Genomic DNA, 41071 nt, shown 5'->3' on the forward strand with positions numbered 1-41071 from the left:
TTACTGACTGCGTTTATGTCAGCGACGGCGGGTCAATCCGAGTTACTGACTGCGTTTATGTCAGAAATGGCCCGAAAAATGGCCTGAAAGTGTCATAAACTCGCACAGTTTCACGTGTGGAGTCCGTAATTTTTGGTGTCTGCTCAGTCATTATCTTGAGAATCAGACACACCTTTTGTCGGGTAACGTTCTTTTCACGCTGGAAGAAAAGGAACCGACCACATGATCAGAACAAGACAACTCTCGGCGGTCGTGCTCACCATTTCCATGTTGCTGGTGCTCGTAGGCTCTTTTGCGGGAATCACAGCAGGGCGTGCACAGGCGCAAGAGGCTGCGAGTACTATCTCGCCAACCATGGTGATTCTGGATGCTTCAGGGTCAATGCTTGCCGACGATGCGGGTGGCCAAACCCGAATGGAGGCAGCGAAGGACGCGACGAGTAAGTTCGCGGAATCTGTGTCAGAGGACTCCGAAATTGGGTTCATGGTCTACGGCACGGAAGTCGGCAATTCGCCGGAGGAGCGGGAAGCTGGCTGTCAGGACATCACCACGCTGCTGCCCGTGCAGGCTGGCAACTCGGCGAAGATTCCTGCTGAAGTAGGAAAGATCCAAGCCTCCGGTCACACCCCGATGGGGCCTGCGCTGCGTCAGGCTGCCGATGAGTTGCCGAAAGAAGGGCAACGTTCGATTGTGTTGGTCTCCGATGGTGAGGACACCTGTGCTCCGCCACCGGTGTGCGAGGTAGCAAAAGAACTCAAGCAGCAGGGCATTGATCTGGTCATCAACACAGTTGGTTTCCTCGTTGATGCGGGCGCACGTGCTGAACTGGAGTGCATTGCTGAGGCCACAGGCGGCGAGTACCTAGATGCCCAGGACTCCGATTCGCTGGCTGAGTCCATGAAGACGCTGGCGACTCGCACCGCACGCACCGCGCAGTCCAGCGCGCAAGAGATACAGGGCGGCGACGCTCCTACGAGCGCTACCCAGGTGCCTGCCGACGTGGAAACGTTCTCGACCAAGCTGCGGGAAAAGACTCCTGAGTCCGAGCGTAGCATCAGTAATCAGGAAGGCGACGGTGCTGAGTACTTCTCCGTCCCGGTCGCTGAGGGAGAGCGGCTTGCAATTAGTGCGGCCACGGTGCCGGGAGCGTCGTCAGGCGCGACTTTGATGGACCTAGATGTCCGCAGCTTCGCGCTCACTATGCATTTGGACGACAGCAGTTGCTTCCTTGCCAATGATTTCGGCAATGGCATCATCGACTCCAATGGCCCCTTTTTCGCATCGATAACAACCAAGCAGCCCGGAGGAGCGGAGGGGGACTGTAAGTCGGGCAATATGGTGTTCTCCGTGGCCCGAAAAGGAGGCCCCTTCGAAGGTCAGGACATTCCTGCAGAAGTAACCATCAAGCGTTTCGCCAACGAAAACCTGACTGATGTGCCGGAGGCGTTCCCGTCCGACAAGGAGAGCTTGAACCCTCCGCCCGCGACACCGGAAGCAGATCAGGCTAAGAAGGTCACCCCAGGTTCGTGGTTCGATGACGCCACGGAACTTACTGCCGACAACATCAGCAGCGTCACGGCCGACATTGTTCCTGGTGAGACGCACGTGTACAAGATCAAGTCCGAGTATGGGCAGCAGCTCCGCGGCGCCGTCAAACTCATTGACGCCCCAGAAGCGGACAAGCTTGCACAGATCTCCGGCCTGGATATCAAGACGCTGAATTCGGCACGCCAGCTCGCCGGTAGCGAGGAAAACCGTCCGGTAAATGAACACCAGATCGGCGAAGAGACAACATTTGGTAACTCGGCCCGGATTAACTACCGCAATCGGATCGGCGAAGATGGTGAAAAGTCGGGCGATTACGAGGCTGAAAGAGCGTGGCTGGATGGTGACCAGTACATCGTTGTCTTCTTCAACAACAGTTGGGGCGCCGGTAAATCCCACGATGTCGCGGATGTTCAAAACGTCCCGGTGACTTACCAGCTGACCACGGAGTTGGTCGGCGAGAAGATCCCGGGCCCAGCTTTTGAACAGGTCGCGCACAAGTCGCCAAGTAGCGAGGCCCAGACTAGTAGCCAGCAGAATCCGAAGGGCACCGAAGAAAACGAGGATGAAGGCTCTTCCAACATGATGTGGTTCTCTATTGGTGCAGTTCTGTTAGCTGTCGTCGTCGGCGCGGCAATCGCGTTGACTCGTAGGTAACGCTAGAGCGTCCAGTACACGCCGAATCGATCGGGCTTGACGACGGCTTCCGTGCCCTCGGCAACCTCAGCGCCTGTTAGGCCAAGCGCTTGGCAGGCGCTTTCGACCTCCTCGGCAGAATCGCTGGAGAGGCGCATCGCCACACCGTCGCCGAAGGTGAAATTGTGCATGCCCGGCGAGTCGAGCGTCATGAAATTCCCTGACCCGAAAAGCAGGTTGTAGACGGCAGTGGCGGCGGCAGCCTGTGGTTCGTCGCCTGTCCACATGAAGTAGGGAATAACGGCGGGATTCGCTGTCTTTGCGGCAGCGTCCGTGCTTGCAGCCCCGCTGGTTAAGGAATCAATCATCAGTTGCCAGTTGACCCCATTGCCGTCGACCAACCAGCCAAAGAGCGGCGAGAAATCGTAGCTGGTCAGGGGCATGAGCGTAGCACCACCGCTGATGGTTTCATCACCCGCCATCAGATGCTCCCACAGTCTGCGTAGCTGGTTTTCCTGACCAGGGGCAAATCGCACCATAAAAGACACAGCGGGGGTTAATCGGCGGTTCCCGTTCTCAATGAGTTCAAAGTCCATCCCGCCGATGGTGAGCGTGGTGGAGTTGGGCTTGATGTTGGAGTGAAAACCTTCGGCGTAAAACCGCGCAGCGGCGCGGGGGTCGTCGTTAAGCGCGATCACGGCCGAGATAGAAACAGTCATGAAAATGAGCCTAACGACGAGCGCCTAACCGCGCAGAGAACGCAGCGTTTGATCCTAGTCAGTGAAGAATCTTCATACGGCGATATCCCCAGTAACGCTGCGCTGATTAGGGGATTTCAGTTAGTGGCGTGGGCTCTGCTCGCGAACTAGGTCTGCAAATCTGTTGATGTAGTCGCGAACAAAGTCCTCAGTGCTTGACGACGTGAATTCTCCTTGTTCGTCAATGAGTGTTGGCGATTGTCCCAGGAAGACCTCTGGCTGACCGAGCATCGGCATGTCGAAGTACGACAGCGCGAGTCGCAAGTTCTTCTGAGAGCTATAACCTCCCATACGGCCGACGGAGTGGCTGATAATTCCCGCGGGCAGGTTCTTCCATGCCACATCACCGTTGGGCTTAGATCCGATGTCAACGGCATTCTTCAGAGCTGCAGGAATTGTGCGGTTGTTTTCTGGGGTGACAAATAGGATGCCATCGCTGGCTTTAATGGTTTCCCGGAAACTGGTGTATTCCGCGGGAGTCGCAATATCGGACACTGCGGGGTCGTCGTAGTCGAAGTTGTAGAGAGGGAGGTCACGAATCTCGACGATGTCGACTTTGAAGTCATCGGGGAAGTACGTGGCTGCCTTGAGTGCAATCTTTCGTGCATAGGAGGCTCGACGCAAGCTTCCTACCAGGATAGAAATCTGTGCAGTCATGCGAATGTTCCTTTCTTAGGATGTATGGGGAAAGACGTGGATTTAGAAATCCCAGTCTTCATCTGCGGTGTCTTCGGCTTTTCCGATGACATATGCGGAGCCGGAACCGGAGAAAAAGTCGTGGTTTTCATCTGACCCCGGGGTGAGGGCGGCGAGAATTTCGGGCTTGAAGGCGGTCTCTTCATGGTTAAACCGCTGCGGGTATCCCAAGTTCATGAGCGCTTTGTTGGCGTTGTATCGAATGAAGTTGGCAACGTCGTCGTAGAGCCCGAGTGGTTGGTATAGGGCTTCGGAGTACCTCAGTTCGAGCTGGTATAAATCATCGAGAAGCTCGAAGACGAAAGCCTTCATCTGCGTTTGCGTGGCGGTGTCGTAGGTTTCTACGCCTCGCTGGAATTTGTAGCCGGAGTAATAGCCGTGAACAGCTTTGTCACGCAGAATCAGGCGCACCATGTCGGCGGTATTGGTCAGGATGCCACGTGATGCGAAGTGCAGCGGGAGGTAGAAGCCGGCGTAGAGCGAGAAGGACGAAAGAAGCGTTGCTGCCGCCTTTCGCTTGAGTGGAACGTCGCCGTAATAGTGTTTGAGCACAGCTTTTGACCGAGCCTGCAGGATGTCATTGGCGACTGCCCATTGGTAGGCAGCGTCGATGTCAGGGGTATTGGATAGCGTAGAAAATACTGAAGAATAAGACTTTGCATGCACTGCTTGCATGAAAGCGATATTCGTGTAGACGGCCTCTTCATGTTCGGTGCGGGCATCTTGAATTTGGGAAATCTCCCCGACAGACGCCTGGACTGTGTCGAGCATGGTCAGTCCGGTGAATACCTTCATGGTCAGCTCGCGTTCTAGATCGGTGAGACGTCGCCAGTCTGCAAGGTCATTGGACAGCGGAACTTTTTCGGGCAGCCAAAAATTTGCTGTTAGGCGATTCCACACTTCGAGATCTTTGTCATCTTGCACTCGGTTCCAGTTGATTGGCCGAAGGCGGGCAGCTGGGTCCTTTCGAAAAGACGGTGGCGTAGTTGAATAGCTGTAGATGTTCAAGAAGTAGCGCTCCTCCAGAATTTTTCCAGGCCCTCTTTGACGTTTTCCACATCGTGGTCTGTCCCCAGTAGCTCATAGTGGTATAGCTCCGGAACCTGGCATTTTGCAGAAATGATGGCTCCGGCTATGCAAAAGTCGGTGCCGAAATTTGTGTTGCCCGAGGTGATGACACCGCGGATGAAACTCCTGTTGGTTTCGTCGTTGAGAAAAGCGATGACTTGCTTAGGTACCGCGCGGCGCCGACATCCGCCACCATAAGTCGGTGTGATCAGGACAAATGGGCTGCAAACGCGAATCATTCCGTCTTTTCGCGGATGTAACGGGATGCGTGCTGCTGGTTGAGCCAGCTTTTGGACGAACCGGTGAGTGTTTTCAGAAGCACTGGAGAAGTACACGATTCGGGGTGACTCCTCCGGTGGGAGTTCCGTGAAAGTCAGCGGCGTCTTCGATGATGAAGACACTCGATTACCTCCTATGTTCAATGGATTGAACATAGAATAGAGGAGTGAATGGGGTGTCAACAAGGCGTTGCCTACATGCGGTTGAAAAGTGCTTAGTCACGCAATTGCGAAGTAAAGCCGCGACTCTGCATTAACGGCGGAAAAACCCAGCAGCTGATTTTCAAGTCGGGAAAGTGGCGGGGTTGCCGGCCGGGGGGGGAGGAGGCGGTGTCTCTCGGAGGGGCTCCAGTCGTGCCCTGGGCAAAAGCACAACTGGGAAAACAAAAACGCCGCGCCTTGGAAAGACCCAGTCGATGAGGAGACTGGTTTTCCAAAACGCGGCGTTTTCTACAGCGCTTTCGCGTCAACTACTTCAGCGGGCGAACACTTCCGGTGAAGTGCGGACGCTTCTTCTTGCGATCCCACGCGACGATGTTGACTGCACGGCCGATGTTGGAGCTGCTATCAGTCAGGTTGTGAGCAGCACCTGCACCGTCACCGGTGTGGGTGAGTGCGACGTTGATGGTGGTCGGCAGAACGACCGGCGCACCGAAGGAAATCTGGAACTCGTACGACTGACCCGGCAGAACCTGTGCCTCAGCCAGTGCGCGGGAGGCGGTGTACATGCCGTGTGCAATCGCTGCTGGCATGCCCAGAGCCTTCGCGGAGACAGAGGTGATGTGAATCGGGTTCCAGTCACCGGAAACCTTGGCCCACTTGCGGCCGGTGTTGCCAGCCAGCTTCCACTGGGCAGTGGGGAAGGGGACCTTGAACTGCTCGCGCTTGATGGTCTCGGCGCCGGACTTGATGGCCTCACGCTGTGCCTGGACCTCTTCGAAGCCCTCCGCCTCCTTTAGGCGAACGCCCTTGGCCAGGTACACCGACTGCTCCTCGACCAAGGTGGCGCCGGATGTGGACGATGTAACAGTCGACTCCAGAACAACCTCAGTGCCCGAGCGGTGAGCGCGGAATGCGGCAACCTTCACCGCGATATCAACCTTGCCACCGAGTGTGACAGGCGAGATTTCGCGGTAGGTGTTCTCGGTGTGGACCAGGCCCATCATCGGCAGCGGGAAATCGTCCGCAGCCATTAGCTCCATCTGAATGGGCATGATTAGGGCGTGGATGTGGCCGAAGAACGCTTGCTCAGACTTCGGGGCGCCAACGACGTCGCGGAAGTCCTGGTCGCGGTCGGCATCGACAGTGACACCCTTGACCACTAGTTCATCGACCTTGATTTCGGTGGAGTTCGGGCGCTTCTTTGCCGAACCAGCAGCTGCCTTGGCGTAGAGCGGAACCAGATTGGGAATGGCGTCCAGGGTCTTAGCCATAAGTTTTCCTCTTTCCTCCTTATCGGGAGCCTATGCGGAAGTCACGACTTCGCTTAGGCGCCGACGATGTTCTGACCACAGACGCGCAGGACGTGGCCATTGACACCGAGCGCGCGGTCGGAGACCAGGAAGGCGATTGCCTGGGCGACATCGCCCGGCTGGCCGCCCTGCTGCAGCGAGTTCACGCGTCGAGCAACCTGGCGGTTGACGAACGGAATGGCAGCGGTCATGTCGGTCTCGATGAAGCCCGGAGCAACAGCGTTGATGTTGCCGCCGCGCTTAGCGAACTCCTCAGCGTAAGCCTCGACCATTGCGATAACACCGGCCTTGGAGGTGGCGTAGTTGGTCTGACCGCGGTTACCTGCGATACCGGAGGTGGAAGCCATGGTGGCAATACGCGGAGCCTTCTCGAAGGCCTTGTGGTTCAGCAGCTGCTCGTTCATCTTCAGCTGAGACTCGATATTGACGGCGATGACCGAGCCCCACTTGGCGTCGTCCATGTTGGCGAACATCTTGTCGCGGGTGATACCTGCGTTGTGGATGACGATGTCCAGGCGGCCGTAGCGGGCCACAGCAGCATCGGCAATGGCGTTGCCGGCGTCGTCGGCAGTGATGTCCTGCTGCAGAGCCAGGCCACCGAGCTCGTTGGCAACCTTGGACAGCGCCTCGCCAGCCTGCGGAACGTCGATGACGATGACCTCTGCGCCGTCAGCCTTGAGCTGACGAGCGATAGCGGCGCCGATACCACGGGCGGAACCGGTGACAGCGGCAACCTTGCCAGCCAGCGGCTTATCCCAGTCAGCTGGGATCTCACCAGCGTCGGAGGTGACGCGGAGGAACTGGCCGTCGATGAAGGCCGAGCGGCCGGAGAGGAAGAAGTGCAGGGAGGAAATCACGGACGGGGCGGTGACCGAGACACCCGGAGCAACGAGGATGCCGTTAGCGGTGGAGCCGCCACGAACCTCGTGGCCGAGGGAGCGAATCAGGCCCTCGATACCACCGGCGACAGCGTTCTCAGCAATCTCGGCCGGAGTTGCGTTGTGGTGAGCATCCTTGGCGCGGGAGACGGTGACGATGCGGCCGCCCTTGTCCAGCTTGCGCATGTGCTTTGCAGCAGCGAGCACTGGGCCCTGCAGTTCTGCCGGGCGCTTAGCCTCGGTGGCGACGAGGACAATGGCACCTATCTTGTCGTCAGCGGCGTTGCCACGACGAACTTGCAGGCCCCACTCTGTCAGCTGAGCTGCAACTGCGTCTGCATCTGCACCCTCGCCGGTGACGAGCACCTTGTCGTTGTTCAGCAGCGGACCGCCCGGCTTGTAGCGGCGCAGGAACGGTGGCTGTGGCAGGCCAGCGGCCTTAGCCAGTCCAGTGAGCGGACCACCGTTGACGAGTTCCTGGTACTTATCGGTCATGGAAAATTCTCCTTGAAAGTAAAAGTGTCTTTATCGGTGGTGCGCTTTTAGACGCGAGCCTCGAGAACTGCGACAACACCCTGGCCGCCCGCAGCACAGACGGAGATCAGGCCGCGAGTGGTCTTGCCGGTCTCATCTGCCTTCTGGCGCAGCATCTTGGCGAGGGCTGCCACAATGCGGCCGCCGGTAGCGGCGAATGGGTGGCCGGCTGCCAGGGAAGAGCCCTTGACGTTGAGCTTCTCGCGCGGAATGGAGCCCAGCGGGCCTTCCAGTCCGAGCTTGGTGCGGCAGAACTCCTCGTCCTCCCATGCCTTCATGGTGGACAGAACGGTGCCGGCGAAAGCCTCGTGGATCTCGAAGAATTCGAAGTCGTCGAAGGTCCAGCCGTTGCGGGCCAGCAGGCGCGGGGTGGCGTAAGCCGGAGCCATCAGCAGACCCTCGTCGCCGTGGACAAAGTCAACTGCGGCTGCCTCGGAATCGACGACGTCGGCAAGCACGGGCAGACCGCGCTCAGCGGCCCACTCCGGGGTGGAGACGAGGACGGCAGAGGCGCCGTCGGTAAGCGGAGTGGAGTTACCGGCGGTCATGGTCGGCTCTGCTTCCAGGCCGCGGCCGAAGACTGGCTTGAGCTTGGCCAGCTTCTCCGGGGTGGAGTCCGGGCGCATGTTGGTGTCACGGGAAACGCCCTTGTACGGGGTGACGAGGTCAGTGAAGAAGCCCTCGTCGTAAGCGTTTGCCATGTTTTGGTGGGAAGCGGCGGCGAGCTCATCCTGCTCAGCTCGGGTAACGCCCCACTTGGCGGTGGTGATGGCCTGGTGCTCACCCATGGACAGGCCAGTGCGCGGCTCGCCGGTCGACGGAGTGTCCGGAGCCAGGTCGGACGGACGAGCCTTCAGGAAGACCTTTGCCATGTCCAGAGTGGACTTCTGGCGGCTGGCCTCCAGCAGGATCTTGCGCAGACGGTCGTTGACAGCAATCGGAGCGTCGGAGGTGGTGTCCACACCGCCGGCGATAGCGGAGTCAATCTGACCCAGCTTAATCATGTTGGAGACAGAGTTGAGGGCCTCCATGCCGGTGGCACATGCCATCTGAATGTCGAAAGCCGGGGTGTCCGGCGCCAGTGCGGAGCCGAGGACACACTCACGGGTGAGGTTAAAGTCACGGGAGTGCTTCAGCACAGCGCCGGCGGAGACTGCACCGAGGCGTTCGCCGCCGATACCGAAGCGGGCGACGAGACCGTCGATTGCAGCGGTCAGCATGTCCTGGTTCGACTCGTTAGCGTATTCCTTATTAGAACGAGCGAACGGAATGCGGTTACCGCCGACGACGACTGCGCGGCGCAGAGAGTTATTGTTGGCCTGAGCTGCCATGTGATTGTTCCCTTCAAAATCCTTGAAGTGTGACGTGAATTACTAAATTTAGACAATACTGGTATCGGTGTTTTCTGTCACGTTTTTAGAAATATTTTTGCCCAGTCATCTACCGGGCGGGGGAGGTGAGGGGTAAACACCGTCGTTTACCTGTGAAAAATTCGATGGGCAGCAGTCCGGAATCTCAAAATTTTTCCCGCTTGACGACGGTAATTGCGTCAATCCCCACTAGTTGGGGTGGTGGCCGGAGGTATCAATAGAGTGCAAAGGCGTATAGGGGTTTAGACTTTATCGCCATGCGACCTGAACTTTCCTCGTATAACCATCTTTCCGCGGGCAAGGTCCGGGAAATCTACGAGATTGACCCTGAGACTCTGCTGCTTGTGGTCAGTGACCGTATTTCTGCCTTCGACCACATTCTGGAGACCCCGATTCCTGACAAGGGTCGAGTGCTCACCGCGATGAGCGTGTTCTTCTTCGACGAGATCGACTTTCCGAACCATATGGCTGGCCCGGCTGACGATGAGCGCATTCCGGAAGAGTGCCTCGGCCGTGCGCTGGTGTGCAAGAAGCTGGACATGCTGCCATTCGAGTGTGTCGCACGTGGCTACCTAACCGGCTCGGGTCTCGTCGAGTACAAGGAAAACGGCACTGTCTGTGGCATTGAGCTGCCAGAGGGCCTCGTCGAGGGCTCCAAGTTGCCAGAACCGATTTTCACCCCGGCCACCAAGGCCGAACTGGGCGAGCACGACGAGAATGTCTCCTTCGACGCCGTTGTGGAGTCCCTGGGGCAGAAGCGTGCCGAAGAACTGCGCGATGCCACCCTGCGTATCTACACCCAGGCTGCTGAACTGGCTGCTAAGCGCGGCATCATCCTGGCCGACACCAAGTTCGAGTTCGGTCTCGACTCCGACGGCAACCTGGTGCTGGCCGACGAGGTTCTCACCCCGGACTCCTCCCGCTACTGGCCAGCCGACTCCTACCAGGAGGGTTCGGTTAACCCGAGCTTCGACAAGCAGTACGTCCGAAACTGGCTGACCTGCTCCAAGTCCGGCTGGAAGAAGGACGAGGGCACTCCGCCGCCGGCGCTGCCGGGTAGTGTTGTGGAAGCAACTCGCGAGCGGTACGTCGAGGCCTACGAACGACTGTCGGGCCGCCGCTTCTCGGACTGGATTGGAGAACCTGCGTGAGCGAAGTGACCTTGGACTCGGCATCCGTCGGCAAGCCTGCAGCAAAGGATTTGCCTGCACCCCGTGCACAACGGAAGCCGGTGACTCGGTCCTTCCACGGAAGGTACTTCACCGATAACTTCGAGTGGCTCCGCGATAAGGAAAACCCCGAGGTTATCGAATACCTAGAGGCTGAAAATGCCTATACGGAGGCTTTTACCTCCGATCTTGATGGCACCGCGGACGCGATTTTTAAGGAGATCAAGTCGCGCGTGCAGGAGACCGACATGTCGGTCCCAACTCGCCTTAATGGCTGGTGGTACTACTCACGCACGCAGGAGGGCAAGTCTTACGGGATGAGCTGTCGCGTGCGTGCGGAGGCCGGTGACGGTCTTGCCGCGTGGACGCCACCGACCATTGCGGACGACTCCCCGGCACCAGGAGAACAGGTCATCCTGGATGCCAACGAGCTGGCCGAAGGCCACGACTTCTTCGCTCTTGGCGCAGCGAGCGTCTCCGCGGACGGCAATCTGCTGGCCTACTCCACCGACGTCACAGGCGACGAGCGCTACACGCTGCGCGTAAAGGATTTGCGCACGGGCGAACTGCTTGACGACGAAATTGCGGGCATCGCCGCAGGTGCTACCTGGGTTGGCTCGGAATGGATCTTCTATCAGAAGGTCGACGAAGCCTGGCGGCCGGATTCCGTGTGGCGTCACCGCGTGGGCACCTCCACCGAGGATGACGTCTGTGTCTTCCATGAGCCCGATGAGGCCTACTGGGTCGGAGTCGGTACGGTACGCAGCGAAAAGTACCTGATTATTGAGAGCTCCTCGAAGATTACCTCTGAGGTCTGGTACCTGGACGCCAGTGACCCGACCAGTGAGTTCACCTGCGTGCGCCCGCGCGAGTCCGGTGTTGAATACGACATCGACCACGCCGTCATTAGTGGCCAGGATATGTGGCTGATTACACACAATATGACTGGCTCGAACTTCGCACTGGCCATGGTGCCGGTGGGGTCTTTCGACAGTATTTCGGATCTCACTGAGCTGGTTGCTCACCGCGATGACGTCCGTGTTGAGGGCGTTGACTGCTTCGCTGGGCACATCGCGTTTGGATACCGTCGCGGCGGTATTGGTCGTGTGGCGCTGGCGGTATTGGCACAGGAAGAGGATGGTGCTGGCCCCGCTGAGACGGGCGATGCTGCCGACCCAGTGCCAGCCTCCGCTGTGAACTTCGTCGAGCTCGAATTCGACGAAGAGCTCTACTCCGCAGGCACTACCGGCAACGCTGAATGGGACACCCCGGTGTTGCGCTACGCCTACGGCTCCTTCACCACGCCGTCGCAGCTCTGGCAGATTGATATTGCCTCGGGCAAGCGGGTGCTGCTCAAGGAGCAGAAGATTCGCGGGGAGTTTAATCGCGGTGATTACGTCGCCAAGCGTGAATGGGTGAGTGCAAGCGATGGTGCCCAGATTCCGGTGTCGATTATTTACCGCGCGGATTTGGATTTGGATGCGCCGAATCCGACGCTGCTCTACGGCTACGGTTCCTACGAATCCTCGATGGATCCGGGCTTTTCCATCGCCCGGCTGTCGCTGCTGGATCGTGGGATGATCTTTGTCATTGCACACGTCCGCGGTGGTGGCGAGATGGGCCGTGGCTGGTGGGAGAACGGTCGCGCAACCACGAAGAAGAACACATTCACTGACTTCGTCGCCGTCGCTGACTACCTGCTGGATTCTGGGTGGACCACACGCGAGCAGCTGGTAGCACTCGGCGGTTCGGCGGGCGGCATGCTGATGGGCGTGGTCGCAAACATTGCTGGCGATAGGTTCGCGGGCATTCAGGCCGTGGTCCCGTTTGTCGACTGCCTGACATCCATGCTGATGCCAGAGCTGCCGCTGACCGTGGTGGAGTGGGATGAGTGGGGCGATCCCTACCACGACCCGGAGGTCTACGACTACATGGCCTCCTACGCGCCGTACGAGAACATCTCGGCCGATGCGAAGTACCCGAAGATTCTCGCGACTACTAGTTTGAACGACACTCGCGTGCTCTACGTGGAGCCGGCAAAGTGGATTGCCAAGCTGCGCGAAGTTGTCGGAGGTCAGCCGGGGCAGTTCCTGCTCAAGACCGAGATGTCCGCTGGTCACGGTGGTGTTTCCGGCCGTTACGAACGCTGGCGTCAGACTGCCTTCGAGTATGCCTGGATTGTCCACACTGCTGGTGCGGTGGAGTAACGGCATGGATATGCGCACGCTGCTGGCAGCGCAGGGTTTTGACACCGATTCGCTTTCCGACGATCAGTTGGCCGTCTACCACACGCTTTTTCGGCGGCGGGATGTCCGCCGCGAATTCGCCGGAGAAAAGTTGGACAGGGAGCGATTGATGCGCGTGTTGGCGGCCGCTCACGCCGCTCCTTCGGTGGGGCTGTCCCAACCATGGGACTTTCATATCATTCAGAGCCCGGACCGCCTGCGGCAGTTTGCCGACCACGTAGCCGGACGCCGCGCTGAATTCGCGGCCAAGCTCGAAGGCGAGCGGCGTGAGACCTTCAATCCGATTCAGATTGAAGGAATTGTGGACTCGGGAACGGGCATCGTCGTCACCTATGACCCGACCCGTGGCGGCAAGAACATTCTCGGCCGCGACACCGTCGATGACACCGGGTTAATGTCAGTCGCGCTGGCTATTCAGAATCTGTGGCTGGCTGCTACGGCAGAGGGGCTCGGCGTCGGTTGGGTCAGTTTCTACCATGAGGATTTCCTGGCCAACTTTGTCGGTGTCGAGGCGCCCGTGCGGCCGGTGGCCTGGCTGTGCATTGGTCCGGTAACGCACCTGGCCGCGGAGCGTGACTTGGAGAAGTTTGGTTGGCGCAAGGGTTTGGCGCTCGATGAGGTTGTGCACTGGGGATAATCTGAACTCTTACTTGAAAGGCCTCTGAGTATTCTCCAAGCTTTGTCCTCTCCGTTACCAAAAATTTACATACGCCTGTTTTTGTTGAATCCATGGCAGGCAGTGGGGTGCAAGAACAGATTCGGACGACAGACCAGGTCGTTCGTCCAGCGGGCAAAGAGCTCGTAACTGTTGACGGTGGTGTGGTCGGTTCGCCGCTTTTGGTGTCGGTGTCGGGTTTGCGCGATGGCACATTGCTCGATGTCGCTCGTTTCGTGGCAGCGATGGAACAGCGCGGTATTACGCCGTCTCTGCTGGTAGCGCCGCATGCGGGTAAGAACTGGTCGTTGCGGGAAGCTCCGGCGGTGCTGGATTGGCTCCGCCGTCGTAGCGATGACGGCATCGAGATTGTTCTCGCGGGGTTCGATCAGTCGGTTCGAGGCCGAGGCGCGGAATTTGCGTCGTTGAGCGAACATGAAGCGCGCTTGCGCCTGATTGCCGCAACGCGCCAGATGCGTGCGATGGGTTTTGAGACGGATGTCTTTGCACCGCCGAAGTGGACCATGTCGCCAGAGACCATGAACGTGTTGCCGGAGCTGGGCTTCCGTGTTGCAGCGGACCGAAATGGGGTCCGCGACCTGATCACTGGTGCTGTTGATCCAACTCGCGTGCTGGCTATCGGCGAGGGCTTCGGCGGCGCCGGTTGGTGGCGCCGCGCGGTGCGCTCCTCAGTGCAGCGCTCGCTGGAGAAGGGCCGCGCGGTGCGTATCTCCGTTAACGCTTCGAAACTGCGGGAGCACAAGCTGCGCCAGGATGTTGTCGGCATCATTGACCAGGCGGTCGATGGGGGTGCGCAGCCGGTCAACCACTCTTCGGTGCCGCTGGGCCGCGAGTTCTTTGAAGGCATGGAGCAGGTCGGCTAGTCGTCACCTCTGACGGCTATCGTGGGACTGCCCTAGTGTGGGGTTTATGAGCAATCTCTTCGACATCCCAGTGACCACTATCGACGGTAACGAAGCAGCGATGAACGACTGGGCAGGCCACGTTCTGCTTATCGTCAACACCGCCTCGGAGTGCGGTTTCACGGATCAGTACGACGATCTGCAAGGACTTTTCGACGAACTCGCACCCCGAGGCTTCTTCGTCCTCGGCTTCCCCTGCAACCAGTTCGGCGGGCAAGAGCCCGGCAGTGCCGAGGAAATCAAGCAGTTCTGCCAGCGCGAATTCGGCGTTACCTTCCCGCTCTTCCAAAAGACGGAGGTCAACGGCGACAGCGCTCACCCACTCTACAAGCTGCTGAAGGAAACCCCGGACGCCGACGGCGAGGCTGGGGACGTGAAGTGGAACTTCGAAAAGTTTGTTATCTCGCCCGAGGGGGAGGTCATCGGCCGTTTCCGGTCCAAGGTTTCGCCTGACGACGACGCTCTGCGCGACCTCATTGAGGAAAATCTGCCTATTTAAACTTGGCTATTTGCTGGCGTCCAGCGGTGCTTGCTCGAAGTAGCCCGTGGCGCCGTAGCCCACGATGCCACCTCGGTTGCGCAGGGTCATGCTAGCTAGACCGACCTTGCCAAGCTCATCGCCACCGATGGTGACCCAGTCACCCTGAACCGCGACAACCATGTTGGCGTGTACCCCAAGGCCTGCGGGGTAGCGGTAGAAAATGATGTCACCCACCTGAGGAGAGAAGTCCTTGTCGGTGACGAAAGCATCATGTGCCTTGTAGGCATCCATGAGCTGTTCGACATCCGTAACCAGCCATGGGTTCTCGGTTGCGGCAGCCGAATTCTCGGGCGTATCAAAGACCGGAACACCCGCGGATGCGAGCAGGAATGACAAGAATGGCGCAGTCCAGGAACCGGAGCAGTCGACCGTGTCTCCGAATGCGTCAAGGTTTGGATTCAGCTTCGATGTCTGGTTCGTAGCCGCAGGTGCAGAACCCGGCCTGGTGGCAGCAGCGGCGGCGACGGCATCTTCATCAGCGGTTGGGTCTGCGTCTGAATTCGGGTGCTCGCCGACCTTGGGGATAACGCTGCGGATGTCGGCATCAGTAGCGCCACACGCCAGGCCGAAGTAAACCTCAGGGGAGGGCTGCTCCTCGTACTGATAGCGCGCAACATCCTTCAGAGCCTGCTGATAGTAGGGGCGGTCTGCCTCGGTGCGGGGGAACGTGCCACCACGCCAAGCCAGAACATTGATAGGACCGAAGAGCGTGAACCACCCGGCGAAGAGGAATACCGCCGTCAGTACCAGGATGGACACAGGCGGGATAGCGGCGCGAACACGTTGCAGCATGCTCGGTGAGGATGCGTTCTCCTGGCCGTCGTCAAGCGATGGTGAGGAAGACTCAGACCGTGGTGCGTGAGGCTGCTGTGCGGGCACAGGCGCGGGTGAATCGGTGGTCATATCTTCCCAGGATAGTAGGCGGCGCTGCGGTCGTCCTTGGCGAGTGCGTCTGAGCCGTACGTAATGGCATAGTCTGCGGCTCCTGCTGCGGAAGGGGGCGTGCAGTTAAACTGTGGTTCATGACTTCATCCGACATGCGTAACGAGGCCGAGCACGACCCTCGTGAGGATCTGCCGAGCTTCCTGCGTGAGCCGGACAAAATAGACAAGCTTCTCTATGCATCGCTGATGCTGGTTGCCGTGTACGGCTTTGCAATTATCCCGTTCCGCGCGGTTTTGCTGCTCAAGTACACGTTTTTGCATACGTGGCTGACGGGCTCGAATCTCTCGGTGCTGATTCTCGCGTCGGAAAACGAGGATAGGCCGCTCTTCCTCTTCGCTGTTGTGGTGATTGCGGCGCTGTCGACAATTAAGTTCATGCCGTTCTTCTACTGGATGGGCAAGAAGTGGGGCACGGAATTCATCACGATGAGTTTCGGCGGCCATCCACCGCGATGGTTTAAGAAGATGGAGAACTTCATCTATGAACGCATCGGGCTGAGTGTGCTGGCATCGTTTGTGCCATTCTCGCCGATTCCGGCCACGATCGTCGTGGCCATCGGTGGTATTGCGAAGGTGCGCGGCTGGGTAGTAGGTGTGTACCTCTTCCTCTGTGCCGCAATGCTCAAGTGCTTCTACCTGTACTTGGGCCTGAAGTTTGGCCCAAGTATCCAGGGCTCCCTGCAGACGATTGACCGGTACGTCACCTACATCACCTTCGCGCTGATTGGCTGGATGTTCCTATCCATCTGGTGGAAAAACAGGAAGCCGGGCGGCCAGGCGGCTTAATCCTGTTCGCGCTCAATCAGCGGTAGCGGGCTGTACTTGTCACGCAGCGCCTTCAGCGACAGATCGTGAGCGTGCAGGCGCTTGTCCTCATCCGTCGTCGGCTGGAAGTGCGGTACCGGCTGTGGGTTGAAATCGTCGTCAATTGCGACATAAGTCATGGTCGAGTGCAGAGCCTTGCGCAGTCCGCCGACACCCTTGCGGGGCTCACAGCAGTAGACCTGCACCGACAGGTGCATCGAGGTCGTGCCGGTGCGCAGGATGCGTGCGCGCACCTCAACTAGGTCGCCAATGTGGATTGGGTTGTAGAAGCGAATACCACCTGCGTACACGGAAATAGTCTGGCGTCCCGCCCAGTTGGTGGTAACTGCCGTCGCAGCCTCATCAATCCACTCCATGGCGGTACCGCCGTGGACGTTTCCGCCCCAGTTAACATCGGTCGGCTTTGCCAGGAAACGTGTGGTCAGCTCGGGTGCAGAGGAATCCGCGGAGTACGTTTGCGCGCGCATGCTGGCTTCGATGTCGCGGCGGAGCTCAAAACGGGAAAGAGCGGCCTTTTCAACACGCTCTTCTTCCTCCGTTTGCGGCACCCACTTCGGAACCGGTGTCGACTTACCATTTTCATCCATGGCCACGAAGATCACTAGGCAGTCAGCTGCGCGGGTGAACTTGCCCTCGCGCGGATCAGCTGAGAGCACCTCGTTGACGATGTGCATAGAACTGCGACCGGTATGCGCAATCTTGGAGCGCACCTCAACGATGTGGCCGCTGGGAATCGGGCGAGTGAAGTGAATGTGACCGAAGTACGCAGTCACGCAGTAGCGTCCCGACCAGCCGGTCGCACAGGCGTAAGCGGCCTTGTCAATCCACTGCAACACACGGCCGCCGTGGACGGAATTGGTTCCGGCCATAATGACATCGGTCGGCGACGCCATAAAACGGAGTACAAGAGATGGTGACGCTGGAGCGTGCACCTGTTCAGCTTTTTCAGTTGACTGCGTATCCATATATGAAAGCATAACTCTAGGATGAGGTTATGGTATCCAAAATCTCGCCTTTCGACGTTCGCAGCGCTCTTTCCACCGCCGCACCCTGGGCGGCGCAACGTCTTCTCGGCCGCGAATTGCTATCTGACCAAAAGGCTGCCTCCTTCGCCGGGGCAGATGGGGCGCAGGGGCCGTCGTTAAGCCGTGCGAGCCTCGCCAAAGCGGTGCGTCTGTCCGTGCGGATGCTCGCCCAAGAGGCGCCGGGGCATAGCGTCGAGGTGCGCGTGCCGCCCTTCGTCGCGGTCCAGTGCATTGAGGGGCCCAGGCACACACGCGGTACGCCGCCCAATGTCGTGGAGATGTCGCCGGAGATTTGGCTGGGACTCGCGTGCGGAATGATCACGTTAGAGCAGGTGCAGGCGCACATCGATATGTCGGGAACGCGCGCGGCGGAAATTGGGAATCATCTGCCGGTGGCGCGCATTTCTTAAAGCCCGTGGGGGGATGCTGAATTGGTGCCCAGGCGGGTGGGGCTATTAGTGTGAATGTCGTGGCCGATACCAACATTTCAGGTGCACCAAAGACCAAACTTTTGCCAATTTCGCCATACGACGATTTGGGGGAGACATCCCCGCGCGAAGAATGTGGCGTTTTTGGCGTTTGGGCACCTGGCGAAGACGTGTCCAAACTCACCTACTATGGCCTGTTTGCCCTGCAGCATCGCGGCCAGGAAGCCGCCGGTATCGCAGTCGGCGACGGCGACCAAATTCTCGTATTCAAGGACCTGGGCCTTGTTTCCCAGGTTTTTGATGAGCAGACGCTCGACGCTCTGAAGGGGCACGTAGCGGTGGGGCACACGCGCTACACCACCGCTGGCGCTCCTGCGTGGGAGAATGCACAGCCGATGTTCCAGATGGCCTCCGACGGCACGGACATCGCGCTGGGGCACAACGGCAACCTGACCAACCACCTCACGCTGTTCCATGAGGCGGTCGACAAGGGCCTGCTGCGTGAAGAGGGCGAGCTGCCCAGTGACTCCGCAATCATGACCACTTTGCTTGCCGACGAAACCGGCAAGATTGACCACCCCGAAGATTACGGCTGCAGCACCAATGTAGAAGCGGCCGCGATGGCACTGCTGCCGCGTTTGAAGGGTGCTTTCTGTCTTACTTTCACCGATGGCGAGACGCTGTACGCCGCGCGTGACCCATACGGTGTGCGCCCGCTGTGCCTGGGGCGCCTGTCCGGTGGTTGGGTAGTCGCATCCGAGACTTGCGCGCTGGATATCGTCGGTGCATCGTTCGTCCGCGAGATCGAGCCAGGCGAGATGGTGACCATTGATGCTTCCGGTGTGCGTTCGCAGCGTTTTGCCGAGACCACCCACGCTGGATGCATTTTTGAGTACGTCTACCTGGCGCGCCCGGACTCCAACATCCGTGGTCGCTCTGTCAACGCCGTGCGCCTTGAGCTAGGTCGCCAGTTGGCGCGTGAGTTCCCGGCTGACGGTGACCTAGTAATGCCGGTGCCGGAATCCGGAACCCCGGCGGCGGTTGGCTATGCCCAGGAATCGGGCATTCCGTTTGGTCAGGGTCTGACCAAGAACGGGTACGTGGGGCGTACCTTTATTCAGCCTTCGCAGACGATTCGTCAGCTGGGCATCCGACTGAAGCTGAACCCGCTGAAGGAAGTTATTGCCGGTAAGCGCTTGGTAGTGGTCGATGACTCCATCGTCCGCGGCAACACTCAGCGTGCCCTGATTCGCATGCTGCGTGAGGCTGGTGCGAAGGAAGTGCACGTGCGCATCGCCGCGCCGCCGGTGAAATGGCCGTGCTTCTACGGCATTGACTTTGCCTCTCCGGGCGAGCTGTTGGCCAACGGCGTGGATGAAAATGACATCGTCGCCGGTATCGCAACCGCGATTGGTGCCGACAGCCTGGGATTTGTCTCCATCGATGGCATGGTCGCCGCTTCCGAGCAGGCAAAGACCGAAGTCTGTTGTGCCTGCTTCGATGGCAAGTACCCGCTGGGTCTGCCGGAGGGCAATCCGAATGCGGCAGCTGTGGAGAGGATGCAGGCAGCCCAGGCTGCCAAAGCCGCAACGAGCAATTAGCCTCGAAACCTCCTTAGAATGAACTACGAGAACTGAACCGAGAACGAAGCGCAAGCGGTGCTGTGGATTGCAGCCGTTGCTTTGTTCCCGGTCCGCCAATACTCCCGGATACGGCAGTAACGCCGCCCGGGGGAGAAAGTTTAAAGCGAGAGCCTCTAATGACCGAGAACGTTTCTGGTGCTTCCTATGCTGCAGCCGGCGTCGACATCGAAGCCGGCGACCGCGCCGTTGAACTATTCGCCCCGATTGCCAAGAAGGCCACTCGCCCAGAGGTCCGTGGCGGGCTCGGCGGTTTTGCCGGCCTGTTTGCACTGGGCAACTACGAAAAGCCGCTGCTGGCCGCATCCTCCGATGGTGTGGGGACCAAGTTGGCCGTGGCGCAGGCCGTCGGCAAGCACGACACCATTGGCCTGGACCTGGTCGCCATGGTCGTCGATGACCTGGTTGTGTGCGGCGCCGAGCCGCTGTTCCTGCAGGACTACATCGCAATTGGCAAGGTCGTGCCGGAGCACGTCGCCGAGATCGTTTCCGGCATCGCCGAGGGATGCGTCCAGGCGGGTTGCGCCCTCCTGGGCGGCGAGACTGCAGAGCACCCGGGTGTGATGGAACCAGACGAGTACGATGTCTCTGCTACCGGCGTCGGTGTCGTGGAAGAGGACAAGCTTCTCGGCCCGGACCGCGTGCGTGAGGGCGATGTCATTATCGCCATGGAGTCCTCTGGACTTCACTCCAACGGCTACTCGCTGGCTCGCTACGTTCTCCTGGAGAAGGCCGGTCTGGAGCTCGACGGTTACGTCGAGGACTTCGGGCGTACCCTCGGTGAGGAGCTGCTGGAGCCAACCAAGATTTATGCGAAGGACTGCCTGGCTCTCATGAACGAGGCAGAGGTTCGCACTTTCTGTCACGTCACCGGTGGTGGATTGGCTGGCAACATGGTCCGCATCATGCCGGAAGGCCTGACCGCTGACATGAGCCGCGCAACATGGACCCCGGGCCCGATCTTCAAGACCATTGCTGAGCTCGGCAACGTCTCTCGCGAGGAGATGGAGAAGACCTTCAACATGGGTGTTGGCATGGTTGCGATTGTTTCTGCAGAGGATCGCGATCGTGCACTGGCTCTGCTGACTGCCCGCCACATCAACGCTTGGGAGCTGGGTACTGTCCGCAAGAGCGAGGAGGGCGAGGACGGGGCTGTTTTGCGCGGCAGCCACCCGCGCTTCTAAGCGTCGGCCTGCATCCGGTCGGGCGGCCGGGATGCGGCGGCTGGTCTACTGCGGAGGGCGGCCAACTGCTGCGACGGGGCGGTCTAGATCCGGGGTTGCACAACGGAGATCCCCAAAAACCACGGGCTGCAAATGTGAAACTGTTTGAGTTTATGACACTTCCGAGCCGTTTTTCGGGCCATTTTTGTCATAAATGCAGTCAGTAACTCGGATTGATCCGCCGTGGCCGAGCATGATCGGCCGAACATAAACGCAGTCACTAAGCAAAAACAAGCACCCACCAACGGAATCGTTGGCGGGTGCTTGTTTTATTGAAATAGAAACGCTTTGCGGAAAATACGACAGCGGTTAGCTTGCGCTAGCTGTCGCGACCAGCGCCTGAGGCCCATTCCTCCCAGTCAGAGTAATAGTCGTCTCGATCGGACTCGTTCGACTTGCCGACGAGTTCCCGCTGCAGACGCTCCAAGTCCATTTCTGGTGAATCGTACTTGAGCTGACGGGCAACCTTCGCCTGCTTTGCTTTCGCACGGCCGCGACCCATGGCCTGACCCCCTTGTGTAATCCGTGGGACGGCACGGGGATACGGCCGACCCACTTATGTCTTATTGCGTTAATTCCTGTAAGACACCATAGCCGATTTTTAGACGAAGGGGTTACGCGGGGAGGCCCATAGTGGGTTGTGTCCTCGCGCTCAGGCAACTCAATATGTACTGTGACCTGGGGGAATAACCTTTCTGAAAAAGAATGGAAAAAGTTATTTTTTCACCACTCTGTCTGGTGGCTTTACCTATTTCCCGTTACTTATTTCCCACGCAGGCGGTTGATGGCCACACGACCCGGTGGCAGCTGCTCGACGCGGTCGATGGAGGAAGGGTCGACGGCCACGGCGCAGTCACCCACCACAAGGCCCTCGCGTTCCTGCGCCGAGCGCTTAAGCAGAGCCAATGCAATCGGGCCGTAATCGACATGTTGCACGACGGTGCCTACGCGGCCCACGGCGCGCTTGCCCATCATCACTGGATCGCCGGTTTCCGGCAGAGTAGCTGAGCCGTCGAGCTGCAGCATCACCAAAACTCGTGGGGAGCGACCAACATTGTGGACTCGAGACACAGTCTCTTGGCCGCGATAGCAGCCCTTGTCCAAGTGCACGGCAGCCGTGTCGAATTCAGAGGCAATCCAGCGCGGAGCCTCATGCGGAATCATCTTCTCATCTACATCGATTCCCAGCTCTGGCCGCAAGGAGACTACGCGTTCGGCCTCCCAGCCCATCAGGCCAACTGGGGAGGCGCCAGCGGCCACCAGCGCGTCCCAAGCACCGACTAAATCCTGTCGGCGCACGAGCACATCCACACGTCCTCCGCGTGGCCAAGGCAGGTGCCGGACATAGGAATGCCCCACCGTCGTAGCCTTGCCCACCTGCGGGAATGCGAGGCCGGCGGACACCAGTACCTCAGGGGCATTCGGCCCCATGACGGAAATAACCGCCCGTTCTACCTCAGCAATTTCCACCTTGGACCAGAACACCATCATGTTCAGGTACTTCAGCAGGGAGTCGAAGCCAACAGGGGGCACGTCGATAAGCACGGAATCGTCCAAAACAGTCAGCGTCATGTGGTGGAGAACGTGACCGTTGGCATCCAGGTTCAGTGCTTCAGTGACAGTGCCGGGGGTGGCATCGTCGACCTTCTGTGAAAAAAGTGTGTTGAGGTAGGTCAGGCAATCCTCGCCAGTAACCTCAATAACGCGGTAGTACGAGCGATCTACTACTCCGCAGTCCTCCTGTAGATGACGTTGCTCTACCAGTGGACGGCCGTAGTGCCATGCCACGCTAGCTTGCCCTGTGGTTTGCTCAACGTTTTTCGCTGAGGTTCCGTCTGAGGCGTTCTCTGAGTCCTTCTCTAAACCTTCCGTCTGTCCGCCCAATTCGAGGGCAGCGGCACCAGCCACGTGAGACATCAAAGGACTTACATACTCAACACTCACTCCCTCATGTTAACCAGAAATCCCCAAATTAAGCATGGATTAAGCTTGTGTGTATGACGGATTCGCTTTCTTCTCTAGTGCTTATCGACGTCTTCGCAGACGGTGGTCCGATTGCTGTCGAGGCAGGACAGCCGTTCCTCTACGCGGACGATCTCGGAGCTATTCGCGGCGACGGAGTTTTTGAAACACTCCTGGTCAGGGGTGGTCATACCTGTAATACCGACCGGCATGAGAAGCGATTCGCATCGTCAGCGCTAATGCTGGATTTGCCAACCCCGGACCTGGAGCAATGGCGGGCGGCTACCGAGGTTGCACTACGGGAGTTGCGCGATAGGTCAATTGAGGGGGATGCGACGTTGCGGTGGGTTTACTCGCGTGGTCGCGAGTCCACTGGAAGGCCGACTGGCTACGTTTTGGCAAGCTCCGCGGAAAAGGTGGCGGAAAATCGCCTGAAGCCGGTATCGGTCATGCTTGCAGAGCGTGGTTTCTCGCTCGACCTTGGCTCCCGTGCACCGTGGGCGCTCATCGGCGCGAAAACGTTGTCATACGCAGCTAATATGGCCGCATTGCGCTATGCCAAGTCCAAGGGTTTTGACGATGTCATCTTCACCTCCGCAGAGGGAAAGCTCCTGGAAGGCCCGACATCGACCATCATCGTTCAGCGCGGCAATGAGCTGCTGACCCCCAATCCCGGTGAAGGAGTGCTGCCGGGCACGACTCAGGCAGCGCTGTTTGAAACAGCTGCCAACTGCGGCTGGAAAGTCACTCCGACGGTTCTGGTACCAAGGGACCTATTCACCGCTGATGCGGTGTGGCTAGTGTCCTCGGTGCGCATCGCGGTCGTGGTTAAGTCCATCGATGGTGAGCCCATTCCGCAGCCGGATGTAGCTGCGGAAAAGGAATTCCGTGACCTGTGTGACGAGGCGCTGGCGATGCAGTAGGGCTTGTCGCAGTAGGGCGCCAAGCAGTAACGTAGTGCGCAAAGTAATAGAGCCCCGCAGGCAGGCCACACAGCGCCCGTCGTAAAGCGGGGGGAGAACCTAGCCTGCGTAACGCTTGAGCTGCGCGGACATACGGGGAGTGAATTCCTCATCCCGCAGGCGCTCGTCCACCCAGCCGAGATCGTTGTTCGGCATCAGGCCGTAGAGGCGCTTGCCCGGGCCAAGTGATGCTGGACCGGTAGCAGTGACCATTGTGGAGGCTGCCTGCAGCTCCCATGCGCGCTCGGAGACCGGCTTGCCGTAGTAAATCTCAGTGACGCCGGTGGAGTGGACGCAGATGAACTCAATCTCGTCATCGTTGTTGATGCGCCAAAATCCCGTTTCGCGCTGGTCAGGGCCGGTTGGTTTGCCTTCTTCATCCAGCTTCCAGATGCGCGACTCATACTTCAGGTAGTTCTCGCCATCGTGGCTGAAGATAACCTGCTGGCCGAAGTTGTACTCACCGTCGACGACGGTGTTTGCCTGCCCCTCACCGCGCCACACGCCGACCAGCGGCAGTAGTGCCAGCAGGCCGTCGTGAATATTCGGGCCGAAGCGCAGGTTAGCGGTCTCGTCAGGGATCGGGAGCCCCTCAAGCTCAGTGATGTTGCGCGTAGCGGTGCTCTTGGCCTGCTCGGCCGCGCGGTTAATGGCCTCGTTGCCGTCGAGGCGAGGGGCTGCCGCAGCTGCAGGCTCCTGTGCAGCGGCGTCTGTCTGGTTGCTGCCATTGTTCTCGGTCATGCTTCACACTCTACCGCTGAAGCTCTTGTGGCCATGTATGGGCTGTTGGCGCATGGTGCCAACGCTGCAACGACGTTTAACGGCGATGCTTGACGACGGCCTTAGCGACGCACCCGACAGTTCTTCTCCGGCAGCTTCTCCGTGGATTGTGCTGACGCCTCGGCATCCTGTTGGGATGTCGGCGGCATGAAGTTCGTTGGCGACACGGTGCACAGAATCTGTTCGCCTTCGATGGTGATAGAACCGCCCGACACGTACACGCGAGTCGCCGGCATGCCCATCGGTATATCCGAATCTCGCAGTGTCAGAGCGAAGGTGTCCATGATGTGCTGCGTATCAGCCTCAGACAGCTCAGCTTTGACGTGGCTCTTAGAATCCGTCGGGGACGAGGGCGCAGAAATAATCTCCATCGGCGTAATGACCACGTCGCGGCTGACAATGCGCAACTTCGCCGTGACCTGAGTTTTTCCCTGCCATCCGGCTGGTGTGGCCTCGAAAATTGCCTCGGTCTCCCAGCCGCCGGTGGGGGAGGAGTCCTTCAGACTCTGGATGCTCAAGTCCGTCAGCCCCAGCTTGTTGCCCAGAGAGACGCCGTCGAGCGAGAGCTTGGTGAAGTACTGCTTCGTCGGCGACTCTGGGAAATCTCCGCTGAGCACTGCCGATGCTGGGACCTTAACGTTGGACGCTCCGTACTCCAGAGATACCAAGCCGAAGTCGGGCACCTCCGCATCGCGGATGCGCGAAGTTACGGAGCTCCACTTACCCGTAACAAAAGAGGACAAGTAGGCCTTGCCACCGATGGCGACGTATGGGGTCATCTCCAGCTGCGCAGTCTCTTGAATATGCTCGGAGAGCTTGTACTCCGCATGGCTGGCGAAGCCCATGTCGGTGGCGATCACCAGCGCGGCAACGGCGAGGATGGAGCCACCGATTTTCTTCTGTCGTCGGGAAATGGACACACTCTATTAGTACCCCATCGCTTTTGGCCCAGCGGACATCGGGGAAGTGTTGAATCCGCGGCTGTGTATAGGGTGGGGCGTATGAACGTAACCGAACTGCTTGACGTAGACACCACCGCCGCCAGTACGCTACTGCAGCGCGCCCACTCCACCGACGGCGTGGGCGCGTTCGGCGAGGCTTTCGTCCGAGGGCTCGACGACGACTCTTTCGGGCATCGACACTTTGCGATTATCAAGAACGACCGTTATTTGGGCCTGGCAGCCGTTGCGCCAGATGCTATGGAGATGGTTGTTGATCCGGAGTTTCGCAGGCAAGGCGTGGGAGCGAAGCTGCTTGCGCACATCGATGCTGAAGTCGGTGAGCGTCTGCCTATCTGGGCTCACGGTGATGTCGCCGGTGCCAGCCGCTTGGCAGAGTTGACGGGACGCAAGGTTGTCCGCGAGCTGTTGCAGATGTCCGTTTCGGGCTCAGCGTTGGAGAAGGCGGCGGGGGACGTCGATAAGCGTGATGATGTTGAAGCCTTGACCCTGACTGCGGCACGTGCGAAGTGGGGCGCGGCAGCGGTAGATCGAGCGTGGTTGGCAGTGAATAACGAGGCGTTTGATTGGCATCCGGAGCAGGGTGGTTGGTCACAGCCACAACTCGATCGCGCTCGAGATGTGCAGTGGTTCGACCCGGAGGGCGTGTTCTTTGCTGCGGATGTAGCCGGGGCGCGCGACAGTGCGGAGGAGATTTGCGGTTTCCACTGGACGAAGTGGCACGCTGAGGAGTCTGTGCCAACTGGTGAGGTCTATGTGATTGGACTGAGCTCGAAGGCGCGCGGACGTGGTCTGGGGCGATGGTTAACCAATGTTGGGCTTTCCCATCTCCGGAGCCGGGGAGCGGAAAAGGTAATTCTCTATGTCGAAGGCGACAATGCGCCGGCAGTGCGCACTTACCGTGCGGTCGGCTTTGAAGTGGCTCGCCGTGATGTGATGTACGGCGCGTAAATGTGACGGTTTGGTTTATTGGAGGCGAGTTGTTGGGGAGGGGGTGAGTTATTGGAGAGGGTGAGCTTAGGTTTGTCTCAGTTTTAGGTGGTTTTCCTCTGTCGCGGGGCAATGATATTTGTGATTTTGGGGAGATGCTGTCCAAACTTCAGTGTTTCAGGGGCGCATTTTAGGGCCTCTTACAGGGAAAATGAGGATATATAAAGAATTGCTTGCGACGTTCACCAATTGTTAATGTTCTGAAAAGGTTCCGGTTACTATCGCTAGATAGGTTCAGCGCAGTGGACCGGAGTGTGGCGGTTCCACGAGAACTGTTTCACTCATTGTGTAAACCCGGAGGATTTACTGTGCTGAAGAAGAACCGTGCGGCATCCGTCATTGGCCTGGCCGCTGTTGCAAGCCTTACCCTGGCTGCTTGTGCTGAAGGGCCAACGCTGCAGGGCGAGGGCGCTACCTCGCAGCAGCGTGCAATGGACCTGTTCGCCACCAAGTTTGAAGAGGCCGGCTCGACCCTGTCGTACAACGCATCTGGCTCTGGTTCCGGTCAAACTCAGTTCATTGCCGGCACCGTTGCTTTCGCTGGCTCCGACTCTCCGCTGAAGGAGAAGGACGGCAAGGACCAGGTTGCAGAGGCTAAGAAGCGCTGCGATGGTAACGATGCATGGCACCTGCCGATGGTTATCGGTCCGGTTGCCGTTGCCTACAACCTCGAGGGCGTTGATGTCACTCTGACTCCGGCTCTGGTTGCTGAAATCTTCGACGGCAAGATCACCAAGTGGAACGACCCGAAGATTGCTGAGGTCAACAAGGACGCGAAGCTGCCGGAGAAGGACATCAAGGTTGTCTACCGCTCTGAGGAGTCCGGTACTACTGATAACTTCATGAAGTTCCTGAGCGCAGCTGCTCCGGAGCAGTGGAAGCACGAGGCTTCCAAGTCCTTCCCGACTGCTACTGGACAGGGCGCTAACGGCTCGGCTGGTGTTGTCGACGAGGTTTCCAACATCGACGGTGCTATCACCTACGTTGAGGCTGGTTTCGCTAAGGACAAGGACCTGGGCATTGCCAAGATGGACTTTGGTCATGGCCCGGTTGAGCTGAACAACGACACCGTCGGTAAGGCTCTGGATTCCGTCACGTTCAAGACTGAGGGTCACGACATGGTTGTTGACACCGACGCTCTGTTCGCAATGGATGAGAATGGCGCTTACCCGCTGATTCTGACCACCTACGAAATCGTCTGCTCCGCTGGTTACGACGAGGAGACTCGTGACCTGGTTAAGAGCTTCCTGAAGGTTGTTCTGGAAGAGGGCCAGGGCCCAGAGCTCGAAGAGCGGGGTTACATCCCGGTTCAGGGTGAGTTCAAGGACAAGTTGTCCGCAGCGGTTGACGCTATCAAGTAATTCGTTGCGCGCAACGCGGGTGAAAGCAGAGTTGGCTCTGTTGTTACCCGATTGGCGCGAGGATTACTTCAGCCGGCCACGCAGATTTGAGCTGTAGGCCGAAAACCTGACGTAGACCGGTTGGCTTTATATATCGACACCTCAGTTGATTGGGTACCGCTCGTAGAGGGGTACTGAGGCCAATCGGTCTTCATGTGCGTTGAAGCACAAATCACTTCTACTTAGGAAATGAGATCATGAGTTCCTCGACTCCCATTGAAGGGAAGCAGGAGGCTGTAGACAGCAGTCTGTTGCAGTCCTCAGCACCGCAGGTGGATTCCTCCGGCGACGAGAGCTCGGAAGAGCAAGCCATTCAGTCCGGCGTTGTTCGTCCTGGTGACCGAATCTTCAAGATTCTGGCGGTAGGATCTTCCGCATTGGTGACTGCTGCCATCATCGCAATTGCAGTGTTCCTGCTCCTGCGCGCAGTTCCGGCAATGTCCCGTAACGAAGCGAACTTCTTCACCTACACCGAACGATGGAACCTGGCGGATACCTCCGCCATGTACTTCGGTATTCCGAACATGTTTCTGGTGACCGTCGCGGTTTCCATCCTGGCGCTGATTCTGGCGATGCCGGTTGCGCTGGGTATTGCCATCTTCCTGACTGCCTATGCTCCAAAGAAGATGGTCAAGCCGCTGGGCTACCTCGTGGATTTGCTGGCCGCAGTGCCGTCGATTGTTTACGGTCTGTGGGGTTTTATGGCTCTCGGTCCGGCATTGGCCGGTCTGTACGGGTGGTTGGCTAAGACACTGGGCTTTATCCCGATGTTTGCCCTGTACCCAAACTCGCCGGCCTTCGAGACTGGTCGAAACCTCTTCACCGGTGGCATTGTGCTGGCAATTATGATTCTGCCGGTTATCGCGGCTACCACCCGCGAGGTCTTTGTTCAGACCCCGCGTGGTCACATTGAGGCATCGCTGGCTCTCGGTGCGACCCGTTGGGAGATGGTCAAGCTGGCCATTCTGCCATTCGGTCGTTCTGGCTTTATCTCCGGCTCGATGCTGGGTCTGGGACGTGCCCTCGGTGAGACGATGGCTCTGTACCTCGTAATCTCTCCGTCTTCGGCATTCCGTGGTTCGCTTTTCGACGGCGGTACCACCTTCGCAACCGCAATTGCCAATGCTGCACCGGAGTTCAATGACAACCTCAAGGCCGGCGCATACATGTCCGCAGGTTTGGTGCTGTTCTTGCTGACCTTCGTGGTCAACTCCGCAGCCCGAATCATTGCGAAGAAGTAGCAAGGTCGTAGGAAAAGAAACGAGAAGTAACAATGACTAGTTCAACTACTGATTCTTCGCCTCACGGCCCCGCAGACATGGTCCCCACCACGGAGTCGGCATTCACCCAGATTAAGGGTTCCCGCAAGGTAGCGGACAACGTCTCCACGGTCCTCATTTACTTCTGCATGGCTCTTGCCCTGATCCCGCTGGTGTGGGTTCTCTTTGAGCTTGTCGTCCGAGGTACCCCGTCACTGCTGAGTGGTGAGTGGTGGACTGCTTCCCAGCGCGGTGTCACCCTTGGTGCATCTGCCGGTGGTGTTGCTCACGCAATCGTCGGTACCTTGGTTCAGGCTCTGGTCACAACTCTCATGACCGTGCCATTCGGTATCTTCGTCGCTATCTACTTGGTCGAGTACGCAGGTAACTCCCGCTTGGGCAAGGTCACCACCTTCATGGTCGACATCCTCTCCGGTGTGCCGTCGATTGTTGCGTCGCTGTTCATCTACTCGATGTGGGTGGTCATGTTCGGCATGAGCCGCTCCGGTTTCGCCGTGTCGCTGGCACTGGTTCTGCTGATGCTGCCAATCGTTGTCCGCAACACCGAGGAAATGCTGCGTATCGTTCCGCACGAGTTGCGTGAAGCCTCTTACGCTCTGGGTGTTCCGAAGTGGAAGACCATTTTGAAGATCGTGCTTCCGACCGCACTGTCGGGCATCGTCACCGGCATCATGCTGGCCGTCGCCCGCGTCATGGGTGAGTCCGCACCGATGCTGATCCTGGTTGCAACCTCGCGAATCATTACCTACAACCCGTTCGGCCAGTCGCAGTCCTCGCTGCCACTGTTCATGCTGGACATGTACAAGGCCGGTAATACCGGTGCGGCATTCGACAAGATGTGGGGCGCAGCGCTCACGCTGGTTCTCACCATTGCCCTCATCAATATCCTGGCGCGCGTCGTATCCGCCAAGTTCTCCGTCAAGAGCAGTTAATGCTGGGCGCCTAACGTCCGCTATTTCAAGGAAGGTTTTTGAAAGACCATGGCTAAGCGCCTAGACCTTAACGATGTCAACATCTACTACGGCGATTTCCACGCTGTGCAGAACGTCGACCTGCACGTCCCGCCGCGTTCCGTTACCGCATTCATTGGCCCGTCCGGCTGTGGTAAGTCCACCGTGCTCCGTTCGCTGAACCGTATGCACGAGGTCATCCCGGGTGCCTACGTCACTGGCGAGGTGCTTCTCGACGGCGAAAACATCTATGGCCCGAAGATTGACCCGGTCTCCGTTCGTAACACCATCGGTATGGTGTTCCAGCGTCCGAACCCGTTCCCGACCATGTCCATCGAGGACAATGTCGTGGCTGGCCTGAAGTTGGCCGGTGTTAAGAACAAGGCTCGTCTCCAGGAGGTTGCCGAGAAGTCCCTGCGCGGCGCCAACCTCTGGGATGAGGTGAAGGACCGCCTGGACAAGCCGGGCGGTGGCCTCTCCGGTGGTCAGCAGCAGCGTCTGTGCATCGCACGCGCAATTGCAGTTGAGCCGGAAGTTCTGCTGATGGACGAGCCGTGTTCCGCACTGGACCCGATTTCCACCCTGGCAATCGAGGACCTGATTCACGAGCTGAAGGAAGAATTCACCATCGTCATCGTGACCCACAACATGCAGCAGGCAGCTCGTGTGTCCGATCAGACCGCATTCTTCTCCCTCGAGGCAACCGGTAAGCCGGGTCGCCTGGTCGAGGTTGGCCCGACCAAGAAGATCTTCGAGAATCCGGACAAGAAGGAAACCGAGGACTACATCTCCGGTCGCTTCGGCTAAACGCTTTGCGTATGCCTTAATGGCCAAAATAATCAAAAAGTAAGAGCCCCGTACCTCACGCGTGTGCACGCGAGGTACGGGGCTCTTTTTGTTGTTGCGGTTTATGAGATTGCTATGTCGAGCACATGTTTTGCCACCCGATTGTCTAACCGCGGAGGTGTTTTGTGCCGGGGCACACAGTTTTTGTGGCGGGATCAAACAGTTACTGACTAGGTTTATGTCAGATGAATAGCGTTTACTCGCAGTAAAGTGTCATAAACCTAGTCACTTTCTCGGGGTGGGGCGGTGTTTAGCTGGGGGAGGTGTTTGGCTGAGGCGGTGTTTGGCTGAGGCGGTGTTTGGCTGGGGCGGTGTTTAGCCTGGTGTGACTTAAAAACGGCTCCACTCCGGCCTGAAACCCGCCGAGCAGTCCAACACCCAGCCCAGCTCAGCGGCCCAACACCCAGTCCCCTGAGCAACCCAACACCTAGCCCAGCAACCTGCAACTCCACGAACCTACATCCGCAGGTGACGCTCCAAGGCCTGCAGGCGTTGGTTAAAGCTGCGCTGGTCGCGCTCGTCCTCAAGCTTGTCCAGGTAGACATCGCGCTTGTAACCGGTGGCCAGGTAAACAATCCGGGCTGCAACCTCGACGGCGTGATCCGCGTAGCGCTCGTAGAAGCGACTCAGCAGGGTGACATCCACCGTCTGCGCAGGGGTGTGTGGCCAATTATCGTCGTTGGTCAGCGTAAACAGGTGCTGGTGGATGTCGTCGATGCTGTCATCGGTCTTATCTAAGGCCAATGCCTGGTCAACGTTGTAGTCGATGAGCACCTGACGGGTTTCGTGCGTCATCTGCTCAGATACAGTGGCCATCTCGTGGAAGAATCCCTCCACGGGCTCCGGCAGTGCCTTGTTCGGGTGGCGACGTCGGGCAACGTTGGCAATATGCACACTCAACGCGCCCATGCGGGAAATGTCCTCCACAATGTAGAGGCCACTGACAATCTGCCGGAGGTCACCAGCTACAGGAGCTTCGCGCGCCAACAGCTCAAAGGCCCGCTGCTCCGCATCCTGGCGCAGGTCCTCGAGAGAATCAATCTGGGAAAGAACGGTTTCAGCCGAGACTAAATCAGCCTCAAAGAGGGCCTTGTTCGCAAGCTTGTGCATGGATCCAACTCGGTCACACATCACAATCAGGCTGTGGGCCAAGTTGTCCATTTGTTCTCGGTAGACAGTGCGCATGCGTTCCATAGTAGGCAATCCTCAACAAGGTCGCGCGTTAGTGGGGAACCCCCAATTACCCCTCGTAAAGTTATGTAAACACTCGCTCAGAACCGAAGCTTAGCCACCGGAGTGCATAATCTCCGCGCCTTCAGGCACGGTGTCATCCTCCGGGTCGTCCAGCCAGCCCTCCGGTAAGACCACCTTTGCAGGGGATCCCTGTCGGCCGCGGGCGCCGTCGGCGTCCTCCGGGCGGGCGTGGGCGCTGGGGCCGTCGTAAAGCGGCGTGAGAATCTCGTCGAGCGTTGCCAGCGAATCGACACGAGCGAGGGACTTGCGCACCTCACCGCCTGCAGGGTATCCCCGCAGGTACCAGGCGATGTGCTTGCGCAGGTCGCGGCAGCCCTTACGCTCTCCCTCGTGCTCCACGAGTAGTTCCGCGTGACGACGGATAATCCCCGCGACCTCACCAAATGTTGGTGCCGGCGGCACTTCTTTGCCACGCAGCTCGGCGGACAACTGCGCGAATAGCCACGGGCGACCAAGGCAGCCGCGACCGACGACGACACCGTCGCAGCCGGTCTCGTCGAGCATTTTGCGGGCATCGGTAGAGGCGAAGATGTCGCCGTTGCCAAGCACCGGAATATTGCTGAAGCCGGAGTCGACCATGTGCTCCTTCAACCGCGCGATCTGCGACCAGTCAGCGTGACCGGAGTAGCGCTGCGCCGCGGTGCGGGCGTGCAGAGCCACAGCCTGGGCACCCATCTCGGCGGCGATGCGGCCGGCATCGAGATGCGTGTGGTGCTCGTCGTCGATACCGACGCGGAACTTCACGGTCACCGGGATGTCGGTGCCCTCCGTGGCCTTGACAGCAGCGGCGACGATGTTGCCGAAAAGGCGGCGCTTATACGGCAGTGCTGAGCCGCCGCCCTTGCGGGTGACCTTAGGTACCGGGCAGCCGAAGTTCATATCGATGTGGTCGGCGAGGTTTTCGTCGACAATCATCTTCGCGGCCTCATAGGTCCACTTCGGGTCAGTGGTGTAGAGCTGCAGGCTGCGCGGGTTTTCGTCGGGCGCGAAGGTGGTCATGTGCATGGTCTTCTCGTTGCGCTCGACCAGTGCTCGCGCGGTGACCATCTCGCAGACATAGAGGCCGGAGACCGTGCCTGTACGCTGCAGTTCCTGCTCGCGGCACAGCGTGCGGAATGCCACGTTGGTGACACCGGCCATCGGAGCGAGTACCACGGGGGAGGCGAGCTCAAAGGGGCCGATGTGCATGTGCGAGGACGTGGCATCGGCGGGCGTGGCGGCACTGAGTGGACTCGTGGAGGTATCTAACACGTACAGTATTGTGTCACGCTGAACTGCCGTTTTCGAATCTGTTTTGGCAGGCTGATTGGATCGGTCGGTTAGCGCTGCGTGCGCGGATGCCTGACGACGACCACCGTTCGGCGGCCCCTCCCGCCGGGGAGCTCGGTGGTGTTGCGGAGAAGCTCCAGGATGCGGTTCGAGTCCTCGTCGAGGTGCTCGGTGGGTTCGTCGAGAAGCAGAATCGGCGCTGTGCTGACCAGCGCGCGGGTGAGGATGAGCCTGCGACGCTGACCACCCGAGAGACTGTCCGCGCCGCTGTCCAGAATCGTGTCGAGGCCGGCGGGTGCGGCGTTGACCCATTCGCGCAAGCCTACGGCATCCAGTACGGAGTAGATGACATCATCGCTGACCTGCGGGTTGCCAATGGAGATGTTGTCCCGCACCGTGGTGGCGAAAATGTGCTCGTCCTCGGCGATAAAGCGCACCAGGTCGCATGGGTGAATACTTTCGTGAGCCTTCCCGGCACTTGCTTCACTGCGCCACAGCTCACGGCCGTCTCCGTCGGCGACAACAACCGTGCCCGCAACTGGCGGCATCAGCCCGGCGATGGTTTTCAGCAACGTAGTTTTTCCGCTTCCCGACGGCGCCGTGATTTCCCGATATCCGCCAAAGGTGACCTCGAAGTTTTGCATCGGCAATTGAGCTGGCTGGGATGCTGCGGCATGCGCTGGCTGGGCAGCGGTCCCGTCCGTGATGTTCGAACTGTGGTCGTCGGGGTAGCCCACAATCAAGTCTTTTACCTGTAGCGTGGGCTGGAGTGTCAGCTGGCTTTGGGGCCGCATGGACGTGGGCGCTGGTGTGCCCTTTTCAGCCGGTGTATTCACCGCAGCAATATCTGCCTCAGCTGAGTCGCCTGTATTCGAGGCGAGCATCAGCAATGCTTCGCGCGATTGCGCCAGCGTCTGCGCCGCAGCTGGTAACGGGCCAACTGACTCAAAAGCAGCCAGCGGCACCAGAACCAGAACCGTCAGCCACTCGGGGGAGTGCACCAAACTGACCCCGGCGCCCCCAGAGCCCCCGGTGCCCGCGGCAGAGGCCGTCACCAACCACGAGGCGACGACCACGGTGAGGACAGCCGTCAGCACGCTGGCCGCGGTGCTCAGCGCTGAGGCACGGGCATTTGCCCGGCCAGTGGCGTCATCGATGGCCGCAACCTTCTTACTGGAGGCCGAGGCGGCAGAGACTGCCTCATCCAATTGACCGTGGATATGCAGACCCGCGGCGTCGGAAAGCAGCGTCTCGACGGCACCGGCATGCGCTTGCAGCGCGACCGTGCGAAGCTTACTCGAGTGCGCAGTGGCACGATATGTCAGGTAGGGCGCAACCCCGCCTGCGAGAAACAGCCCCACTGCCAGGAGAACCGCAGTGGTGGGGGAGAGCAGCGCTACGAAGATAATGGCGATGAGCGAGGTCATAAGCGCCACAAGCGCGGGCACGATTGAGCGCACGACGACATCGGCAAGCGCGTCAATATTCGTGCCCAGCGCCGTGACAATATCGGAACGCTCACGCAGCGCCAGCGTGCGATCGCCCACGAAATGCTCCCACAGTTTCACCCGGGAGCGCTCGGCGGTACGCAACGCTACATCATGGGAGACCAGCCGGTCGAGGTATCGGAACGCAGCTCGCGAAATACCCAGCGCGCGCACAGATGTAACCGCCAGAGTGATGTCCATCAGCGGCGGCTTCTGCCAGGAACGCGTAATCAGCCACGCCGACACCACGGTCAGGCTCAGTGCGGACAGCAGCGTGATGGTGCCCGCCAACACTGGCCACACCAGGTCGCGGGGGCTCACCAGTCGACGAAGCGCTTGCAGGATAGTCATCGCGACTGCACCTCCACCACGTCGTCGGCCGCCGCAATCAGTAGCGGATCATGGCTGGTGGCAATCACCGTGGCTCCGCGTCGGGCACGTGTGCGCAGGATTCTAATCACGGACTGCGCACTGTCGGCATCCAAGTGGGCCGTCGGTTCATCGAGGAGGACGAGGTCGCGGGTGTCGTCGGCAAGCTCGCGCCGAAGCGCCTCCCGCTGACGTTGCCCGAGCGAGCGCCGCGAATTATCGCCGACCGCCGCCGCGTCCAGGATGGGCCGCTGGGGCAGCCACGCGATGCGCTGCAGCAGGTCCTGACCGTGGAGCATGCGCTTGCCGTCGCGGATAGTTACGGAACCCTCCAGGTCCTCGTGCACAATTTCGGCGACCGCGAGTAGCGCTGTCGTCTTGCCCACGCCGTTCGGTCCTGCCAGCACGGTTACCGCGCCGGGCCGCGCGATGGCGCTTAGATTACTGGGCCGCACGCCGTCTCGCCCCGGTGCAGAAAGGTGCTCGAACACGACCGTGGGGGCACTGGGAGCACTGCTTGACGACGTCCCTTCGGTCGCCCCCTCCACAGCTTCAGAGGTGGTGTCTGTGGAGTTCGGAGTCTGGTTGGCGTCCTTGGCCAGCAGTTCCGTGACCTCGGTGGCAGCGACGACACCGTCCTGAGCTGCGTGGAACTTCTGACCAACCTGGCGCACGGGGCCATAGATTTCCGGGGCGATGATGAGCACTGCCAGGCCAGTGGCCAGTGTCATGTGGCCTCCCAGGAGCCGGAATCCGATGCCGACGGCGATGAGGGCAATTGACAGGGTCGTGAGGAATTCCAGAACCGACGCGGACAGGAAGGCGATGCGCAGGACCTCCATGGTGGACTTCCGGTGGCGGGTCGACAGACGCTTGATTTCCTCGCTGGGGGCATCGGCCATGGTGTGTGCTTTGAGAGTCGGCAGGCCTACGACGAGGTCGAGAATCTGGCCGCGCACTGTACCGATATCGGCCAGGCGGCGTTCTGTGCGCCCCTCAGTGAGGCGGCCCACCAGCCACATGAACAGCGGAATTAGAGGCAGCGTAACAACCGCGATGGCAAACGACGAGAGGTCCAACCACGCGACCGCGGCCAGGGCCATCGGGGTAGCCAGTGCTGCGGCCACCAGCGCGGGGAGGAATTCCGCCACGTAGACGGCCACGCCATCGAGCCCGACCGAAAGCAGCGCGCGCCAGTGTGCGGTGTCGACCGTGCGGGGGTCGCGCAGAGCTAGGGCTCGCAGCGCACGGCTGCGCAGGTCTGTTGCCACACGTGCGCCAGCTGATTGGCCGAAGCGCACCAGGGCGTAGGAGCAGGCCACCCGAACTAGCACGGACGCGGTTGCTACCAGCGCAAACACTGTCCAGTTCGGAGTCGCCTCGCCCAGAACCTGCGCTGTAATAGTGCCAATGGCCAGCCCCAACGCGATTGTGGCACCTGTGCTCGCGGCAGTCAGTGCACCCGCGAAAATGACCCAACGCCACGCTGGGGCTGACAGCTTGAAGAGTTTCGGATCGACAGGAGCCACTTTTTAGAAACTAACCTCCAACGGACAGACGGCTACGAGACCTTACGCTCAGCCATCAGTCGCTTGCGGAATACCCAGTATGTCCACGCCTGGTAGGCAATCACCAGTGGGGTAATCACCAGCGCGGTCCAGGTCATGATTTTCAGCGTGTAGGGGTTAGAGGCGGAATTCCAGATATCGAGGGAGACGCCGTCGGCAAGCGTCGTCGGCATCAGATACGGGTACATAGCGCCGAAGACAACGGTCGTGACGGCAATAACGGCGATGGCGGTGGCGGTGAAAGCGATGCCGTCGCGGTTGGCCACGGTTGCGGAGATGGAAATGACCAAACCTGCTACTGCGATGACCACAACAGCCCACAGCCAGGTCTTTCCATAGACCAGCTGTGTCCAGATGAGGAACGCGCCACCGAAAATCAGCGCCGACAGGGCGGGAATTCGAGCCGCATTGCCGACCTCGCCGCGTAGCTTGCCGGCGGTCTTCAGCCGCAGGAAAGTCACCGCGTGAAGCGCAAACACAGCCGCAAACGCGATGCCACCAACCAGGGCGTACGGGTTCAGCAACCCCAGCAGGGCACTAAAACCGGAGTCCAGGTTCTTGTCGGCGTTCAGCGGTACACCACGCACCAGGTTGGCCACGGCCACGCCCCACAGAATCGGCGGCAGCCAGGAGCCGAAGATAATCGCCCGGTCACACCAGGCGCGCCAGCCCTCATCGTTGACCTTGGAGCGCCATTCCAGCCCGACAATACGGACAATTAGCGCCACCAGGATCAGGAAGAGCGGCAGGTAGAAGCCGGAAAACATGGATGCATACCACTCTGGAAACGCTGCGAAAAGCGCGCCACCTGCGGTAATTAGCCACACTTCGTTGCCGTCCCACACCGGCCCGATAGTGCCGAGCATCGCTTTGCGACGCGGTTCATCGCGGCCAATGAACGGCAACAGCATTCCGACGCCGAAGTCAAAGCCCTCGAGCAAGAAGTAGCCAGCGAAGAGGAACGCGATCAGGATAAACCACAAAACGGGAAGATCTAATCCGAACATGTCAGAGGTACATCCTTATCTACTTTGTGTCCTCAGTCGCGGAGACTTCGGAGTCGGGGCCGGCAGCGGACTGGGCATGGACCTTGTTGAATCGAACCGGGGACGAGACGATTGCGCCCAGATCGGTAGCGATTGGCGACGATGGACCCGCGTGCTCGGGGTCATTGCCGATGGCGTTGATTGCCTCAGCGGATTCGGTTGGCGGTCCGGCAATAACTGCGCGGCGAATCAACCAGAACCACACCACTGCCAAAATCAGGTAGAGCAGGGTAAAGCCCGCCAGAGTGATAAGCACCGTCGCCGGTGCATGGTCGGACACACCCATATCGACGGTCATGCGCAGCAGTTCCGTGCGCGGATCTCCGATGTGATCCGGGTTGGGGTGCACAATCCAAGGCTGACGGCCCATTTCCGTAAAGATCCAGCCAGCGCTACTGGCCAGGAACGGGAACGGAATTGCAAGGATGCTGCAAGTAGCGAAAATGCGGGCTCGCTTGCCCGTCGGCACGCGCCCCTTGCGAGTAAACAGCCAGGCGAAAAACGCGATGGCCAGCGAACCGACCATCAGGCCAATCATGGCGCGGAAAGACCAATACGTGACGAACAAGTTCGGGGAATAATTTCCCGGGCCGAAGAGCGCCTCAGCCTTTTCCTGCAGATCCTGCACGCCCTGGAGCGTGACGCCACTGAACTTTCCTTGCGCCAGGAACGGCAGCACCCACGGTACCTCGATAAGGTGCAGCACTGAATCACAATTGTTGTGCGTGCCGACGGTCAGAACCGAGAACATCGGATCCGTCTGCGTGTGGCACAGGGACTCGGCCGAAGCCATCTTCATCGGCTGCTGCTCGAACATGAGCTTGGCTTGGATATCGCCGGTGATAAACACGGCCAGTGAGCTGAGCACAGTAGTCCAGAGCCCGACCTTCATAGTCTTGCGGAACGTGCGCTCGTGGACATTATCGCGCTGACCACCGCGGCGGCTCTGAACCAACCACCAGCCGCTGACGCCGACAACAAGCGTGCCGGCGGTGAGGAAAGAGCTGGCCACGGCATGCGGAAAAGCTGCCAAGGCGGTGGAGTTGGTCAACAGCGCGCCCAAGTCCGTCAACTCAGCGCGGCCGGTTTCTGGGTTGTAAACCGCACCTACAGGGTGCTGCATGAACGAATTGGCGACAATGATGAAGTACGCCGAGATATTCACCGCAATGGCAACAATCCAAATCGAGAGCGTGTGCATCCAGGTGGGGATACGACCCCAGCCGAAAATCCACAGGCCCAGGAAAGTGGATTCCAGGAAAAACGCGATGAGACCTTCCAGTGCCAGTGGACCGCCGAAGACATCACCAATCATGCGGGAGTACTCCGACCAGTTCATACCGAACTGGAATTCCTGGACGATGCCCGTGGCCACACCCATGGCGAAGTTAATGATGAAGATGGTGCCGAAAAACCGTGTCGCGCGGTACCAAACATCGTTTTTCGTCGTGGCCCACAGCGTCTGCATGAGTGCGACCAGCGGGGCAAGGCCAATCGTGAGCGGGACAAAAATGAAGTGGTAGACGGTGGTTATGCCAAATTGCCAACGAGATATATCGACGACATCCATGTTTCCTCGACTGAATAAGTAGACATAAAAGATGCGTGTACTCCGTTTGGGTTTACCGAAGTTTGCATCAAGTGTCCGCAGTATTCCTGCTTACTAGTTCAGTCGGATAGGAGAAACAAAAAGTTCCTGGGTGTGAACTAGTCGACTCTCGAGGGGCAATTATTAAAAACAAGCGCGCAATTGCTAGGCTATTTTCTTGCGCGGGCCTTTAGCTCAGTTGGTAGAGCTACGGACTTTTAATCCGCAGGTCGCGGGTTCGAGCCCCGCAGGGCCCACGAAAGCCCCTGGTAGGTGGACTTTCATAGTTCGACTACCGGGGGCTGTTCCCTTTTTGTTCCCTGTTCAGGGCGTTTTTTTCGCAGTAACTTGCCCGGGGTGTATTAGTCGCCCGAGTGCCCGGGGAAAGGGGCGCATATTGGGCACGCATTGGGGCACAAATTCAGCGAGATACGAGAAAAAAGCTCGAAAATTTCCGGAGGGCGGCGCGCTAAGCCAACGTTTTACGACGTCACCCGCTGCGGCATGCTACTTCTCTCGCTTGTGGTAGCCCATGCGCGGCTTAAAGCCCGCCGGGTGCTTGAGCTGCGCGACAGCATCGGCGACGATCAGGCGGAAGCGCGGCTTCATAGGTGGCATCTGTGAAATCTGGAACCATCCGACTTCGGTCGATTCGTCATCAGCGACATATGGGATATCATCGCCGACAACGCTGCAGCGCATGGCGACATCCACATATGAGGTGACATCGCCATTTGGGTACTCGACAGGGCCAACGGCACCAGTGCCGAGCAGTGCTTCGACCGTGACATCGAGTCCCGTTTCTTCCTTTACCTCGCGCACAGCTGCGTCGTGAGGCTGTTCGTTCGGGTCGATGATTCCGGTGACCGGAGTCCATTCGCCATTATCTGAGCGACGAACCAGCAAGACCTCGGGCAGGGCGTACATTGGTGCATTCGGCGGAACATCGCGAATGACGATAGCCGTGACGCCGGGGAGCCAGAGCGGAGCGTGGCCCACTTTTTCGCGGAGCTGAACAATGAAATCCGGAGTTGCCATAGTGATGAGCTTATCCGAGCACCAGTAGTGCTCTTGGAAATAGTAAGAAATTCCAGTTCAGCCGTGGATTTTGGGAAAAGGGTACTTATCCTCTATAGTTCTTTACGTTGCCAAGAGCGCGCGCAAATGCAACGTGAATGTATTGCAGTTGCACGCAGATTTGCCATATGGTGGCACACTCTCTTGCAGCGTTAAGTCGGGCTCCCATCGTCTAGAGGCCTAGGACTCCGCCCTTTCACGGCGGCAACACGGGTTCGAATCCCGTTGGGAGTACCACTAAAAAACACAATGGCCCTGTGGCGCAGTTGGTTAGCGCGCCGCCCTGTCACGGCGGAGGTCGCGGGTTCAAGTCCCGTCAGGGTCGCAATTCTAAACACCAGTTCCGGTTGGAGCTGGTGTTTTTGCTTTTGGTTAGTGGTGTGCTGGGTGTCGGTGGGGGGTTAAGTAAAGAAAAGTGTGTCTTTTCCGG

Annotated in this window: 36 protein-coding genes and 3 tRNA genes; 19 read left to right on the plus strand and 20 right to left on the minus strand. The window is 59.1% G+C overall.

What is annotated here, in order from left to right:
• Positions 1 to 222 precede the first annotated feature (222 nt).
• Positions 223 to 2202, plus strand: a complete 1980-nt coding sequence (locus HMPREF2847_RS06515) for a vWA domain-containing protein (RefSeq protein WP_070851890.1) — start codon at positions 223 to 225, stop codon at positions 2200 to 2202.
• 2 nt (positions 2203 to 2204) lie between these two features.
• Here the strand turns inward: HMPREF2847_RS06515 and HMPREF2847_RS06520 are convergent, their stop codons facing one another.
• The 7 genes from HMPREF2847_RS06520 to HMPREF2847_RS06550 form a co-directional block, all read right to left on the minus strand.
• Positions 2205 to 2900 carry a VOC family protein gene (locus HMPREF2847_RS06520; protein WP_070851891.1) on the minus strand — a complete coding sequence of 232 codons (696 nt, stop codon included), beginning with the start codon at positions 2898 to 2900 and terminating at the stop codon, positions 2205 to 2207.
• 120 nt (positions 2901 to 3020) lie between these two features.
• A complete protein-coding gene (locus HMPREF2847_RS06525) occupies positions 3021 to 3596 on the minus strand; it encodes an NADPH-dependent FMN reductase (RefSeq protein WP_016421405.1) in 576 nt (191 codons plus the stop codon).
• 42 nt (positions 3597 to 3638) lie between these two features.
• Complete coding sequence (gene nrdF, locus HMPREF2847_RS06530) at positions 3639 to 4643, minus strand: class 1b ribonucleoside-diphosphate reductase subunit beta (protein ID WP_080971523.1); 1005 nt, start codon at positions 4641 to 4643, stop codon at positions 3639 to 3641.
• Positions 4640 to 5104: a class Ib ribonucleoside-diphosphate reductase assembly flavoprotein NrdI gene (gene nrdI, locus HMPREF2847_RS06535; protein ID WP_080971522.1), complete on the minus strand. Its 465-nt coding sequence runs from the start codon at positions 5102 to 5104 to the stop codon at positions 4640 to 4642. Before nrdI ends, nrdF begins: the two co-directional genes overlap by 4 nt.
• A gap of 347 nt (positions 5105 to 5451) precedes the next feature.
• Positions 5452 to 6414, minus strand: coding sequence for a MaoC/PaaZ C-terminal domain-containing protein (locus HMPREF2847_RS06540; protein WP_070851892.1), 963 nt, complete (start codon positions 6412 to 6414; stop codon positions 5452 to 5454).
• Positions 6415 to 6467: 53 nt separating this feature from the next.
• Complete coding sequence (locus HMPREF2847_RS06545) at positions 6468 to 7826, minus strand: 3-oxoacyl-ACP reductase (protein ID WP_070851893.1); 1359 nt, start codon at positions 7824 to 7826, stop codon at positions 6468 to 6470.
• 47 nt (positions 7827 to 7873) lie between these two features.
• On the minus strand, positions 7874 to 9196 hold the full coding sequence (locus HMPREF2847_RS06550; protein ID WP_070851894.1) for an acetyl-CoA C-acetyltransferase: 1323 nt from the start codon (positions 9194 to 9196) through the stop codon (positions 7874 to 7876).
• Between the two features lie 296 nt (positions 9197 to 9492).
• On the opposite strand from HMPREF2847_RS06550, the gene HMPREF2847_RS06555 reads away from it, so the two are divergent.
• The 5 genes from HMPREF2847_RS06555 (at position 9493) to HMPREF2847_RS06575 (ending at position 14727) form a co-directional block, all read left to right on the plus strand.
• Positions 9493 to 10386 (plus strand): phosphoribosylaminoimidazolesuccinocarboxamide synthase, encoded by an 894-nt coding sequence (locus HMPREF2847_RS06555; RefSeq protein ID WP_038626496.1) that lies wholly within the window; start codon positions 9493 to 9495, stop codon positions 10384 to 10386.
• 5 nt (positions 10387 to 10391) lie between these two features.
• Complete coding sequence (locus HMPREF2847_RS06560) at positions 10392 to 12611, plus strand: S9 family peptidase (RefSeq protein WP_370523128.1); 2220 nt, start codon at positions 10392 to 10394, stop codon at positions 12609 to 12611.
• A gap of 4 nt (positions 12612 to 12615) precedes the next feature.
• The gene (gene bluB, locus HMPREF2847_RS06565) at positions 12616 to 13287 is read left to right on the plus strand and encodes a 5,6-dimethylbenzimidazole synthase (RefSeq protein WP_070851895.1); all 672 of its coding nucleotides are present in this window, start codon (positions 12616 to 12618) and stop codon (positions 13285 to 13287) included.
• 92 nt (positions 13288 to 13379) lie between these two features.
• Positions 13380 to 14189 (plus strand): polysaccharide deacetylase family protein, encoded by an 810-nt coding sequence (locus HMPREF2847_RS06570; RefSeq protein ID WP_222866949.1) that lies wholly within the window; start codon positions 13380 to 13382, stop codon positions 14187 to 14189.
• 46 nt (positions 14190 to 14235) lie between these two features.
• Complete coding sequence (locus tag HMPREF2847_RS06575) at positions 14236 to 14727, plus strand: glutathione peroxidase (RefSeq protein WP_070840989.1); 492 nt, start codon at positions 14236 to 14238, stop codon at positions 14725 to 14727.
• Positions 14728 to 14733: 6 nt separating this feature from the next.
• Here the strand turns inward: HMPREF2847_RS06575 and HMPREF2847_RS06580 are convergent, their stop codons facing one another.
• The gene (locus tag HMPREF2847_RS06580) at positions 14734 to 15672 is read right to left on the minus strand and encodes a hypothetical protein (protein ID WP_070851896.1); all 939 of its coding nucleotides are present in this window, start codon (positions 15670 to 15672) and stop codon (positions 14734 to 14736) included.
• A 119-nt stretch (positions 15673 to 15791) separates the two neighbouring features.
• Between HMPREF2847_RS06580 and HMPREF2847_RS06585 the strand changes: the two genes are divergently transcribed.
• Positions 15792 to 16499, plus strand: a complete 708-nt coding sequence (locus tag HMPREF2847_RS06585; RefSeq protein ID WP_070840991.1) for a hypothetical protein — start codon at positions 15792 to 15794, stop codon at positions 16497 to 16499.
• Here the strand turns inward: HMPREF2847_RS06585 and HMPREF2847_RS06590 are convergent.
• The gene (locus HMPREF2847_RS06590; protein WP_038626488.1) at positions 16496 to 17503 is read right to left on the minus strand and encodes an acyl-CoA thioesterase; all 1008 of its coding nucleotides are present in this window, start codon (positions 17501 to 17503) and stop codon (positions 16496 to 16498) included. The genes HMPREF2847_RS06585 and HMPREF2847_RS06590 overlap by 4 nt on opposite strands.
• A gap of 29 nt (positions 17504 to 17532) precedes the next feature.
• On the opposite strand from HMPREF2847_RS06590, the gene HMPREF2847_RS06595 reads away from it, so the two are divergent.
• The 3 genes from HMPREF2847_RS06595 to purM all read left to right on the plus strand — a co-directional run bounded on the left by HMPREF2847_RS06595 (position 17533) and on the right by purM (position 20815).
• Positions 17533 to 17973: a sterol carrier family protein gene (locus HMPREF2847_RS06595; RefSeq protein WP_038626486.1), complete on the plus strand. Its 441-nt coding sequence runs from the start codon at positions 17533 to 17535 to the stop codon at positions 17971 to 17973.
• 50 nt (positions 17974 to 18023) lie between these two features.
• Entirely contained in the window at positions 18024 to 19592 is a 1569-nt protein-coding gene (gene purF / locus HMPREF2847_RS06600) for an amidophosphoribosyltransferase (protein ID WP_049193817.1), read from the plus strand.
• A gap of 158 nt (positions 19593 to 19750) precedes the next feature.
• A complete protein-coding gene (gene purM, locus HMPREF2847_RS06605) occupies positions 19751 to 20815 on the plus strand; it encodes a phosphoribosylformylglycinamidine cyclo-ligase (RefSeq protein ID WP_070851897.1) in 1065 nt (354 codons plus the stop codon).
• Positions 20816 to 21173: 358 nt separating this feature from the next.
• On the opposite strand, the gene HMPREF2847_RS06610 is transcribed toward purM, so the two are convergent.
• Both HMPREF2847_RS06610 and HMPREF2847_RS06615 read right to left on the minus strand, forming a co-directional pair.
• Entirely contained in the window at positions 21174 to 21356 is a 183-nt protein-coding gene (locus HMPREF2847_RS06610; RefSeq protein ID WP_005511943.1) for a DUF3073 domain-containing protein, read from the minus strand.
• A 260-nt stretch (positions 21357 to 21616) separates the two neighbouring features.
• Positions 21617 to 22771, minus strand: coding sequence for a CAF17-like 4Fe-4S cluster assembly/insertion protein YgfZ (locus HMPREF2847_RS06615; protein WP_083327338.1), 1155 nt, complete (start codon positions 22769 to 22771; stop codon positions 21617 to 21619).
• 80 nt (positions 22772 to 22851) lie between these two features.
• On the opposite strand from HMPREF2847_RS06615, the gene HMPREF2847_RS06620 reads away from it, so the two are divergent.
• On the plus strand, positions 22852 to 23739 hold the full coding sequence (locus HMPREF2847_RS06620) for an aminodeoxychorismate lyase (RefSeq protein WP_070851898.1): 888 nt from the start codon (positions 22852 to 22854) through the stop codon (positions 23737 to 23739).
• Between the two features lie 99 nt (positions 23740 to 23838).
• Here HMPREF2847_RS06620 and HMPREF2847_RS06625 read toward each other — a convergent pair whose 3' ends face one another.
• Positions 23839 to 24519 carry a heme-binding beta-barrel domain-containing protein gene (locus HMPREF2847_RS06625; protein ID WP_038626478.1) on the minus strand — a complete coding sequence of 227 codons (681 nt, stop codon included), beginning with the start codon at positions 24517 to 24519 and terminating at the stop codon, positions 23839 to 23841.
• Positions 24520 to 24620: 101 nt separating this feature from the next.
• Entirely contained in the window at positions 24621 to 25478 is an 858-nt protein-coding gene (locus tag HMPREF2847_RS06630; protein WP_070851899.1) for an LmeA family phospholipid-binding protein, read from the minus strand.
• Between the two features lie 81 nt (positions 25479 to 25559).
• Here HMPREF2847_RS06630 and mshD point away from each other — a divergent pair, with 81 nt between their 5' ends.
• From mshD to pstB, 5 genes are all read left to right on the plus strand, one after another.
• Positions 25560 to 26468: a mycothiol synthase gene (gene mshD, locus HMPREF2847_RS06635; protein ID WP_070851900.1), complete on the plus strand. Its 909-nt coding sequence runs from the start codon at positions 25560 to 25562 to the stop codon at positions 26466 to 26468.
• A gap of 347 nt (positions 26469 to 26815) precedes the next feature.
• Positions 26816 to 27868 (plus strand): phosphate ABC transporter substrate-binding protein PstS, encoded by a 1053-nt coding sequence (gene pstS, locus HMPREF2847_RS06640; RefSeq protein WP_049193813.1) that lies wholly within the window; start codon positions 26816 to 26818, stop codon positions 27866 to 27868.
• Between the two features lie 236 nt (positions 27869 to 28104).
• Complete coding sequence (pstC, locus tag HMPREF2847_RS06645) at positions 28105 to 29148, plus strand: phosphate ABC transporter permease subunit PstC (protein WP_049181149.1); 1044 nt, start codon at positions 28105 to 28107, stop codon at positions 29146 to 29148.
• Positions 29149 to 29225: 77 nt separating this feature from the next.
• Positions 29226 to 30119, plus strand: coding sequence for a phosphate ABC transporter permease PstA (pstA, locus tag HMPREF2847_RS06650; RefSeq protein ID WP_070851901.1), 894 nt, complete (start codon positions 29226 to 29228; stop codon positions 30117 to 30119).
• A gap of 48 nt (positions 30120 to 30167) precedes the next feature.
• Positions 30168 to 30944 carry a phosphate ABC transporter ATP-binding protein PstB gene (gene pstB / locus HMPREF2847_RS06655; RefSeq protein WP_049193811.1) on the plus strand — a complete coding sequence of 259 codons (777 nt, stop codon included), beginning with the start codon at positions 30168 to 30170 and terminating at the stop codon, positions 30942 to 30944.
• 495 nt (positions 30945 to 31439) lie between these two features.
• Here the strand turns inward: pstB and phoU are convergent, their stop codons facing one another.
• The 6 genes from phoU to HMPREF2847_RS06685 form a co-directional block, all read right to left on the minus strand.
• Positions 31440 to 32177: a phosphate signaling complex protein PhoU gene (gene phoU / locus HMPREF2847_RS06660; protein WP_083327340.1), complete on the minus strand. Its 738-nt coding sequence runs from the start codon at positions 32175 to 32177 to the stop codon at positions 31440 to 31442.
• Between the two features lie 90 nt (positions 32178 to 32267).
• On the minus strand, positions 32268 to 33425 hold the full coding sequence (dusB, locus tag HMPREF2847_RS06665) for a tRNA dihydrouridine synthase DusB (protein WP_049181158.1): 1158 nt from the start codon (positions 33423 to 33425) through the stop codon (positions 32268 to 32270).
• A 131-nt stretch (positions 33426 to 33556) separates the two neighbouring features.
• Positions 33557 to 35344, minus strand: coding sequence for a thiol reductant ABC exporter subunit CydC (cydC, locus tag HMPREF2847_RS06670; RefSeq protein WP_070851902.1), 1788 nt, complete (start codon positions 35342 to 35344; stop codon positions 33557 to 33559).
• The gene (locus HMPREF2847_RS06675) at positions 35341 to 36891 is read right to left on the minus strand and encodes an ABC transporter ATP-binding protein/permease (protein WP_083327341.1); all 1551 of its coding nucleotides are present in this window, start codon (positions 36889 to 36891) and stop codon (positions 35341 to 35343) included. Before HMPREF2847_RS06675 ends, cydC begins: the two co-directional genes overlap by 4 nt.
• 32 nt (positions 36892 to 36923) lie before the next feature.
• Positions 36924 to 37937, minus strand: coding sequence for a cytochrome d ubiquinol oxidase subunit II (gene cydB / locus HMPREF2847_RS06680; RefSeq protein WP_070851903.1), 1014 nt, complete (start codon positions 37935 to 37937; stop codon positions 36924 to 36926).
• Positions 37938 to 37956: 19 nt separating this feature from the next.
• The gene (locus HMPREF2847_RS06685) at positions 37957 to 39546 is read right to left on the minus strand and encodes a cytochrome ubiquinol oxidase subunit I (RefSeq protein WP_070833163.1); all 1590 of its coding nucleotides are present in this window, start codon (positions 39544 to 39546) and stop codon (positions 37957 to 37959) included.
• Positions 39547 to 39748: 202 nt separating this feature from the next.
• On the opposite strand from HMPREF2847_RS06685, the gene HMPREF2847_RS06690 reads away from it, so the two are divergent.
• A tRNA-Lys gene (locus HMPREF2847_RS06690) sits at positions 39749 to 39821 on the plus strand.
• 250 nt (positions 39822 to 40071) lie between these two features.
• On the opposite strand, the gene HMPREF2847_RS06695 is transcribed toward HMPREF2847_RS06690, so the two are convergent.
• The gene (locus HMPREF2847_RS06695; RefSeq protein ID WP_070833160.1) at positions 40072 to 40602 is read right to left on the minus strand and encodes an NUDIX hydrolase; all 531 of its coding nucleotides are present in this window, start codon (positions 40600 to 40602) and stop codon (positions 40072 to 40074) included.
• A 200-nt stretch (positions 40603 to 40802) separates the two neighbouring features.
• Here HMPREF2847_RS06695 and HMPREF2847_RS06700 point away from each other — a divergent pair.
• Positions 40803 to 40878: transfer RNA gene (locus HMPREF2847_RS06700), tRNA-Glu, on the plus strand.
• A gap of 14 nt (positions 40879 to 40892) precedes the next feature.
• Positions 40893 to 40966: transfer RNA gene (locus tag HMPREF2847_RS06705), tRNA-Asp, on the plus strand.
• Positions 40967 to 41071: the final 105 nt, after the last annotated feature.

Source organism: Corynebacterium sp. HMSC074C03 (assembly GCF_001838285.1).
GTDB classification, from domain to species: domain Bacteria; phylum Actinomycetota; class Actinomycetes; order Mycobacteriales; family Mycobacteriaceae; genus Corynebacterium; species Corynebacterium amycolatum.

What these genes read in the sequence shown, in the direction of transcription:
- HMPREF2847_RS06515 (WP_070851890.1), top strand. Translation starts at nt 223, where the DNA reads ATGATCAGAACAAGACAACTCTCGGCGGTCGTGCTCACCATTTCCATG.
- HMPREF2847_RS06520 (WP_070851891.1), bottom strand. Translation starts at nt 2,900, where the DNA reads ATGACTGTTTCTATCTCGGCCGTGATCGCGCTTAACGACGACCCCCGC.
- HMPREF2847_RS06525 (WP_016421405.1), bottom strand. Translation starts at nt 3,596, where the DNA reads ATGACTGCACAGATTTCTATCCTGGTAGGAAGCTTGCGTCGAGCCTCC.
- HMPREF2847_RS06540 (WP_070851892.1), bottom strand. Translation starts at nt 6,414, where the DNA reads ATGGCTAAGACCCTGGACGCCATTCCCAATCTGGTTCCGCTCTACGCC.
- HMPREF2847_RS06545 (WP_070851893.1), bottom strand. Translation starts at nt 7,826, where the DNA reads ATGACCGATAAGTACCAGGAACTCGTCAACGGTGGTCCGCTCACTGGA.
- HMPREF2847_RS06550 (WP_070851894.1), bottom strand. Translation starts at nt 9,196, where the DNA reads ATGGCAGCTCAGGCCAACAATAACTCTCTGCGCCGCGCAGTCGTCGTC.
- HMPREF2847_RS06555 (WP_038626496.1), top strand. Translation starts at nt 9,493, where the DNA reads ATGCGACCTGAACTTTCCTCGTATAACCATCTTTCCGCGGGCAAGGTC.
- bluB (WP_070851895.1), top strand. Translation starts at nt 12,616, where the DNA reads ATGGATATGCGCACGCTGCTGGCAGCGCAGGGTTTTGACACCGATTCG.
- HMPREF2847_RS06570 (WP_222866949.1), top strand. Translation starts at nt 13,380, where the DNA reads ATGGCAGGCAGTGGGGTGCAAGAACAGATTCGGACGACAGACCAGGTC.
- HMPREF2847_RS06575 (WP_070840989.1), top strand. Translation starts at nt 14,236, where the DNA reads ATGAGCAATCTCTTCGACATCCCAGTGACCACTATCGACGGTAACGAA.
- HMPREF2847_RS06580 (WP_070851896.1), bottom strand. Translation starts at nt 15,672, where the DNA reads ATGACCACCGATTCACCCGCGCCTGTGCCCGCACAGCAGCCTCACGCA.
- HMPREF2847_RS06585 (WP_070840991.1), top strand. Translation starts at nt 15,792, where the DNA reads ATGACTTCATCCGACATGCGTAACGAGGCCGAGCACGACCCTCGTGAG.
- HMPREF2847_RS06590 (WP_038626488.1), bottom strand. Translation starts at nt 17,503, where the DNA reads ATGGATACGCAGTCAACTGAAAAAGCTGAACAGGTGCACGCTCCAGCG.
- HMPREF2847_RS06595 (WP_038626486.1), top strand. Translation starts at nt 17,533, where the DNA reads ATGGTATCCAAAATCTCGCCTTTCGACGTTCGCAGCGCTCTTTCCACC.
- purM (WP_070851897.1), top strand. Translation starts at nt 19,751, where the DNA reads ATGACCGAGAACGTTTCTGGTGCTTCCTATGCTGCAGCCGGCGTCGAC.
- HMPREF2847_RS06610 (WP_005511943.1), bottom strand. Translation starts at nt 21,356, where the DNA reads ATGGGTCGCGGCCGTGCGAAAGCAAAGCAGGCGAAGGTTGCCCGTCAG.
- HMPREF2847_RS06615 (WP_083327338.1), bottom strand. Translation starts at nt 22,771, where the DNA reads ATGTCTCACGTGGCTGGTGCCGCTGCCCTCGAATTGGGCGGACAGACG.
- HMPREF2847_RS06620 (WP_070851898.1), top strand. Translation starts at nt 22,852, where the DNA reads ATGACGGATTCGCTTTCTTCTCTAGTGCTTATCGACGTCTTCGCAGAC.
- HMPREF2847_RS06625 (WP_038626478.1), bottom strand. Translation starts at nt 24,519, where the DNA reads ATGACCGAGAACAATGGCAGCAACCAGACAGACGCCGCTGCACAGGAG.
- mshD (WP_070851900.1), top strand. Translation starts at nt 25,560, where the DNA reads ATGAACGTAACCGAACTGCTTGACGTAGACACCACCGCCGCCAGTACG.
- pstC (WP_049181149.1), top strand. Translation starts at nt 28,105, where the DNA reads ATGAGTTCCTCGACTCCCATTGAAGGGAAGCAGGAGGCTGTAGACAGC.
- pstA (WP_070851901.1), top strand. Translation starts at nt 29,226, where the DNA reads ATGGTCCCCACCACGGAGTCGGCATTCACCCAGATTAAGGGTTCCCGC.
- pstB (WP_049193811.1), top strand. Translation starts at nt 30,168, where the DNA reads ATGGCTAAGCGCCTAGACCTTAACGATGTCAACATCTACTACGGCGAT.
- phoU (WP_083327340.1), bottom strand. Translation starts at nt 32,177, where the DNA reads ATGGAACGCATGCGCACTGTCTACCGAGAACAAATGGACAACTTGGCC.
- dusB (WP_049181158.1), bottom strand. Translation starts at nt 33,425, where the DNA reads ATGCACATCGGCCCCTTTGAGCTCGCCTCCCCCGTGGTACTCGCTCCG.
- cydC (WP_070851902.1), bottom strand. Translation starts at nt 35,344, where the DNA reads ATGACTATCCTGCAAGCGCTTCGTCGACTGGTGAGCCCCCGCGACCTG.
- cydB (WP_070851903.1), bottom strand. Translation starts at nt 37,937, where the DNA reads ATGTTCGGATTAGATCTTCCCGTTTTGTGGTTTATCCTGATCGCGTTC.
- HMPREF2847_RS06685 (WP_070833163.1), bottom strand. Translation starts at nt 39,546, where the DNA reads ATGGATGTCGTCGATATATCTCGTTGGCAATTTGGCATAACCACCGTC.
- HMPREF2847_RS06695 (WP_070833160.1), bottom strand. Translation starts at nt 40,602, where the DNA reads ATGGCAACTCCGGATTTCATTGTTCAGCTCCGCGAAAAAGTGGGCCAC.